The sequence below is a fragment of the Salegentibacter haimaensis genome (genome assembly GCF_054121495.1).
This window is the reverse complement of sequence record NZ_JBSYGH010000008.1, coordinates 58872-116542: the sequence shown is the minus strand read 5'-3', so window position 1 is coordinate 116542 and position 57671 is coordinate 58872. Positions and strand designations below refer to the sequence as shown.

The following is a 57671-nucleotide window of genomic DNA, read 5'->3' as shown; positions in this document are numbered from 1 at the left end:
CCTGGAAGAATTGGGAATGCCTAAGGAGATTGTGATGCGTCACCGCAGTCCGCATTTTGGGCACGTGTTTTCCGGGGAGGGTTATGCCACCGGATACTACGGATATTTATGGGCCGATGTGCTTACCTCTGATGCTGCTGAAGCTTTTGCTGAAGCCCCCGACGGATTTTACGACCGCAATGTAGCCGAGAAACTCGTGAAGTATTTATTTGCTCCCAGAAATGCGATGGACCCGGCTGAGGCCTATCGACTTTTCCGCGGAAGAGATGCTACCATAGATGCCTTGATGAGAGACCGTGGTTTCCCGGTTCCCGAAGAATAAACCTGAATTCAAATCATAAAAAAAGCCATCCCGAAGTTGCCGGGATGGCTTTTTAATTTATGGAGAAATACCTTAGAACATCTCTCTTCCGGCGAAATGAAATGCTCCTTCAATAGCAGCATTTTCATCGCTATCACTTCCGTGAACTGCATTTTCACCAACAGATGCGGCAAATTTCTTTCTAATAGTTCCTTCAGCAGCATCTGCAGGATTAGTGGCTCCAATTAAGCTTCTAAAATCTTCAACTGCATTGTCTTTTTCAAGAATCGCGGCTACGATAGGCCCACGGGTCATAAACTCAACCAATTCTCCAAAAAACGGACGCTCCTCATGCACTGCATAGAAATTCTCGGCATCGGCCTGGGTCATTTGAGTCATTTTCATCGCTACAATTCTAAATCCTGAAGCGGTAATCTGGTCTAGTATAGCACCAATATGCCCGTTCTCAACTGCATCGGGCTTTAACATGGTGAAAGTTCTTTTTCCTGCCATTGTATGGGTTTTTAATTTTGCTGCAAAAATAGATAATTCCCTTCCAAAACCAAGTTGATTAAAGCTTTATGTTGACCTTCTAAAACTTTAGCCTGTAGAATTGCTGTAAACGATTTTCTTCTCCACGCATTTCGAGCAAGATTTCCTGTTTTTCAAAATTGAATTTTACCAGGCCAAAACTAAGCTCACTAATCACCTCTCCTTTTCTGAATTGATTGGGTTCCCCGCTAAAAGAGGAGTATACATGCGTTAATCCGCTGGAGGTGAAATCTACCAGCGGGTACTCAAAACCTTCAATTTTGGTTTGAGAAAATTCTGAGATATGCCGGTCGCCGCTTAAAAGCAACAGATTTTTGGGTTGGGTTTGCGACAAAAGTTCTTTTAGCCGCTGTACATCTTTCGGAAAATTCACCCAGCTTTCAAAGCCGTGTTCATAGGCCAAAACCTGGATACTGCTCAAAATTATATGAAAATCGGCATCGGAGTTTTCCAATTCGGTTCGTAGCCATCGCCATTGCTCTTCGCCCAAAATAGTTCCGGTTTCGTTGATTTGATAGCGTTTCCCGGGGCTGTCGCTTTTTAAAAGTTCAGACCTGAAATATCTTGTATCCAGTAACAGTAACTTTATGCTTCCACCAGGGGTTTCGATAAGTCTGGAGTGATACACCCCGGCACGTTCCCGTCTCGGGTCGTTATCTGCAACTTTTAAAAAATCCAGCAGCAACTGCTGACTTTCGTCTTTAAATTCCCAGTCGGCTCCTCCATCGTTAACCCCATAATCGTGGTCGTCCCACACCCCGGTAACCGGTATTTGCTGCAACAATTTTTGATAGCCTGCATTTTGAAGCTGCTGCTCGTAGCCCTGCCATAGCTCCTGCATATCTTCGGTATCGGCATAAATATTATCGCCTCCCCATAAAAATATATCGGGATTATTTTGCAGAATAGTTTCCCAGAGAGGTTGCGGCAATTCCTGCCTGTTACAACTCCCAAATGCCAGGATGAAATCGCTTTGAAATGCAGGAGATTGTTTATCGGAAGCAGGAACTACCGGGCTATTGGAGCTGCTTCCGCAGGAATTAAACAGAAAAAACAGCAGCCAAATTCGAAATAATATTTTCATTTTTTGTTGATTTGTGAAGCCGCTAAAATATAGATTCGGAAATTATTCCGGGAATTAATAAATTGTATCTTTACCCCTTAACTATGATTGAACAAAGCATTTTAGAGATCACTGCCGAACTTTCCCGGGCCAGGAATATAGTGATCGTACCGCATAAAGGCCCCGATGGCGACGCAATGGGTGCATCTCTTGGACTTTATCATTTTCTTAGTGACAAAGGGCATAGCGTACAGGTAATTTCGCCTAATGATTTTCCGAAATTTTTAAAGTGGTTGCCGGGAGCCGAAAAGGTAAAGCTCTACGAGCAGGAACCCGAATCCTGTAATAAATTGCTCGAGGATGCCGATATGGTTTTCACTCTCGATTTTAATGCGCTTTCCCGAAGCGGTGAAATGCAGCAGGCGCTTATAGATACCGAAGCGGTTTTTGTGATGATAGATCATCACCAGGAACCAACCGATTATGCCAACCATACCTACAGCGATGCCAATATGAGTTCTACCTGTGAAATGACCTATCATTTCATAGATAAACTGCGAGGTTTAAAGAAAATCACCCCCGAAATTGCAACCTGTCTTTATACCGGGATTATGACCGATACCGGTAGCTTCAGGTTTAAAGCCACCAGCAGCACTACCCATCGGGTGGTGGCCGATCTTATTGAAAAGGGCGCCAAACATTGGGAAATTCACAATAATGTTTTCGATACAAATTCTGAAGAGCGAATGCAGCTTTTAGGAACGGCTCTTCAGAATCTAAAGGTAAACAGGCAGCTTAAAACGGCTTATATCGCGCTTTCACAGGAAGAATTAGACCGTCACAACTTTAAGAAAGGCGATACCGAAGGATTTGTAAACTACGGTCTTGCCCTGGAAGGAATTATCTTTGCAGTTATCTTTATAGAAAACCAGCAGGAAGGAATTATAAAAATTTCCTTTAGATCTAAGGGAGATTTTGATGTCAACAAGTTTGCCCGAACTCATTTTGACGGGGGTGGGCATCTCAATGCTGCCGGCGGAAGAAGTGAAGATTCCCTACAGGATACTGTGGTGCGCTTCAACCGCATCTTACCTCAATATGCCGAAGAATTATCCAAATGAAAAGATTAGCTTTTTTACTGATTGGTCTTGCGCTGGTTTCCTGTAAATCGCCTGAAGCCAGATATCCTGTTTCACAGAATTCAGGTTCTTATATCAATGAATCTATCGAAAGAAATAAGGAGCTGGTAGAAAGAGAAGAAGCCATAATAAAGGAAATTATCGAAAAAGATTCTTCTAACGAATACTTCGAATCACAGGATGGTTTCTGGTATTACTACAATAAAAAAAGTACAGATTCTTCTAATACCGAAACCCCCGAATTTGGGGATTTGGTGACTTTTGATCACAGCCTCTCTGCCTTAAATGGGGAGGTAATTTATGCTGAAGGTGAAAAACCTACCCGGGAGTATGCCATAGATCAGGAAGAATTATTTAGTGGTCTGCGCCAGGGCTTAAAACTTATGAAAGAGGGAGAAACCCTTACCTTTCTTTTCCCTTCCTATAAGGCCTATGGCTATTATGGCGATAAAAATAAAATAGGGACCAATGTTCCTTTAAAGGCAAAGGTTACTTTGCATAATATTGAAGAAAATCCAAACTCAGAAACCAGAAATTAGAATGAAAACACCAAAATTTTTACTCATCCTTGCAGTGGCATTAAGTCTTGTTGCCTGTAACGAAGAATATCCCGAGCTTGAAGATGGGCTTTACGCCGAATTTGAAACCAATCGTGGGCCTTTTGTGGCACAGCTGTATTTTGAACAAACTCCTATTACCGTAGCAAGTTTTGTTTCTCTGGCCGAAGGAAATAATCCTATGGTAGACAGCACTTACAAAGACAAAAAATTCTACGAAGGATTGAAATTTCACCGGGTGATTGAAGGCTTTATGATTCAGGGGGGTGATCCTACCGGTACCGGTTCTGGTGGACCAGGATACCGTTTTCCTGATGAGGTGGTAGACAGTCTTTCTCACGATGCTAAAGGAGTGCTTTCTATGGCTAATGCAGGTCCCGGCACCAATGGTAGCCAGTTTTTTATAACCCTGGCTCCTACTCCACATTTGGATGGTCGCCACAGTGTCTTCGGAAAAATTGTTAAAGGACAGGATGTGGTAGACTCTATTGGAAGTACCGAAACTGGCCCTAGAGATCAACCGGTTAAAGACATTGTAATTGAAGAGCTTAACATCATCCGAAAAGGAAAAGCCGCGAAAAATTTTGATGCTCCTAAGGTTTTTAAATCTGAATTAGACGCTCAACAGGCTGAAAAAGAAGAAACCGAAAGACGTATTAGAGAAGCAGCTGAGGAAACTGCAGCCAGATTTGAAGCTCTCGAAGGAGATGCCGAAACTCTGGAAAGCGGTCTGAAAATTTATTTTGAAGAAAACAACGACTCCCCAAAACCGGCCGATGGTGAAATGGTACAGGTTCATTACGAAGGTTACTTTGCCGACGGGAGCATATTTGACACAAGCAAGGAAGACCTTGCCACCGAATTGGGAATTTTTAATCCGCAAAGAAAAGCTCAGAATGGTTATGGTCCTATGGAAATTCCTTACGGCCCAGATGCCCCGATGATCCCTGGATTTAAAGAAGGAATCCAGCAAATGAGCCCGGGCGATAAAGCGATTTTATTCATACCAAGTCATCTTGCTTACGGAGAGCGCGGTGCCGGAGGTGTAATTCCACCAAACGCCGATCTTGTATTTGTGGTTGAATTGGTAGAAGACCAGGAATAATCACACAGTAAACTATAAATAAAAAATGGCTGGTCCAAACGGGCAGCCATTTTTTATTTCATTCAAATTCCGTTAATTTTTCTTCGGAATATTTTGAAGTACTTCCAGTAAAAACTTCCAGTATTTTTTGGCTGAAGAAATACTGGCTCTCTCATCGGGCGAGTGTGCCCCCCGAATGGTAGGACCAAACGAGATCATATCCATCCCGGGATAATGATTCCCGATAATTCCGCATTCCAAACCGGCGTGACAGGCGGCAATATGGGCCTGTTCCTTATTTTGTTTTTGATAAATCTCATCTAAAACCTTTAGAATTTCAGATTCAGAATTAGGAGCCCAGCCGGGATATTCTCCTGAAAGTTTCACTTTAAAATCGGCCAGTTCAAATCCTGCACGAAGGCTGTTGGCCAAATCGGTTTTAGACGATTCAACCGATGAACGGGTGAGGCATTTAATTTTGATACTCCCGTCTTTAACCTCTACACTGGCTACATTATTTGAAGTTTCTACCAGGCCATCGATTTCGGGGCTCATTCGGTAAACGCCATTATGCGCCGTAGCCAGGGCTTTTACAAAACTTTGTTGATCTTCAACTTTCATAACCTTAGCCGGAGTTTCAGCCTCAGCTATAGTGATTTCAAGCCTGGGTTCCAGTTTTTCAAATTCAGCCTTAATTTCCCTTATCAAATTAAGGTTTTCATTCAGAAATACATCGGGGTTTTCACGATCCAGAACACCTAAAGCCCGTGCTTCCCGGGGAATGGCATTTCTAAGGCCACCACCCTGCACTTCGCTAATTCTAAATCCGTAATCTTTATAAGCATCATAAAGCAGCCTGCCCATTAATTTATTGGCATTGGCCAGGCCTTTGATAATATCCATTCCCGAGTGACCTCCCTGCAAACCTTTGACTACGATTTCATAAGCCACCGAATTATCGGGGGTATCTTCCTGAGTGTAATCTTTTATAGCGGTTAGATCTACCCCACCGGCACAGCCAATTCCTATTTCATCATCCTCTTCGGTATCGAGATTTAATAATATCTCTCCTTTTAAAAATCCCGGTTTTAAGCCTTTGGCTCCGGTCATCCCGGTTTCTTCATCTACCGTAAAAAGAGCTTCAATGGCGGGATGGGTGATTTCGTCACTTTCCAGAATCGCCATCATCGTGGCAACGCCCAGGCCATTATCGGCTCCCAGCGTAGTGCCTTTAGCTCTTACCCAGTCTCCATCTACAAACATTTGGATTCCCTGGGTTTCAAAATCGAAGTTGGTGTCGTTATTTTTTTGATGAACCATATCCAGGTGAGCCTGCAGCACTATAGGCTTTCTATCTTCCATTCCCGGGCTGGCCGGTTTGCGAATCAACACATTTCCGGTTTCATCAACCTCGGTTTCCAGCTGCAAATCATTTCCGAATTTTTTAATAAACTCAATTACCCTTTCCTCCTTTTTTGAGGGTCGGGGTACTTCGTTGAGCTTCACAAAATTTCCCCATAATTCACGGGGTTCAAGTTCACTTATTTCCTGGTTCATTGCTTATAAAATTTGGTATATTCACAAAGGTATTGGTAATTGGGCAGCAATTAAAATCTATGCTATTTTTAAAAATTTTTTAACCAAAAAACCTGTAAATTCCGCCGCAGCTGCAGAATTTGATAAAAAATGAAAAGGAAAGCAACATTTATCCTGGCTTTATTACTTCCGGTTCAAATTATACTTATTGGGGTTTTGGCGGGCTATCCGCATTTTGTTGAAAGCTGGTACAGCAACAATCTCTACCCTATTATCTCAAAAATAATGCGTTACAGCCTGGGGATTTTTCCCTTCTCGGTAGGAGACCTGCTGTATGCCTTCCTGGTAGTTTCTATTATACTATGGCTTTATAGACGCATCAAAACCAAATTTCGACAACCTGTGCTTTGGGTGACAGACGCCCTGGCCAGTCTCTCGGTGATTTATTTTTGCTTTCATTTATTCTGGGGGTTTAACTATTACCGCCTACCCCTTCACGAGTCGCTGGAAATTGAAAATGATTATACCACTGAAGAACTGGTGAGCCTAAGTCGGCGATTAATCATAAAATCGAATGAATTACACCAGGAATTAAGCGACAATGATACGCTTAAGGTAGACATTCCGCATTCTAAAAATGAGCTGTTTGTAAAGACCATCGAAGGTTACTCCCATTTAAAGCAAATTTACCCTGAGCTACAATATGAGGGCGAAGCTTTAAAACGCTCCCTGTATTCTCTACCTTTAAGTTATATGGGATTTAACGGATATTTGAACCCACTAACCAACGAGGCCCAGGTGAATACACTTATAGTGCCCTATAAAATCCCTACCACAGCCAGCCACGAAATCGGGCATCAGCTGGGGTTTGCCAAAGAAAATGAAGCGAATTTTATCGCCTGCCTGGCAACGATGAATCATCCCGACGCCTATTTTCAATATTCGGGATTTACCTTCGCGCTGCGTTATTGTTTGAATGAGGTATACCGCCGCGACCCCGAATTATTCGAAGAATTAAAAGCCGAGGTACGCCCCGGCATTCTCGCCAATTATAAGGAAGTTGAAGATTTCTGGTTGGTTCATAAAAATCCCCTGGAACCATTGTTTCAAATGTTTTATAACCGCTTTCTCATCGTAAACAATCAGGCAGATGGTATGCGCAGCTATAGCTACGTGGTAGCGCTTTTGGTAAATTATTTTCAGGAGGAAGAAAAGCTTTTCTAACAGCCCTGTAAATCTTTAAAATTTTCTTAATTTACGGGCTTTTTCAATTAAATTCTTATTTAACCCAAGTCTTCTATGAAATTAAAACTGCTGTTTTGTTTAGTATTTCTGGCTGGCCTTTCACTACAGGCCCAGGAATATTTTCCAAAAAACGATGGTGTAAAAACCAAAAAAACCAATTACACCGTATTTAAAAATGCCAGAATTCACACCGAGCCTGGTTCGGTAATTGAAAACGGAATGTTTGCCGTGAAAGATGGAAAAATCACCGCTATTGGAAAATCTATAAAAGAGCCTGCCAACGCAGTGAGTATAGATCTTAAGGGCAAAAACGTGTATCCTTCCTTTATTGATCTCTACAGCGATTTTGGTATTGAAAAACCTAAACGTGCCGAGGGCGGGAACGGCCAGCCTCAATACGATGCCTCTCGCGAAGGCTATTACTGGAACGATCACATTCGCCCCGAGACCCGGGCTGTAAAGCATTTTAGCTACGATAAAGCTGCAGCCGAAAAACTCCAAAAAGCTGGTTTTGGTGTGGTAAACACCCATATGGCCGACGGGATCATTCGCGGTACCGGTTTACTGGTTAGCCTTAATCCTGAAGGTACCGAAGGCGACCGAATTCTAAACGAGCGCTCGGCCCAGTATTTTTCGTTCGATAACAGCATACAGTCGCGACAGTCTTACCCTACTTCTATAATGGGAGCTATGGCTTTAATTCGCCAGGTTTACCTGGATGCCGGGTGGTATGCCACAGGGCAGGCAAAAAATAAGGATCTCGCCCTTGAAGCTTTTAATGAGAACAAAAACCTGCTTCAAATCTTTGCTACCGATAATTTATTGGAAGAATTTCGTGCCGATAAAATTGGTGATGAATTTGGAGTACAATACGTAATTCTTGGTAGCGGAAATGAATTTGAGAGAATTCAGGATATAAAAGCTACCAATGCAAGCTTTATAATCCCTCTTAATTTCCCCGATGCTTACGATGTGGAAGATCCTTATATGGAAAACCACGTGAGCCTGGCCGATATGAAGCGCTGGAGCCAGGCGCCGGCAAACCTGAAATTGCTTGCCGAAAACAAGGTGCCTTTCAGCATCACTACCCACGGGAGCGATTTGGATAAAAATTTCAGAAATAATTTACTGAAAGCTATAGAATATGGCTTATCTAAAGAAGATGCCTTAGCTGCTTTAACCACCGTGCCTGCCAAAATCATTGGTCAGGAGAATAATCTTGGGGTTTTAAAGCAAGGAGCCTGGGCGAACTTTATCATCACCTCGGGCGATTTCTTCGATAAGGAAAGCCGCGTTTATGAAAATTGGGTTCAGGGTGAACGCGCTGTGATTGCAGATATGAATCAAATTGACCTAAGCGGTGATTATGAGCTAAGTCTTGACGGAAAGACCTACGAACTAAAGATCACCGGGGAAACTGCCAATCCAAAGGCAGAGGTTAAACTGGGTGAAACCAAAATTGGTTCGAAATTGAGCTATTCAGAAAACTGGATGAATTTGTTGCTCTCTTCCCCCGATACTACCAAGACCGAGTTTATTCGACTGAATTCCCGCATTGCCGGCAGCAGTGATGAATTTTCCGGAAAGGCGATTCTTCCCGGCGGAAAAACCAGCAATTTCAAGGCGGTGAAAAAACCGACTGAAACTTCCGAAGAAAAGAAAAAAGAAGAAGAGTCGAAAAGCAAAGACATTACGAAAATCACTTTCCCCAATGTTGCCTATGGTTTTGAAAAACTACCCGAAGCTGAAACTGTACTTTTCAAAAATGCCACGGTTTGGACCAACGAAGAAGCCGGGATTATGGAAGAAACCGATGTCCTGGTTCGAAACGGGAAAATTGCCGGGATTGGCAAAAATCTTCGTGCCGGCAACGCTAAAGTTATAGATGCGACCGGGAAACACCTAACCTCTGGAATCGTAGACGAACATTCGCATATCGCGGCATCGGCTATTAACGAAGCCGGTCATAATTCTACCGCCGAGGTAAATATGGAAGATGTGGTAGACCCAACCGATATCAACATCTATCGAAACCTGGCCGGTGGGGTAACCACGGTTCAGTTGCTGCACGGTTCCGCCAATCCTATTGGAGGACGCTCGGCGATTTTAAGATTGAAATGGGGAAAATCGGCCGATGAAATGCTTTTTGAAGACTCTCCAAAATTCATCAAATTCGCCCTGGGTGAAAATGTAAAACAATCGAACTGGGGAAGTCGTTCCCGTTTTCCGCAAAGTAGAATGGGTGTGGAACAGGTTTTCACCGACTACTTTAGCCGTGCGCGCGCTTATGAAAAGGAGAAAGCCAACAACAAAAACTTCAGAAAAGATCTTGAAATGGAAACCATTTTAGAGATTTTGAATAAAGAGCGATTTGTAACGGCCCACTCCTACGTTCAAAGCGAGATCAATATGCTAATGAAAGTGGCTGAAGCCTTCGATTTCAACATCAACACTTTCACCCATATCCTGGAAGGCTATAAACTGGCCGACAAAATGAAAGAACACGGGGTGGGAGCCTCGACATTTTCAGACTGGTGGGGCTATAAATATGAGGTGAATGATGCCATTCCTTTTAACGCTCCAATTATGCATAGCCAGGGACTGGTGGTAGCCATTAATAGCGACGATGCCGAAATGAGCAGAAGACTTAATCAGGAAGCTGCTAAAAGTGTAAAATATGGTGGAGTGAGCGAGGAAGATGCCTGGAAGTTTGTAACCTTAAATCCCGCAAAACTTTTACACATAGACGACAGAGTAGGTAGTATTAAAGAAGGCAAAGAGGCCGATCTTGTGCTATGGACCGATCATCCACTTTCTGTCTATGCCATCCCTGAAAAAACCATGATTCAGGGTGTGGTGTACTTCGATAAAGAAAGAGACGAACAACTGCGCGAGCAAATCGAAGCTGAACGCAGCGAACTGGTTACCCAAATGCTGAAGGCGAAAAATAACGGGGTTAAGACCCAAACGCCGGTGAAGAAAGAAGAGCAGCATATTCATTGTGACACCATGGGAGAAATCCGCTAAAATTTTAAATGATGAAAATTAAATATATATACCTTTTATTGATTAGTCTTTGCGTGGGAAATCTAAGTGCCCAGCAAACCCCTGCCCCACCACAAAGTGAGGCGGTAACCATTGTGGGTGCTACAGCTCATCTTGGGAACGGCGAAGTGATCGAAAATAGTTTGATCATTTTTGAAGATGGAAAAATCACCCAGGTACTCGAAGCAACTTCTAAAATAGAATATCGCGGCCGGGTGATCGAAGCCCAGGGAAAACACGTGTATCCCGGGTTTATAGCTCCTAATTCTACTTTAGGACTGGTTGAAGTAGATGCCGTTAGAGCCAGTGATGATGAAGAGGAACTTGGAGACTTGCTGCCGCACGTTCGCAGTCTTATCGCCTATAATGCTGAAAGTCGTTTGGTTGAAAGTATGCGTCCCAACGGGGTGTTAATAGCACAGGTAGTTCCCCAGGGCGGGATAATCTCCGGCACCTCATCTATCGTTCAATTAGACGCCTGGAACTGGGAAGATGCTGTTATTAAAGAAGACGACGGCCTGCATATTAACTGGCCCCGAAGTTTTACCAGAGGTCGTTGGTGGGCTGGTGAAGACCCGGGTACCAAACCGAGTAAAGAGTACCGGGATAATATCAATAAACTCACTAACTTTTTTGCACAATCCAGGGCATACCTGGCCGGCGATCGCAATTACAGACACCTACCCTACCAGGCAATGCAGGGAGTTTTTGAGGGGACCAAAAAAGTTTTTGTTCACGTAAATTCTGAAAAAGAGATCCTTGATGTTATTGAATTTAAAAAAGAGCAGGAACTTGAAGGCCTTGTAATTGTTGGAGGTTATGAAGCCAATAAGCTTGTACCCCAGTTAAAAGAAAACAATATTGCTGTTTTGGTACAGCGTCCACATTCCACTCCCAATAACGACTGGGATAATTATGATTTCCCCTACGCTCTGGCCAGTGAACTATACAAAAGCGGACTCCTGGTTGCCATAGAAGGTAGCGGAAGAATGGAACGAATGAATACCCGAAATTTACCTTTTTATGCAGGAACGGCAGTTGCTTATGGCCTGAGCAAGGAAGAAGCTTTGCAGCTTATCACCCTAAACACCGCAAAAATCCTGGGAATCGATGAGACTGTAGGCAGCCTTGAAAAAGATAAGGTAGCCACGCTTTTTATAAGCAGTGGTGACGCTCTGGATATGCGCGGAAATATAATCGAGAAAGCTTTTATTCAGGGGCGCGAGATAAGTTTGGAAAGTCACCAAAGTGAACTCTATAAGCGTTATATGGAAAAATATGAACGTCAAAGCAAATAATTAGATTTTCATTTAAAAGACAGGCTCCCGAAAATTCGGGAGCTTTTTATTTGCTATAATATGAAAGTGCTTATTTTTACGCTATGTACAGGTATATTAGCAGCGCTCAGAATAAGGCCGTGAAACGCATTCTATTGCTTCAGGAGAAATCCAGGCAGCGTAAAAAAGAAGGAATGTTTGTGGTAGAGGGAATCAGGGAGACCTCACTGGCTTTAAATGCAGGTTATGAAGCCCGGGAAGTATATTTTTGCCCGGCTTTGTTTGACGAAAAAAAACTTCAGGAATTATTACCTAAAAATTTTACTGAAATTACTGAAATCTCTGCTGAAGTTTATGAAAAACTGGCCTATCGAGGAAGCACAGAAGGGCTCATCAGCATTTTTAGCACTCGAAACCTAAGTCTTGACGATTTAAAATTCAGGAATACAAACCCACTGATTTTGGTCGCTGAAGCCCCCGAAAAACCCGGAAATATCGGCGCTTTACTGCGAACTGCCGATGCTGCCAATATAGATGCGGTGTTAATCGCAAATCCCAAAACCGATCTCTACAATCCCAACATTATAAGATCGAGCGTGGGCTGTATTTTTACACGACAGCTGGCAACCGGTACAACTTCTGAAATTATCGACTTTTTAAAACGACAAAATATCAAAATTTTCGCAGCGGCCTTACAGGCCAGTGAAGCTTATCATTTACAGGATTTCAAACAAGCTACAGCCCTGGTGGTTGGCACTGAAGCTACGGGCCTTAGCAAAGAATGGCTCGAAAATTCAGATCAGAATATCATCATTCCAATGTCTGGTGAGATCGATTCGATGAATGTTTCGGTGGCAGCTGGAATTTTGATTTTTGAGGCCAAACGTCAACGCGGATTTTAATTACTAATACTCAAATACTTTTTTCATTTGACTTCAGAAACCCTTTTTTATATCATCCTGGCCGTAATTGTATTGGATTTTATATTCGATAAAATCCTGGCTGCGCTCAATGCTTCAAAATTTGATGACCCGCTTCCGCAGGAAATTGAGGACGTTTACGATGAAACTGCCTATAAAAAATCACAGGCCTACAAAAAAGCATTGTACAGGTTTGGGCTGGTGAGTTCGGGATTTTCGGTTTTGCTTACTTTGGCTTTTATCATCTTTGGCGGATTCCCCTGGGTAGACGGGATTGTCAGGAGTATTTCAGATAACCCCATAATTATCGCCCTTATTTTCTTCGGAATTATTATGCTGGGTAGCGATATTCTAAGCACCCCGTTTTCTTATTACAGCACCTTTGTGATTGAAGAAAAATTTGGTTTCAATAAAACCACCAAAAAAACCTTTTTACTCGATAAATTAAAGGGATGGCTAATGATGATCGTGCTTGGCGGTGGCGTTTTGGCACTCATCGTATGGTTCTATCAGATTGCCGGGGAGAATTTTTGGTGGTATGCCTGGATTCTGGTTGCCGTATTCAGCATTTTTCTGAATATGTTTTATGCGCGTTTAATCGTGCCGTTATTCAATAAACAAACCCCATTAGAGGAAGGAAGCCTAAGGGAAAAAATTGAAGCTTATGCCCAAAAAGAAGGCTTTAATTTGGAAAATATCTTTGTAATCGATGGTTCTAAGAGAAGTACCAAAGCCAATGCCTATTTTTCAGGCTTCGGAAAGGAGAAAAGAATCACCCTGTACGACACGCTCATCAATGATCTGGAAGAAGAAGAAATTGTCGCGGTATTAGCCCACGAGGTAGGACATTACAAAAAGAAACATATTCTGGTAAATCTCACTGCGTCTATCTTAACTACAGGTTTTACCTTATGGTTGCTTTCGCTTTTTGTGGGTAACCCTACACTTTCTGCAGCGCTTGGCGTCGATCAGCCCGCATTTCATATAGGTTTGGTCGCCTTCGGAATTTTATACAGCCCGATTTCAGAAATAACCGGGATAGTGATGAATTTCATAAGCCGAAAATTTGAATATCAGGCCGATGATTTTGCAAAAACCACCTATGCGGCAAATCCGCTTATTTCAGGATTGAAAAAATTATCCAGAAACTCGTTGAGCAACCTTACCCCGCACCCGGCCTATGTTTTTGTGCATTATTCGCACCCGCCATTACTGCAACGATATAGAAATCTAAGCAAACCTGCTTAGTTGTTTCTTAGCAATCTTAATTGTACTTTTAAGCTATGACTGAAGCTGCTATAGAAAAAGAAAACAAACAAATTGCCCGGCAATATAAAGAGCTGTTGCGTATAAGCTATCAAAGCCTTACCGAGGAGGATAAGAAAATGATAAGAAAGGCTTTTGACACTGCGGTAGAGGCTCATAAGGATCAACGCCGTAAGTCGGGCGAAGCTTACATTTTTCATCCCATCGCGGTGGCCAAAATTGTGGCTTCAGAAATTGGCCTTGATGCCACCTCGATAACTGCGGCACTCCTGCACGATGTGGTAGAAGATACCCGGTATAGTCTCGAAGACATTGAAAAGATGTTTGGAACCACCGTGATGAAAATCGTAGACGGGCTCACAAAAATTTCAAGTTTAAAAAAAGACAAGGATGTTTCCCTGCAAGCTGAAAACTTCAGGAAAATGCTGCTTACTCTTAATGATGATATTCGGGTAATAATCATCAAGATCGCCGACCGTTTGCACAATATGCAAACGATGGATGCTATGCGGCGGGACAAGCAGGAAAAAATCGCTTCAGAAACGCTTTATATTTACGCTCCTCTTGCTCATAGAATAGGGCTTTACAATATAAAAACCGAGTTAGAAGACCTGGGTTTAAAGTATACCGAGCCCGAAGTTTACCAGGAGATTTTTACTAAAATCAGGGAAAGCAAGGAAGAGCAGGATGCCTACATCAAAGAATTTTCTAAAGTGATTGAAGATTCTCTGATAAAAGAGGATTTTAAATACGAGATTAAGGGAAGGCCAAAATCCATCTATTCTATCAATCGAAAGATGCAGGCTCAAAATGTGAGTTTTGATGAGGTCTACGATAAGTTTGCCATTAGGATAATCTACAAAAGTGATCCTGAAAACGAGAAATTTCTGGCCTGGAAGATTTATTCTATTGTTACCGATCACTTCAGGCCTAACCCAACCCGGCTAAGAGATTGGATTTCTTCTCCCAAATCAACCGGCTACGAAGCTTTGCATATTACGGTGATGGGTCCAAAAGGCCGATGGGTAGAAGTGCAAATTCGAAGTGAACGTATGAATGAGATCGCAGAAAAAGGATATGCGGCCCATTATAAATATAAGCACGGCAAAAAAGACGAAGAAAAGGGTATTGATGAATGGTTGAACAAACTTCAGGAGGCCCTGGAAAACCCCGATGTGAATGCTGTAGATTTCGTGGAACAGTTCAAGTTAAATCTATACGCCAAAGAAATTTTTGTTTTTACGCCACAGGGAGATTTAAAATCTTTACCCAAAGGATCAACCCCACTCGATTTTGCATTTAATATACATACCGAAATCGGCTTAAAAACCCGGGGAGCAAGAGTTAACAACAAACTGGTTCCTCTAAGCACAGAATTAAAGAGTGGCGACCAGGTAGAAATCATCACTTCAGAAAATACCAAACCCAACATCAACTGGCTGGATTATGCCAACACTGCCAGGGCCAGGGCGAAGATAAAATCGGCTTTAAAAGAAGAAAAGAAAGAAATCGCCGAGGAAGGAAAAGCCATACTTACCCGGAAGCTAAGGGCGCAAAAGATTCCGTTTAATGAAAAAACGGTGAATGAGCTGGTAATGCATTTTAACCTAAAAACCAGCCTGGATCTTTTCTACCGGGTGGGAATAGGAAAAATCGACAATCAAAAATTAAAGGAATTCGCCAATTCCCGTAGCAACGCGCTGGTGAGCTACATAAAGCGGAAAATCAAAAAACCGGCTATAGCCGAAGACCTTAATAAAGATGAAATCACTTCAAAATTCGATCAACTCGTATTTGGTCGTGACGAAGATGAAACCCTGGAATATAAACTGGCTAATTGCTGCAATCCTATTCCGGGTGACCAGGTATTTGGATTTGTAACGGTAAATGAAGGAATAAAAGTTCACAAAAAGAACTGCCCTAATGCTTTGCAACTGCAAAGCAATTATGCCTATAGAATTATTCCTGCCAAATGGATTGATTCCTCACAGCAGGATTTCAAGGCGGTAATCAAACTCACAGGGATAGATAATCTTGGATTGGTAAGCGAAATCACCAGGGAGATTTCCAGCAATTTAAATGTGAATATGCAGAAGATTAATTTTGAAAGTGTAGACGGAATCTTTAACGGGCGTATTACTTTGGTGGTGAAAAACAATTCGATACTAAGCACCATTATAAACAGGCTTAAAAAAATTAACGGCATCGATAAGGTAAGCCGTGAATAAACCAATACCTTTGCATAGCTTAAATCACTATGAGTAAAAAAGTTGTAAATAAAAACGACCAGGCGGTCGTAAAGAACGTATTCACGAAATTTCTTGAAGAAAAGGGGCATCGTAAAACCCCCGAGCGCTTTGCTATCTTACAGGAAATCTATAATAACGATGATCATTTTGATATAGAGTCGCTCTATATCACCATGAAAAATAAAAATTACAGGGTAAGCCGGGCCACGCTATATAATACTATAGAGTTGCTTCTGGACTGTGGCCTGGTGAGAAAACATCAATTTGGTCAAAACCAGGCTCAGTATGAGAAATCTTATTTTGACCGCAATCACGATCACATTATCCTAACCGATACCGGTGAAGTAATTGAATTTTGTGATCCCCGTATTCAATCTATAAAGCAAACCATAGAAGAGGTTTTTGATATTGAGATTCAAAAACATTCTTTATACTTTTACGGCAACAAAAAAACAACCACTTAAGCATTTATTTTCATGGCGGTAGATTTACTACTTGGTCTCCAGTGGGGTGACGAAGGCAAAGGAAAAATTGTCGATGTTCTAACCTCAAAATACGATATTATAGCAAGGTTTCAGGGTGGCCCCAATGCCGGGCATACTTTGGAATTCGACGGGCAAAAGCACGTTTTGCACACCATCCCTTCAGGAATTTTTCACGACAATACTGTAAATCTCGTAGGTAACGGGGTGGTGATAGATCCTGTGATTTTTAAACGGGAATTAGACAACCTGGAGAAACACGGAATCGATTACAGATCAAAACTCCTAATTTCCAGAAAAGCTCATTTAATTCTACCCACCCATAGACTGCTTGATGCTGCTTCTGAAGCTTCCAAAGGCAAGGCAAAAATCGGCTCGACCCTTAAGGGAATTGGGCCTACCTATATGGACAAAACCGGCCGAAACGGAATTCGTGTGGGAGACCTGGAACTTGAAAACTGGAAAGAAAAATATCGCGCTTTGGCCGATAAGCACGAGAAGATGATCGAGTTTTACAATGTAGATGTACAATACGACCTGGCCGAACTGGAAAAGGAATTCTGCGATGCGGTTGAAACTTTAAAAAGTTTAAAATTCATTGATAGTGAAGCCTATCTTTTTGGCGCCATGCAGCAGGGAAAAACTATTCTTGCTGAAGGGGCGCAGGGTTCATTATTAGATATTGATTTTGGAACCTATCCTTTTGTAACCTCATCCAACACTACCGCTGCCGGGGCCTGTACGGGTCTTGGTGTGGCTCCCAATAAAATTGGGGATGCCTACGGAATTTTTAAAGCTTACACCACCAGAGTAGGAAGCGGCCCCTTCCCTACCGAACTTTTCGACGAGGACGGGGAAACTATGGGTCGTGTAGGTAATGAATTTGGTGCCACCACAGGCCGTGCAAGACGCTGTGGTTGGTTAGACCTGGTGGCGCTGAAATATGCCGTACAAATTAACGGGATCACCAAACTTATTATGATGAAAGGTGATGTGCTAAGCGGATTCAAAACCTTGAAAGTTTGTACTGCTTACAATTACCGCGGAGAAGAAATCACCCATTTGCCTTATAATATCGAGGCAGAAAATGTGACTCCTGTCTATACCGAGCTAAATGGCTGGGCCGCCGATCTTACGGGGCTTACCGAAGCTTCTCAGCTTCCGAAAGAGTTTAATGAGTATGTAGATTTTCTTGAAAAGGAAATTGGAGTGCCGATTACGGTGGTTTCAGTAGGACCCGATAGAAAACAAACCATAAACCGATAAGGTAATATTTAATGAAAATTAAAGCCGGTTTTTTAAAATTCCGGCTTTTTTGATGAAAGCGGTAGCATTTAATTTTTAGTTACTTTTGAAAAAATCTTCAGCTTGAAAACTTTTTCCAAACTTCTGTTGCTCTTCGCACTTTTTTCCTTCGGAAATATTTTGGCTCAACAAGCCAGGAAAATAGATTATTCCAGCGACAGGCAACTTAAAAATGAAACCCGGTATCCCGGCGCGATTATTTTAAGCAAGGTTGAAAACCAGGTGTATTTTAATCACGAAGGAATTGAAGTTTGGTGTGATAACGCGGTTTTTTATAATGAGGACAATTTCTTTAAAGCTTACGGGGCCGTTCGAATGCAACAGGGCGATACCGTTAGTATGAACAGCAATTATGCTGAATATAACGGGGATACCCAATTTGCTTTTGCCAGCGGAAATGTCGTAATGCGCAGGCCGCAAACCACCCTGGAAACCGATACCTTGTTTTTTGACCGCAATAAGCAACAGGCCTATTATCGCAGCGGCGGAAAGGTTATCGACACCGGCGGGGTAATTACCAGCAATATTGGCAGGTATTTTATGGAAGCCGATAAATATTCTTTTGTTTCGAATGTGGTGGTAACCAACCCGCAATACACCATAAATTCTGAACAGCTCGATTTTTATGGAGAAACCGGCCACGCCTATCTTTACGGGCCTTCTACCATTGAGAGTGAAACCAGCACAGTTTACTGCGAAAGGGGCTTTTACGACACCCGAAACGATAATGGATATTTTGTAAAAAATTCCCGTATAGATTATGACAACCGTACCGTAGAAGGCGACAGTCTTTACTTTGACAGGGAAACAAATTTTGCTTCGGCCACCAATAATATAGTGGTTACCGACACCGTAAATAAAAGTGTGGTTACAGGTCATTATGCTGAAGTTTTTCGTGACCGGGATTCGGTTTTTATCACCAAAGGAGCCCTGGCTGCTTCGGTTCAGGATAAAGATTCTATGTTTATTCATAGCGACACCATAATGATCACCGGGAAACCTGAGCGACGAATAATCAGGGGTTTTTATGATGTTAGGATGTATAAAAGCGATATGAGCGGGAAAAGTGATTCGGTTCATATCAACCAAGCGACAGGATTAACTCAAATGATCAATCTTACGCAAGGGCCTCAAAGCAGCGTATCACTGCGCCGAAATCCTGTAATATGGTCTGGAAACAGCCAGATGACCGGAGACACGATTCATTTAATCAGTAATCCCAAGACCGAACAACTGGATTCGCTGGTGGTTTTTAATAATGCATTTTTGATTCAGAAAGATTCTATAGACGGGTATAACCAGGTGAAAGGAATGGAGTTGATTGGCTTATTCAGGGAAAATGAGCTCTATCAAACCGATATCAATAAAAATACTGAAACCCTATATTATAGCCGAACCGAAGAAGGTAATTTAATTGGAATCAGCAAAACGCTTTCCAGCAGAATTATGATGTTGTTTTCAAACCAGAATATTGACGAGATTTATTACTATAACAATCCCGACGGCACCCTAACCCCTGAACCCGATTTCCCCGTAAATGCCCGGCAATTAAGCGGCTTTAATTGGCGGGGTGAGGAAAGACTGCTCACCAAAGAAGATCTTTTTAAAGGAAAACCGGCACCGGTGCTCACCCCTATTAAAGGAATTCCCTTACCCGAAGTGGAAGAAGAGTTTTTTGATGAAAGAGAGGATGATGATCCCTTGCTAAATGAAAACTCAAGATTAACTCCAGATGATCTTAAAAACCGGGCTTCAGACTCTACCAGGGTTCAAAGAGACACCCTAGAGCCCATTCTGAAAAAACCTGAAATAGAAGAGTAACATTAATTTTTATAATCAGTATCATTGAAGGAAGACTTCCTTAAATATCAGGCGCAAACCACTCCACATCCGTTAGGTCTGGAAATTTCTCACGCCAGGGGAAGTTATATCTATACCACCGATGGAAAAAAACACCTGGATTTTGTAGCCGGGGTTTCGGCCTGTAGTCTCGGGCATTGCCATCCCCGTGTGGTGAATGCGATTAAAGAACAGGCAGAAAAGTACCTGCATGTGATGGTATATGGCGAGTACGCCCAGCAACCTGCCGTAGATTTAACCAAATTACTCGCGCAGCATTTTCCTGCTCCTTTAGAGAAGACCTATCTCACAAATTCAGGTACCGAGGCCATTGAAGGCTCCCTGAAACTCGCCCGTAGGTACACCGGGAGAACAGAGATAATCGCCGCAAAAAATGCCTATCACGGGAATACCATGGGTAGCCTGAGCCTAATGAGCTATGAAGAACGCCAAAAACCCTTCAGGCCACTTTTGGGGGATATTTCTTTCTTTGAATTTAATAATGAGGAGGACCTAAAAAAAATCACTCGTAGAACTGCCGGGGTGATCGTAGAAACCATTCAGGGAGGCGCCGGATTTATTCTGCCAAAAAACGGCTATTTAAAGAAACTAAAGCAACGCTGCGAAGAAATGGGAGCTTTATTGATCCTCGATGAAATCCAGCCGGGATTTGGCCGTACGGGAAAATTATTCGGATTTGAGCATTTTGAGGTGGTACCTGACATAGTGGCGCTGGGTAAGGGAATGGGCGGCGGAATGCCTATTGGAGCCTTTTCTTCTTCAGCTGAAATCATGGACAACCTTGCCGATAATCCGAAAATGGGACATATCACTACCTTTGGGGGGAATCCTGTAATTGCTGCGGCTGCCCTGGCCACACTGCGTGAAATCACCGAAACTCCTTTAATTCGCCAATGCCTGGATAAAGAAAAACTATTCAGGGAACTGCTTCAGCATAAGCTAATTAGCGAAATTCGCGGATTGGGATTAATGCTGGCTTTAATAATGCCTTCAGAAGAAATTGCTAATGAATTAATTCTCAAAGCTAAAGAGCGCGGCTTAATCCTATTCTGGCTGCTTTTTGAGAAGAAAGCGGTACGAATCACCCCCCCTCTAACGCTTTCAGAATCAGAGATTCGTGAAGGCTGTGGCATCATTGTTGAAATACTGGATGCAATTGAAATTTAAAACCAACTGTTAATTAATTTGTTAACAACAATAAAGTTAAGATCGAATTTCCTTGAGATTCTTTTTTAGTTTTAGTACTGTAGAAATCTTGTAATTCACTGTCTATGCAATTAAGCCATAACGACGAAAATCATTTCTCGCTTACCCGATTCGAATCCATGCTCAAAACCAATGATGTTTTGTTTTTCGACTCTAACGAGTTCGAGAACATTATCAATTATTATTTGGAGAACGGCAAGATTGCATTGGCCAAGAAAGCCGTTAAAATGGGGCTTTCTCAGCATCCTACTTCTACCAACCTAAAACTTTTCAAGGTTGAAATCCTGGTTTTTGAAGATAAACTGGACCTGGCCGATGGCTTATTAGACGAATTAAAAGATCTTGAATCTTCTAACGAAGAAATTTATATTCAAAAAGCACAAATTTTTTCAAAGCGGGATGATCACAAAATGGCCATCCAAATGCTAAAACTCGCCTTAGACGTTACCGAAGATGAGGCTGAAGTCTATTCTCTCATAGGAATGGAATACCTGTTCCTGGAAGATTTTGAAGAGGCCAAATACAGCTTTATGAAGTGCCTGGAAGCCGATGAGGAAGACTACTCGGCTCTTTATAATATTATGTATTGTTTTGATTTTCTCGATCAAAAAGAAGAGGCTATAGATTACCTGAATATGTACCTGGATAAAAATCCGTACTGCGAGGTAGCCTGGCACCAGGTAGGCAAACAATACTTCGATTTAAAAGAATATTCAAAAGCACTTTCTGCCTTTGATTTTGCCATTATTAGCGACGACAGATTTATTGGGGCTTATCTGGAAAAAGGAAAGGTTCTGGAGAAAATGCGCAGGTATAACGAGGCTATAGAAAATTATAGAATTACTCTTGAGCTTGACGATCCTACTTCTTTTGCCTATTTAAGAATCGGGAAATGTTTTGAAAAGCTGGCCTGTGATGACCTGGCCCTCGATCATTATAAAAAATGTGTTCACGAAGATCCGCTTTTGGATAAGGGCTGGATCGCCATTACCGATTTTTACATCAGGAAGCTCAATTTTCAAAAGGCTTTATACTATATCAATAAGGCTATAAACATCGACGAAGATAATGTGTTGTACTGGAAGCGTTATGCGAAAATCAACAACCGACTAAAGTTCTACGAAGAAGCCGAGCAGGGTTATAAAAAAAGCCTGGAATTGGGCAATTACGAATTGGAGACCTGGATTAAGCGCTGTGATATCTTAATCAATATGGGAGAATTTGAAACAGCGGTGAAAAACCTGAAACAAGCCATTGAATTTTATCCCAATATTGCTGAAATCGAATTTAGAATGGCAGGCTTATATTTTAAGCTGAACCAGGGCGATAAAGCCTACCAGCATCTCAATAAAGGGCTTCAGTTAGATCCTGAATATTATATAGTTATCGAGGAGCTTTTTCCGCAAATTTTTGAGCGTAAAAGCATCAAAGAAATTATAAATTCCTTCATTAACCTCTCTTAGTTATTTTGCTAACTTTGGAGGGAATTTATAATTCTCTCAAATGCAAAGAAGCTTTTTAGATTACCTCAAAATAAGCTTAAAAGGTATGGCTATGGGGGCGGCCGACGTGGTCCCTGGGGTATCGGGAGGTACCATCGCCTTCATCTCAGGAATTTACGAAGAACTTATCTCTACCATTAGTGGGGTTAAGCTGTCGCTTATAAGTACCTGGAAGAAAGAAGGCTTCAGGGCTATGTGGAACGAACTTAACGGAAATTTTATCCTGGCCCTTTTTGCAGGTATTTTAATCAGTGTTTTTTCACTGATGCGGGTGGCAAAGTATATGCTCGAAAACCACCCTATTCTCATCTGGTCTTTTTTCTTTGGCCTGGTAGTAGCCAGTATCTGGTATGTGGGAAGCCAGATCCCTAAATGGAATTTTAAAACCGTAACTGCCCTTTTAATCGGTGCCGCAGTAGCTTTTTATATTGTATCTCTGCCACCATTGGCTGCCAACGCCGGTGGACTTTATATATTTTTATCGGGAGCCATAGCGATTTGTGCGATGATTTTGCCGGGAATCTCCGGAGCGTTTATCCTGGTGCTGTTGGGAGCCTACAAAGGCATTACCGAAGCTGCTCACGATTTTGATTTCAGGATTTTGGGGATTTTTGCTGCCGGAGCGGTAGTGGGATTGCTTAGTTTTTCGAAACTATTGAAATGGCTTTTTGTGCATTATACCAACCTTACCCTGGCAGTTTTAACCGGATTTATAGCCGGCTCCTTAAACAAAATCTGGCCCTGGAAAGTGACCCTGGAAACCGCAAAATTCGGGGATAAGGAAGTGGTACTCAGAGAAGCTTCGGTTTTACCCTGGAATTTTATGGGTGAACCAAAAACCCTTTATGCCGTTTTATTGATGTTAGCAGGTTTCTTCCTGATTATTATTCTGGAACGCCTTGCCAGCCAAAAACCAGAACAAATCAATGCAGAAAACTAGAACCTTTACCGATAAAGTACTGCTGGTACTTAAAGGTTTGGCAATGGGCGCAGCCAATAAGGTTCCCGGGGTTTCCGGGGGTGTGGTTGCATTTGTCGCCGGGTTCTATGAAGAATTTATCTACTCCCTTCAAAAAATAAATTTAAAAGCCTTTAAACTGCTTATAAGCGGCAGGTTTAAAAGCCTTTACCAATACACAAACGGGAAGTTTCTCATTTTGTTGATCCTGGGAATGCTTATAAGCTATTTTAGTGTTTCCAAAATTCTGGATTATTTAATCCTTCATTACGAGCTCTATGTGTGGGCCTCTTTCTTCGGAATGATTATAGGCTCGATCTACTACATCAGTAAAGATTTCGAAGAATGGAGCCGACGAAGCATTTTCTTCATCATCCTGGGAATTGTTCTGGGAGTGGCCATTAGCTTTCTAGAACCCGCTCGGGAGAACGACAATCTCTGGTTTGTATTTTTCTGCGGAATGATAGGCGTTTCAGGAATGACCCTGCCGGGATTATCGGGCTCATTTGTGCTTATTTTACTGGGGAATTATGTATTGCTTTTGGTAGATTCGGTAAACGCGCTCTACGATACTATGACTGAAATTTTAGTTTGGAACTTTAGTTTTATTGAAAATGAAGCCCGAATAAGGTTGCTTAAAGTTTTACTGGTTTTCGGTGCGGGTTCCCTGGCCGGGCTGGTAACTTTATCGCACTTCCTCGGATTTTTACTCAAACATTACAAAAAAGACACCTTCGCGGGGATTATTGGTTTTATTACCGGGTCCCTGGGAGTGGTTTGGCCGTGGAAAGAAAAGGTTTTTGAACAGGATGCTGAAGGAAATATTCTAACAGATAGTTCGGGAATGCCAATTTTAGATAACTACGACAGGTATTTCCCCGATTTTGGAATTGCCCAAACCTGGTTGGCCATATTTTTTATCGCAATTGGAATTTTCATAGTTTTGGGCCTGGCCTGGTATGAAAAGAAAAACTCGAAACCTGTATGAAAACTTACGGACTGGTAGGCAGAAATATCGATTATTCGTTCTCCCGAAAATACTTCAACACTAAATTCGAAAGAGAAAAAATCCCTGCAAAATATCTCAATTTCGACTTAGCCTCGATTGAAGAATTTCGGAAGATTTTTGAGGAAAACGAAGCGGTATCGGGCTTAAATGTCACTATTCCCTATAAACAGGAAGTAATTTCTTTTCTGAATAAACTCGCTGATGCGGCAGCAGAGATCAATGCGGTAAACACTATTAAAATTGAAAAGGACGGCAGCCTCACAGGTTATAATACCGATTATATTGGTTTTACTGAAGCCATTAGACCTCATTTAAAAAATGTGCATCAAAATGCTTTAATCCTGGGCACAGGTGGCGCTTCAAAGGCCGTGGCTTATGCTTTAAAAAAAATAAATATCGGGTACCACTTTGTTTCCCGAAGACCGGGCCAAAATATTATAAGATACGGGGAACTCGATAAGTCGCATTTAACTGATTTTCAAATCATAGTAAATTCTACTCCGCTAGGTACCTTCCCCAAGGTAGACGCCTGCCCCCCTATTCCATTCGAAAATTTGACTGAAAACCACCTGGTTTTCGATTTAATCTACAATCCGGCTGAAACCCGGCTTATGAAATTGGCCAAAGAAAAAGGAGCTCAAACTCTTAACGGATTGCGAATGTTGGAATTACAGGCTGAGGCGGCCTGGGAAATCTGGCAAAAATAATGCTATTTCAAGTCTTTCTTTGAGCTACAAAAAAACATAATTGTTTGTCCAATTTTCTTGTAGTTACTATCTTTCAGCATTCATATAGCTACGAACCCTAACATTGAAAGATATGTCTCAACAAGAAAATGAAAACAAGAAGAAAGAGCTTTCTGACAAAGATTTAAATCCACCCACAAATTCGGTAGAAGAAAGCAAGAACAACCAGAAGGAAGAAAAATCATTTTCTGAACCTGTTGAGGATAGCAACTCAGTTTCAGAAACTCCTAAAACTGAAGATAAGAGTGAGATGGAAGATGCACTTCTTGATGAAGCGGCTCATCAAAGAGATGCTTCAGGAGAAAATCTACAGTCTGACACCCAACGCACCGAGCCGGGAGATGCCGATACGCGTGAAAACAAACCCGGCACCCGCGGCAAGTCTTCCGAAGCAAATTTCGAAGACAAAGATAATATGCAGGATGCTTTACTGGAAGAATCGGCCGTAAAGCGCGATACCAAAAACCAGGACCTGCAAAGCGATGTGCATTTAGAGGAAGACGAAGACGAAGATGAAGACCAAACTTCCGGAGATCACCAGCAGGATATGGAAAAGGCGGTGGCCAGGGACAGCGAAGATGAAAGCGCCGGGGCTCGTCACGATATAGCCAAAAAAGATTATCATTCTATGAGCAAGGAAGAGCTTGTAGAAGAATTTGAGCGCCTGCTGAAGAATGAAAAAGTGCAGGCCATAAAAGAACATGTAACCGAGATAAGAGCTGAATTTAATGCGAAATTCAGTGAAGAGATGGAGGAGAAAAAAGAGGAGTTCCTGGCCGATGGAGGGAATATCATCGACTTTCACTACTCTACCCCTTTAAACAAGCGCTTTAATTCTCTTTATTTCGATTATAAGGAAAAGCGCAATAAATATTACCAGCAGCTAAAGCAGGATTTAAATAAAAACCTGCAAACCCGCCTTGAGATTATCGAAGAACTTAAGGGGCTTATCGATGTTGAAGAAAATATAAATACCACCTATAAGCATTTTAAAGACTTACAGGATCGCTGGAGATTGGCGGGACCTATTCCCCGCGAGAAATACAACGATGTTTGGAATACCTATCACCATCACGTAGAGAATTTCTATGATTTTCTTCATTTAAACCGGGAATTCAGAGACCTTGATTTTAAGCATAATTTAGAGCAGAAATTAAAGGTAATAGACCGCGCAGAAGAATTGCTACAGGAAGCCGATGTAAACCGGGCTTTTAGAGAATTACAGATGCTCCATAAAATGTGGAAGGAAGAACTCGGGCCGGTTGCCAAAGAATACCGGGATAGCATTTGGGATAGATTTAGTGCTGCAACCCGCGAGATCCACGATAAACGCCAGGAGTATTTTAGCAAAATTGATGAAGTTTATGAGCAAAACTCGCAGAACAAGCAGCAAATAATCGAGAAAATTCGCGCTATTGCCGGTGAAGACATCAACACTCACAACAAATGGCAGCAAAAAATCAAAGAAATCGAGGCGCTTAGAGAGGAGTTTTTTAAAGCAGGAAAAGTTCCGAGAAGTAAAAATGAGGAAACCTGGAGCGAATTTAAACAGGAGGTAAGAAAGTTTAATCGCAGTAAAAACAGTTTTTATAAGAACCTCAAAAAAGCACAATACGATAATCTCGAGAAGAAAAAAGAGTTGATTCGCATTGCTGAAGACAATAAGGATAGCGATGATTTTAAAACCGTTACTCCACTTATGAAAAAAATCCAGGCAGACTGGAAAGGAATTGGTCACGTTCCGCGCAAGGACAGCGATAAGGTTTGGAAACAATTTAAGGCTGCCTGTAATCACTATTTCAAAAGGTTGCACGAATCCCGAAATGCTGAAAACAACGAAGAAATGCAGGCCTTTGATAAGAAAAAAGCCCTGCTCGATGAAATGAAAAAGATCGAACTTTCAGGCAATAAAAAAGAAGACCTGCCCCTTATCAAGGAAAAGATCGAAGCCTGGAAAAATATTGGTCCTGTACCTCATAACAAGCGTTTTATTGAAGGGAAATTCAATAAAACCCTGGATCAGTTATTTAACCAGATGGACGTTGATAAAACAAAGGCCGAGATGCTGAAGTATGAAAATAAGGTACAGGCTCTAAATGATTCAGATAATGACAGAGACCTTCAAAACGAGCACTTCTTCTTAAGCAAGAAAATAGAGGAAACCAAAGCCGATATCAGGCAGTTGGAAAACAATCTTCAATTCTTCAGCAATGTAGATGATGACAGTCCGCTGGTGAAGGACGTTCATAAGAATATTGCCGATAAAAAAGCTGAACTTGAGGTCTGGGAAGAAAAACTAAGAAAGATCAAATCTTTATACTAAATGAAATGCAGTTTATGCCAGGGAGAAACCCGGCAATTCTGGAAAGATGAAAATCGGGAATTTGTTGAATGCCTCCACTGCGGAGGCATTCAGCTTTTACCTCGATATTATGTTGATGAAACTGCCGAAAAGAAGCGCTATCTCACACACAACAACGATGTGGAAGATCCACGCTATCAAAAATTTGTAAGTCCTATTACAAGTGCGATTTTACAGGATTTTCAACCCGAAAATTCAGGCCTCGATTATGGCTGCGGCACAGGGCCGGTTGCGACTTCTGAACTTCGGAAGCAAGGCTTTGAGAAAATTGCCCTGTTCGATCCCTATTTTTATTACCAGCCAGAAGTTTTAGAACATACCTACGATTTTATTATTTGCTGCGAGGTGATGGAGCATTTTTATGATCCAGAGGCAGAATTCAAGGCTTTATCTAACCGCCTTAAGCCCGGTGGTAAACTCTATTGCAAAACCTCTTTATATTTTGAAACCATAAATTTTGAAAATTGGTATTACAAAGACGATCCTACACACGTGTTTTTATACACTACCAAAAGCCTGGAATGGATTGCTGAAAATTTAGATTTTTCGACCCTGGAAATAGACCCGGAGGTAATTATTTTCAAGAAATAAATTTTTCTGAAGCTTTTATTTATAACAGTTTAGCCTCATTCCAGAAAACATCCATCTCAGCAAGGCTCATATCTTTCAGGTTTTTGTTTTGCTCTTTTGCCTTAGTTTCGAGATACTGAAATCTTTGAATAAACTTTTTGTTGGTGCGCTCCAGGGCGTTTTCAGGATTTATTTTGAGAAAGCGGGCGTAATTGATCATCGAAAATAAAACATCGCCAAATTCGGCCTCAATTTTATCGCGGTTAGCTGAATTTACCTCGTGTTGCAGTTCGGCCAGTTCTTCCTGAAGTTTTTCGAAGACCTGTTGCGGTTCTTCCCAGTCAAAACCAACACCGGCCACCTTATCCTGAATTCTGTTCGCTTTTACCAAAGCAGGAAGCGAACGCGGCACTCCTTCGAGAACGCTTTTCTTGCCTTCCTTAAGTTTTAAATTTTCCCAGTTTTTCTTCACTTCTTCCTCATCGGCTACCTCAACATCTCCATAAATATGTGGATGACGGGCTATAAGTTTTTCGCAAATTCCGTTGGCTACATCGGCTATGTCAAAAGCTTTTTTTTCGCTTCCAATTTTTGCATAGAAAACCAGGTGAAGCAGAAGATCGCCCAACTCTCCCTTAATTTCTTCAAGATCATTGTCCAGGATCGCATCGCCCAATTCGTAGGTTTCTTCGATAGTAAGATGTCTTAGAGACTCCAGGGTTTGTTTTCTATCCCAGGGACATTGCTCCCTAAGCTCATCCATAATTGTAAGCAGGCGATCAAAAGCCTTTAATTTTTCTTCCCGGCTGTTCATAGATTTCAAATTTCCACAAAAATAGTGTTTCGGCGCGGGAGAGAAAACCGGGGGGATATATTTCTTAGATCCTTAGGTATTTATAATTACAGGCTTCAATACAAGCCGCATTTCGTAGAACCATTACATTTTCGGCAAGCTCCATCAATAAGAAAGTTATTTCCTGCTCTTCCTCGCAATTAGGCATTAATTTAAGCGCCGTCCCATTTAGTTCGTAGCTGCCTGAATCACAATTGAGATCAGAATAGGTATAGGTTCCCTCTTCATTTATTTGAAAAACCGGCCCGTCTTCTACTGCTTTCCATTCAGTGTGACCTCCCGGACTAATATAAGTCTCTGTCAACTGCCAGGTACCGGAAATATTTTTAACCGTAAGCTCTAATACCTCCAGTTCTTCTTCCTTCGAATTACAGGAATTTAAAAATAGCAGCATCGAGAATAGAAAGAGAGTAATACGCATAAGACTGGGGATTTAGTTTTGTATTCATTAGATGGGTTTAAAAAAGAAAGGTTGCGTGCAATGCAGATTAATTTAAATAAATTTTTTTCAAATAGACAATCTTCAGCATAAAAAAAGCCCCTCATTTCTGAAGGGCTTTGCAGGGGTGGAAGACCGGTTTTCCCGAAACAGATCGGGATAAACTTCTCAACCGGTCAATTTCGAAAGGCAACAAAATTAAGCATAAAAAAAGCCTTCCATTTCTGAAGGGTTTTGCAGGGGTGGAAGACCGGTTTTCCCGATACAGATCGGGATAAACTTCTCAACCGGTCAGTTTTGAAATGCAACAAAATTCAGCATAAAAAAAGCCCTCCATTTCTGAAGGGCTTAGCAAGGGTGGAAGACCGGTTTTCCCGATACAGATCGGGATAAACTTCTCAACCGGTCAATTTCGAAATACAACAAAATTCAGCATAAAAAAAGCCCTCCATTTCTGAAGGGCTTTGCAGGGGTGGAAGACCGGTTTCGAACCGGCGACCTCCGGAACCACAATCCGGCGCTCTAACCAGCTGAGCTACAACCACCATCTTAATTGCGGTTGCAAATGTAATTTATTTTAGCAATTCCGCAAAGAAAAAAATTTAATTTCCTTCATAATCGGGGCTCGTACAATGCCTGCTATTGCTGCAATCAGAGTAAGATTCCCTTCAATTCTCACAAAGTGAACAGCTTAGAGCAAATCAAAAACCGAATCAACCGCAATATGCCTTGCGCTGGTGAAGCCTTCGGCGTGTTCGGTATTGATGAGTCTGCCAAGGTCCCGGGCCCGGTAGGTGATGCTATCCAGAAAATTACTGCTCGAAATAGGGGTTTCGGGCTCAGCGCTGTTTTTATCATAAAACTGCGTTTTATAAGCCATTACCGACTCGAGTTTTTTATCGATATACCCGCTGATATCAACCACCACATCGGGTTCGAGGTTTTTCCATTGAATATAATGCAAGACCTGTTTTGGCCTCCAGGCCTTTTGGTTCTTCCCGTTACAAATCGTTTCAATTCTTCGCAATCCGCTTAAAAAACAGGCGTCGTGAACCAGTTGGGCACCCTTGGCGTGATCTATGTGGCGGTCCTCAATGGCATTACACAACACAATCTCTGGCCTGTATTTACGAAGCACTTTTATCACTTCCAGTTTATGAGCCGTGTTATTTTCAAAGAATCCATCGCTGAATTCCAGGTTTTCCCTTACACGCACCCCAAGAATTTCTGCTGCGGCTTTTGCCTCGGCTTCCCGGGTTTGAGCTGTACCGCGGGTTCCCAATTCGCCCCGGGTAAGGTCAAGAATTCCTACCTTTTTGCCCCGGTCTATTTCCTTGGCGATAGTTCCCGCACAACTCAATTCCACATCATCAGGATGCGATCCCACAGCCAATATGTCTAATTTCATAGAATTCTAATTTTTGTAAATCTTATTTAATCGCTTGCAGTGCCTGTTCGATATCTTCAGAAAGATCTTCAAACTCCTCAATCCCTATCGAGAATCTCAACAAGCCCTCTCTTATCCCTTGCTTTTGCCTTTCTTCTTCTGAAAGTAAAGCGTGTGAAGTTTTGCACGGCGAAAGAATTGTAGACTCTACTCCGGCCAGGCTCATAGAAGATTTTACAAGCCTGAGTTTCTTCTGAAACAAATCGGCGTCCAGGCCTTCTTTTAATTCAAAAGACAGCATTCCGCCGAAACCTTTCATTTGATTTTTGGCAATTTCGTGACCGGGATGTGAGCTAAGCCCGGGGTAATACACCTCGGCTACATCGGGATGCTCCTTGAGAAAATTTGCCATTTTCATCGCATTTTCGTTCTGCGCCTTCACCCTAATCCCCATAGTTTTCAGGCTTCTCTCCAACAGCCACACCGTATAATCGCTAAGGCTTCCGCCAAAATTCTTGGCCAGCTGAAAAATCTTATCGATTTTTTCTTCAGAAGAAATCACGGTACCCGCCAAAATATCGCTATGTCCCCCCATATATTTGGTGGCTGAATGTATCACCACGTCTATTCCAAAATCGATGGGGTTTTGATTTACCGGCGAAGCAAAAGTATTATCGATCATACTCACCAAATTATGCTTTTTGGCCAGCTTCGAAATGGCTTCCACATCGGTGATTTTTAATAATGGGTTCGATGGGGTTTCTATGTATATAACTTTGGTATTCGGCTTAATTTGCTCCTCGAAAGAAGCTGCGTCCACATCTTTTGCGAAAGAATATTCAATGCCAAATTTGCCAAATTCTTCGGTGATTAAATTGCTAGTGCCGCCATAAAGACTATCCTGGAACACCACGTGATCACCCGAATGCAAAAAGGCCATAAGCGAAGTACTTACTGCTGCCATTCCGCTCCCAAAGATCAATGCAGCCTCCCCATGTTCTAAAGCAGCCATTTTTTGAGCCAGGGCCACCTGATTGGGGGTGTTGAAATATCTTGGATAACGCTTTTTTTCAACATCTTCAAAAGCGTAAGAAGTAGACATATACAAAGGAGAAACTGCCCCCTTAAAAACTTTATCTTCCAGTTCTCCGGTATGGGTACAAATCGTATTGAGACCCGGTTTTCTTAGACTCATTTAAAATTGAGATTTAGAATTAAAAATTAAAAGCTCTAAATTAAGCATATAGACTTAGTTAAGCAGCATTACTATTGTATTTCTTTGAGCTTTCCTATCTTTATGATTTAAAAAAACTAACCAAATGACCACACTTTTCACCAATATAAAAAGCCTTCTACAGGTACGCGACGAGGCCCCTGAAAAAATATCGGGTTCCCAGATGAAAGAACTGCCGGTACTGGAAAATGCCTGGCTGCTTATAGAAGACGATAAAATTAGCGATTACGGCAAAATGGATTCCCTTCCTAAGTTAAAAGCCGATGAGACTATCGATGCTAGCGGAAAAATCATCCTGCCCACCTGGTGCGATTCCCACACGCATATAGTGTATGCCGGCAACCGGGAACAGGAATTTGTTGACAGAATCAATGGAATGAGCTATGAAGAAATCGCCAAACGCGGCGGCGGAATTCTAAATTCTGCTAAAACCCTGCAGGAAACTTCTGAAGATGATTTATACCTGCAATCGGCTCAAAGACTGGAGGAAGTGATGAGCCTGGGCACCGGTGCTGTTGAAATTAAATCGGGATATGGGCTTACTGAAGAGGCCGAACTTAAAATGCTGCGGGTGATAAAAAAATTGAAGAAAAATTACCCCATTAGTATCAAATCTACTTTTTTGGGAGCACACGCTCTTCCGAAGGAATACAATGGAGATACCGCAAAATATATAGCTATGGTCATCGACAAAATTCTGCCAAAAGTAGCTGAACAAAACCTGGCCGAATACATAGATATTTTTTGCGAGGAAGGATATTTTACGGTAGAAGACACCGAAAAACTGCTTGCTGCAGCTGCAAAATTTAACCTGAAACCCAAGATTCACGTCAACCAGTTTCAGGCAATTGGCGGGGTACAGGCAGGTGTAAAACATAAGGCCCTTAGCGTAGATCATCTGGAAGTAATGCGTCCAGAAGATATCGAAGCATTAAAAGCTACAGATACTATGCCGGTGGCACTCCCCACCTGTTCCTTATATTTAAGCATCCCTTATACTCCGGCCCGCGAAATTATTGATGCCGGTCTACCCCTGGCCCTGGCAACCGACTTTAACCCCGGCAGCACCCCCAGCGGTAATATGAACCTGGTGGTTTCCCTGGCCTGCATCAAGATGAAAATGACTCCTGAAGAAGCCATCAATGCAGCTACCCTAAACGGAGCCTATGCGATGGAATTAAGCCAGTCTCACGGCAGCATCACCAAAGGAAAAAAGGCGAATTTTATACTCACCAAAGAGATTCCCTCCTATGCTTTTCTTCCCTATGCTTTCGGTACCAATTCAATCGAGTCTGTTTATCTGGACGGAAAAAAGTTTAATTAATGGATCAGCTTAAAATTTACCGGTTTCGGGATATCGAAAAACTTATTTCAAAAAGAGAAGGGGAAACCAAATTTGGGGAGGCACTTCATTTTGTAAATGAGCTTAAGGATTTGGGTTCCTGCCCGGCAAAAATCGTTCTGCTGGGAATTGCTGAAGATATTGGGGTTCGTGCCAACCACGGAAAAGCCGGAACCAGCAAGGCCTGGGAAGCGGCCTTAAGCAGCTTGCTGAATATTCAAAAAAACGAATTCAATTCTCCTGGAAATATTTGTTTGTTGGGTGAATTATCCTGCGAGGTCGAAATGGAAAAAGCCGGGAATATTGATGTTTCAGACCCAAATTACTTTAAAAAACTTGGAGACCTGGTTGCAGCTATAGATGAAAAAGTGAGTGACCTCATAAGTGAAATTGTTGCAGGCGGAAAGTTTCCCATTATAATTGGCGGCGGACATAACAATGCTTTTGGAAACATAAGGGGAACGGCCCTGGCGCTTAAAAAACCAATTAATGTGATGAATATCGATGCCCATACCGATCTTCGCCGCCTTGAGCATCGTCACAGTGGGAACGGATTCAGCTATGCCCGCGAAGAAGGTTTTTTGGAAAAATACTCTGTTTTTGGCCTGGCTAAAAATTACACTCCCCAATATATTTTTGATGAAATGAAGCTGGCCAGAAATATGAATTTCAAGCTAATGGAAGAGCTTCTGGGAAAAAATCCTTCAGAAATAATTGCAGAATTCGAGGATTCTCTGGAGTTCGTTCGGGATGATGACTTTGGACTGGAGTTAGATTGCGATGCTATTTCAGGCTTTCCTTCCAGCGCTCAAACTCCGTCGGGTTTAGACTTAAATACGACCAGACAGCTGCTGGAAATTGCGATCAAAAAGCCTGAATGTCGCTATTTGCATATTTGTGAAGCAGCTCCAAAACAGAACTCCGATTTCCAAACCGGAAAGGCGCTTGGCTTTTTTATTAGCGATGCCAACCGCGCATTTTTAGAGCGTTAGATAAAGCCGAATAAAAAAACCTGCAAATTTTAGCTAGGTGTATTTATTTATATCGTAATATTGCAATATAGATTTATAGAGATATTATGGGAATTACAAAATCCAATCTATTTACCGAAAAGCAAAATGAAATGGCACTGGCAGCAAAGGCTTTTTCTCACCCGGCAAGGCTGGCCATTCTGGAATTTTTACTGAAGTCTAATTCCTGCATAAATGGTGATTTGGTGAATGAACTCGGCCTGGCGCAGGCTACTATTAGTCAGCATTTACGGGAACTGAAAGATATTGGGATTATTCAGGGAAATATTGAAGGGAACAGGGTATGCTATTGTATAGATGCTCAACGCTGGCAGGAGATAAAAGAAAATTTCAACCGAATTTTCAATGAATTTCAGCCACCCGAAATTGAAGATTGTTGCTAATCATTTTAAAAATTACTTTATGAAACTTTCAGAAATAAAAGAAATTCTCAAATCTGCCAGCCAGATTCAATTTGAGTTACCCGATGGCAGTCTGGTGCCGGGGCATTTTCACGTCACCGAGATTGGGAAAATACGTAAGCATTTCATCGACTGCGGCGGGGTTCTTCGCAAAGAAGAAAAGATCAATTTTCAACTTTGGGATGCGAATGATTACGATCACAGGTTGCATCCTGAAAAATTATTGCACATAATCGAACTTTCAGAAAAACAGCTAAACTTAAAAGATCAGGATATTGAGGTGGAATATCAGGGTGAAACCATTCAAAAATTCGGTTTGGATTATGATGGTTGGAACTTTCTCCTCACTTCCACCCAAACCGATTGTTTGGCAAAAGATAAATGCGGGATCCCCGAAAGCCAGCTGACTACAAAAAATAATACAACCACCTGTGCTCCCGGTTCAGGTTGCTGCTAATCAATTTTCAGAAATTTACTTTTTATGACCAGAACCAATAGAATTTTTCCCGAAATTCTTAAGGAAATCGAACAATTCCCGATTTCAAAAATATCTGCAGAACGAAAAGAAATCCTGCAGCCCTTAATTGATTTTATTCAGGCTAAAATCGATGCAGAAGAACCCATTTCCCTTAATTTCATTTGCACCCATAATTCTCGCAGAAGCCATCTTTCACAGGTTTGGGCTCAATGCCTGGCTGCATATTTTGGGGTATACCACCTCCAGGCCTATTCCGGCGGAACCGAAGCTACAGCACTTTTCCCTATGGCGGCCAAAACTCTGGAGATTCAGGGTTTTAAAATCCAGAAAATTTCAGAAGAGAAAAATCCGGTTTATGCTATTAAGTTTGGTAAGAATGACGCCCCGGTAATTGGATTTTCGAAGGTTTATGATCACTTTTTCAATCCGGAAGCGAATTTTGCAGCTATTATGACCTGCTCCCAGGCCGATGCCGGCTGCCCCTTTATTGCGGGCGCCGAAAAAAGAATTCCCATCACTTACGACGATCCAAAAGCATTTGATGGCACAGGGGAACAGGAAGAAAAATACCTGGAGCGCAGCCGGCAAATTGCCTCCGAATTGTTTTATGTTTTTTCAAATATTAAGAACTAAGAAATGGCAACCAAAAAACTAGGTTTTCTTGATTCCTACTTAACCTTATGGATCTTTGTGGCGATGGCCTTGGGCGTGGGTATAGGTTATTTTTATCCCGATTCTGCCGGGTTTATAGATTCATTTAGTCGTGGTAGCACCAATATTCCAATCGCCATAGGCTTAATCCTTATGATGTATCCGCCACTGGCCAAGGTAAATTATGCGCTTTTACCTAAGGTGTTTAAAAATCTCAAAATACTTTCGGTCTCTCTGTTATTAAACTGGATTATAGGCCCGGTTTTGATGTTTTTCCTCGCTATTATTTTTCTTCAGGACCACCCTGAATATATGGTGGGAGTGATTTTAATTGGCCTGGCCCGTTGCATCGCAATGGTATTGGTCTGGAACGACCTTGCCGAAGGCAGCAGTGAGTACGGGGCCGGGTTGGTGGCCTTAAACAGCGTATTTCAGGTATTCTTTTATAGCTTTTATGCCTGGATTCTTATTACCGTGCTTCCCCCCTACTTTGGCTTTGAAGGGGCCATCGTAGATATTTCTATAGGCACCATTGCTGAAAGTGTGGCAATTTATTTAGGAATTCCATTTTTAATGGGAATTCTTAGCCGGGTGATCCTTGTAAGGCTAAAAGGCGAAGCCTGGTATAGAAATAAATTTATACCTGCTATCTCACCATTGACTCTAATCGCACTTCTTTTCACTGTTGTAGTGATGTTCTCCCTAAAGGGCGAACTCATTGTAGAAATTCCTATGGATGTAGTAATTATCGCCATCCCGCTACTCATTTATTTTGCTTTGATGTTCCTAATCGGTTTTTTCGTAACCAAAGCTACCGGGGCCGATTACGATAAAAATGCAGCTGTAGCTTCACTGCCGCCGGGAATAATTTTGAACTGGCCATAGCCGTGGCTATTGCAGTTTTCGGTTTAAATTCAGGACAGGCCTTTGCCGGGGTCATCGGTCCTCTGGTAGAGGTGCCGGCCTTAATATTATTGGTGAGGGTCTCATTTTGGCTTCGGAAAAAATATTACGGCGGAAAACTAAAACTTCAATCAGAGTAGTATCTTTGAGGCTTAATCAAGGCGACAACAGCAAAGTTTAAATAGTGTCGTTACATTTCTGAAGCAATCTAATGGAAATTATAGCTTACCAACCCCAGTATGCCAAGGCCTTTAAAGACTTAAATATTGCCTGGCTGGAAAAATATTTCTGGATAGAACCCCATGATGAAGAGGTTTTGGGCAATCCTGAAAAATATATCATCAATCCCGGGGGAAACATATTTTTCGTGAAAGATGCTGAGCAAATCATTGGCTGCGTTGCACTGATGAAAATGGAAGAAGCCATTTTTGAATTGACAAAAATGGCTATCACTCCCGAATACCAGGGAAAAAAACTGGGCCAAAAACTTATGCAACACACGCTTGATTTTGCTAAAAACCAGGGTTGGGACCACCTTATTATCTATTCGAACCGCAAATTGGAGAATGCAATTTTTATTTATAAAAAGTATGGTTTTAAAGAAATTCCGATAGGTGAGAACAATCCGTATTCCCGCGGTGATATAAAAATGCGCTTAGATCTTTCCTAAACCTTTATTAAAGCTCCAAAACATTTTCATATGAATTTGTAAATTAGGCTTATAAATTTGAAATCTTATTTTCAATAGCCTAATTATGAAAAAATCTTTACTACTATTTTTCTCTGCTTTATTAATAATTGGATGTAAGCAGAATAAGTCTGAATCCAGCCAGGAAAATCAGGAGATGGCGAATTCTGAAGAGAATTCATCCTCAACTGAAATGGCTACTCCCACTATTGACCCTATTTCTCACGCCACCGCGGTGATTAGCTGGGGCGATGTGATTTTTTATACCGATCCTGTGGGCGGGGCCGAATTGTTTTCAGATAAGGAGAAACCCGATTTTATCCTAATCACCGATATTCACGGTGATCATATGAATGCTGAAACCCTTGAAGCTATGAACCTGAACGGGGTTAACATCATCGCTCCTGAAGCAGTAAAAAACGAATTACCGGAAAGCCTTCAGCAATATGTCCAGGTACTTAACAATGGAAGCAGTACCGAATTAAATTCAATAAAAATTGAAGCTATCCCTATGTACAATCTTCCCGAAACCGAAGATTCCAGGCATCCCAAAGGTCGTGGTAACGGGTATCTACTCGAGAAAGACGGGCAGCGAATGTATATTTCAGGAGATACCGAAGACATCCCCGAGATGAGACAACTCGAAAATATAGATTATGCGCTGGTTTGTATGAACCTACCTTATACGATGAGCGTGGAACAGGCGGCAGATGCTGTTCTCGACTTCAAACCCAAACAGGTGTATCCCTATCACTATCGCGGGCAGGACGGCCTGGCCGATGTTGAAAAATTTAAAAATCTCGTAGCTGAAGAAAATAATGATATTGAAGTGGTACAGTTAGACTGGTACCCCAATCGTTCATAAATTCAGAGTTTTCTATGTTGCACCCCACAGGCCCGGGCCTGTGGGGTTTTTTATTGACGAATGATTAATTTTATTCCATAAAAAACCCCGCTAAAAGCAGGGTTGATCTCCCGGGGATGAATCGGGGCAAATTCATTACGTTCTTTGATTGATTGATTTAAGCTTTAATTCTTACAGGAAGTACATAAGAATTAGCTACTACAGCAGGCATTTCTACAGTTTTGTAATTTAATCTTTGTCTTATTAGGTGGGCCAGGTCGGGTTCATTTGTCTCTACGCTTAAAATCACCAGTTCCTGATTCTTGTTGAAGGTAAAAACGATTTCAGCCGTTACGTCCTCCTCAAATTTTAGCTGCGCGGCGTGCAACATAATTTCCAATTCCTTTTGAATTGATTTAGGCTTTTTAGGTCCGGCTTCGGCCGTACCCATTGCAGCCAGACTTATAGCTGCAGCCATCATAAAAATTCTCAAATTTTTCATAATAACTTGATTTTAAGATTATAACCTAAAGATTATTATGAAGATGGCTTGTTACAACTCTATAATTTTTTAAATTTTATTTTAAAAAAAAAGAGCCGCTTTCGAGCGGCTCTTAAAGTATTAAAATCAAATTTTCTTAACTAAGAACTTCCTGTACCTTATCGGCAGCTTCCTGGAATTCAACAGCAGAATGGATCTTAAGTCCGCTGCTATCGATTAGTTCTTTGGCGATATCGGCATTGGTTCCCTGTAAACGAACGATGATAGGAACGTTTACGGCATCTCCAAGATTTTTATAGGCATCTACAATACCCTGGGCAACACGGTCACAACGAACGATTCCCCCGAAAATATTTACAAGAATAGCTTCAACTTTTTCATCTTTCAAAATAATTCTGAAAGCTTCCTCTACTCTTTTTGCATCGGCAGTACCACCCACATCAAGGAAGTTGGCTGGTTCACCACCGGCTTGTTTGATAAGGTCCATAGTGGCCATCGCAAGTCCGGCACCGTTTACCATACATCCAACATTTCCGTCAAGATCTACATAGTTTAGGCCAACTTCTTTAGCTTCAACCTCGGTAGGATTCTCTTCACGAATATCTCGCATTTCAGCATAATCCTTGTGACGGAAAAGCGCGTTATCATCAAGAGTTACCTTGGCATCTACAGCCATAATTTTATCGTCACTGGTCTTCAACACCGGGTTGATCTCAAAAAGTGAAGAATCAGACTTTTCAAAAGCCTTATATAATGACATTACAAATTTCACCATTTCCTTAAATCCGGTTCCGCTTAGGCCTAAGTTGAAGGCGATGCGACGGGCCTGGAAAGGAAGTAAACCAACCGAAGGATCGATTTCTTCAGTAAAGATAAGATGAGGGGTTTCTTCGGCTACGGTTTCGATATCCATACCACCTTCGGTAGAATACATAATCATATTACGACCGGTACTGCGGTTAAGCAAAACCGACATATAATATTCTTCTGGCTCGTTATCGCCGGGGTAGTAAACATCTTCGGCAACCAGCACCTGGTGTACTTTTTTTCCTTCGGCTGAAGTTTGAGGGGTTACCAGGTTCATCCCGATAATATCTCCTGCGATTTCTTCAACTTCTTTCAGGTTTTTAGCCAGTTTCACTCCACCGCCTTTTCCGCGGCCTCCGGCGTGAACCTGAGCCTTGATTACGTGCCAGCCAGTTCCGGTTTGTTCGGTTAGTTCTTTGGCAGCGTCTACGGCTTCTTTCGCATTGTGCGCAACAATCCCGCGCTGAATGCGAACGCCAAAGCTATTGAGTATCTCTTTTCCCTGGTATTCGTGTATGTTCATAATCAGATTTCTTCAGTATTAATTACGGTTGACAAAAGTAACAAAAGCAAAAGTATTGTACCAATAAATTTTGTTTAATCGCCTTTAAATTCAGCTATATTCAGAATATTTTAACCTCAGCTTCATTTTAGGCTTTCCCCCTGCTTTCCCGATTTTCTATGAATTCATATTCTTAACAATCTAAACGAATTCGTTATTTTTGAAACTTCGGCTTGTGGGAGTATGCTTTTCTCCCCTATTTTTGCCGCTTAATTTTTTACCCAGCTATGACTAATAAAGACCTGCTCTCTGTCGCCAACGAATTTGGAAGCCCGGTATACGTTTACGATGCCGAAAAGATCGCTTTTCAATACAACCGATTAAAAAATGCGTTTGGAAAAGTAAACGACCTGCGCATACATTATGCGGTAAAGGCTTTGTCCAATATTTCTATTCTGAAGTTTTTAAATTCGATTGGCTGTGGATTGGATACGGTTTCGGTGCAGGAAGTAAAATTAGGTCTCAAAGCAGGAGTAGCTCCTGAAAATATTATCTACACGCCTAATGGGGTTTCTCTTGAAGAGATTGAAGAAGTCGTTAATCTGGGGGCGCAAATCAACATAGATAACCTTTCGGTTTTAGAACAATTCGGGGCCAAGCATCCAGAAGTTCCTGTATGTATTCGTATCAATCCGCATATTCTGGCCGGCGGAAATGCCAAGATTTCTGTGGGTCACGTAGACTCAAAATTTGGGATTTCGATTCATCAAATGCCGCATTTGCTGCGCATCGTTGAAAATACGGGGATGAACATCAACGGAATTCATATGCACACCGGAAGCGATATTCTGGATATCGAGGTATTTTTAAGAGCTTCAGAAATTCTTTTCGACGCGGCTAAAAACTTCAAAAATCTCGAATTTCTCGATTTCGGCAGTGGCTTCAAAGTGCCATATTCTGAAGGGGATATTGAAACCGATATTGAAGAATTGGGTGAAAAACTAACTAAACGCTTTACAGATTTTTGCAAGGATTATGGCAGGGAGCTCACCCTTGTTTTCGAACCCGGGAAGTTTTTAGTGAGTGAAGCCGGCAAATTTCTGGCCCGTGTAAATGTGATCAAGCAAACCACCTCTACCGTTTTTGCAGGAGTAGATACCGGGTTTAATCACTTAATTCGCCCAATGTTTTATGGTTCGCATCACGATATTCACAACATTTCCAACCCCGACGGGAAACAGCGTTTCTACTCGGTAGTAGGTTATATTTGTGAAACCGACACCTTTGCCAATAACCGCCGTATCGCCGAAATTACCGAAGGCGACATCCTGGCCTTTAGCAATGCCGGGGCTTACAGCTTTAGTATGGCCAGCAATTTTAACTCAAGATACCGCCCGCCAGAGGTACTCTGGTACCAGGGCAAGGCTCACCTCATTAGAGAAAGAGAAACTTTCGATGACCTGCTAAGACATCAGGTTATTTTAGATTTCGAAACTGCAGAAAAAGAATAGCCGGTTTTTTCAGGGAATTTCGTTAAATTCATAGGAAACTTTATCCTATGAAAGCTTTTTATCTCTTGCTTATTTTTTGCTTCGGAAGCCTGATTATTCAGGCCCAAAATCTTTCGGGAGAAATAGTAGATCTCACCTGGTCTTTTTCTGAAGAAAGTCTATACTGGGTTACCGCCAAAGAATTCGAACTCGAAGAAGTTGCCAAAGGTCATACTGAAGCCGGTTATTATTATTCAGCCAATAATTTTGCAACAGCCGAGCACGGAGGCACTCATATAGACGCCCCCATTCATTTTGCTGAAAACCGGCAAAGCGTAGATGAAATTCCCCTGGAAAATTTGCTGGGACCGGCAGTTAAGATCGATATTTCTAATCGCGCCTTGAAGTATCCCGACTACCAGATCACAAAAAAAGACCTGCAGGATTGGGAAAGCGAATATCGAGAAATACCTGAAGGCAGTATCGTATTACTACAAACCGGATTTGGGCAGTTCTATCCCGATGCTGAAAAATACCTGGGCACACAAAATCGTGGAGAGGATGCGGTTGCAGAACTTCATTTTCCCGGGCTTTCGGCAGAAGCAGCCGAATGGCTGGTTAAACAAAGAAAAATAAATGTGGTAGGTATAGACACCGCAAGTATCGACTACGGCCAGTCTAAAAACTTTGAAACCCACGTGATTTTAATGCAGAACAATATCCCGGCTTTTGAAAATGTTGCCCGCCTGGAAGAATTACCCGCCAAAGATTTCAGCATTATCGCCCTGCCTATGAAGATTAAGGGAGGAAGTGGCGCGCCGCTTCGAATTATCGCTCTAAAATAGAAAAATGCCCCTGTACTTTATTTCACTTGTTCCACCTAGAGAGCTGAGTGATCAAATTGAAAGTTTAAAAATGCAAATTGCCCGGCAATATGATTGTAAACGGGCCTTAAGGCTTCCGGCCCATATCACTCTGCAAATTCCATTTAACCTGGAAGAAAATATGGAATTGAACCTGCTAAATATAATAGATGATTTTTCTAAAGAAAAGCAAGCATTTCATATTCAGCTTAAAAATTATGGGCACTTCGGGAATTCTACCATATATATTGGCGTGGAAGAAAATGAATACCTACAAGCAATGCATTTTGATCTAAAAAATAATTTACAGGGGGAATTAGTTTTGGAAAACGGAAAACAATCAGGGAAATTTAGCCCGCATATTACTCTTGCTACCCGGGATATTAGTTTACAGGATTTCTCTAGTGCCTGGGAACATTTTAAAGAACAGGAGTTTTCAGCTGAATTTTTAGCCACGCATTTGATTTTATTCAGGCATAACGGAAAAACCTGGGATTTGTATAAATCCTTTAAATTTGGGCAAGCTTCTAATGCCTCGAATTAATATGAAAATTAAATTTGGTCTTTTTCTCTCTTTCCTCCTGCTTTTAAACTCCTGCCGGGAAAATCAAAATGTTGAACCTGATGCAAAAATTCATAATATCGGTGAAATGCGCAATGTAATGTGGAAGGGAGAATTAGGAGGTATAGTAGCCCTTGATAGCCTTCCAAAAAAAGCTTTGTACGGTCTCGGTCCAAAAGAAGGCCTGCGAGGGGAATTACTTATCTGGGAAGGCAGCACTTATATCTCGAGAATTAAAGGAGAAAATGATATTGAAATAGTAGAAAACTCTAAAGTGAGAGCGCCTTTTTTCGTTTATACGAATGTGAAAGAATGGACAACAGTCGATCTGCCAGACAGCATTAAAAATTTAAAGGATCTGGAACATTATCTGGATTCCGAAAATGAGAATTTAGAAGAAGCTTTCGTCTTTATACTTAGCGGAAAAGCTCAAAAAGCAACCTTCCATATCCAAAATTTACCTGAAGGCAGCAAGGTTAGTTCCCCACAGGAGGCTCACGCCGGGCAGGTAGATTTTGAACTCGAAAATACCGAAGTAGACCTCCTGGGTTTCTTTTCCCGAAAACATCAGGGAATTTTCACCCATCACGATTCTTACCTGCATATACATTTATTGACTAAAGACCGGTCAAAAATGGGACATCTCGATAAACTTATTTTTAGTGCAAAAGATTTCCAATTGTTCCTTCCCTCAAGAATTAGCAAAACCTTAAAAAAGGAAATCGGTCAAAACTTTAATTTTAAACTAATAAGAATTTAAGCAGCTAACATGAAAAGAATTTTCTGGTTTTTGGCCATTATCGTTTTGCTCTTTTTGGGCCTGGTATATCTTTCTGTTTCCGGGAGTGATTCAGAATTTGAAACCGCAAACATTAAAGATCTGGACGATCTTGAAAATACCGATTTTACCAGGCACGATTCGGTTTTACTGGCCGCCAGCACTCTTTATGAAGCTAATGCCTTAAAATCATTGATGCAGGGAGAGAATTATCGCGAGGCCTGGGCCAGCCCGGTTAAAGTACCGGTGGTATTTCTGGATACCTTATTTGACGGGATGAAAATTGTAAAAGAAGGTGGCGGCACCCAAACCCATTCTTTGCGGTTAGAAGACAAAGATGGATTTTTGTATTCCCTACGCAGCGTAACCAAGGACCCCTCTACCCACGTTCCACAATTTGCCCGAAACCTGGGTCTCGAAAACATTGTGATAGATGCCATTTCGGCTTCACATCCATACGCTGCCCTGGCGGTGGCAGAACTCTCCAATACGGCAGGGGTGCTACACACCCATCCGCGGGTGTTATTTGTTCCAAAACAAAATGTATTGGGTGAAGCGTACAATGAGAAGTATGGCAACCGGTTGTTTTTACTTGAATATGAAACCGAAGGTAAAAAGAACTGGACCCAGTTCGAAAGTGTAGAGGAAATTATAGATACTAAAAAACTCCAGGAGTGGAAGGAAGATGATACTGGGAATCTTAAAATTGACGAAGCCGCCTATGTTCGGGCCCGTTTATTCGATCTGCTAATAGGAGATTGGGATCGCCACGCCAAACAATGGGGTTGGGTGATTCAGAATATAGAAGGTAAAAGGATTGCCACCCCCCTGGCCGGAGATCGCGATAATGCTTTTTTTAATATAGACGGGATTATTCCCGGCATCATTTCCAGCGAACACATCGAGCCACTGGTGAGACCCTTTGAAGAAGATATAGATTATATGCCCGGCCTGGTTTACCCTAACGATGTTTATTTTCTTCATTTTACTGCTGAAGAGATTTTTTTGAAGGAAGCTGAAATTCTTCAGCAATTGCTTACCGATGAGGCCATCGAACAGGCTTTTTTGATCTGGCCGCAAAACATTCGCGAGCTCGACGCCAAAGAAATTATACAGAAAATAAAAAGCCGTAGGGATAATCTAAAAGAACACGCCAGGGAATTTTACAGGGTTTTGCAGGAAAAGGAGCTGCTAAATGAGCCTTTAAAAGGTTCAGAGGAGATTAAGATAAGTGCCGGTTTGCAGCAATGTTTTGAATGTGCCACTAAATCCAGGCTTGATGAGTAAATATTTAGCCAGCCTGTTTTTAATGATTTTTAGCCTGGGAGTTGGGGCCCAAAGCACTGCCTCGAAACAAATTGAAATATTTGAATTTGAATCGGGCGTGATGAAAAACAGCCGGAACATACGCTTGTTTCTGCCTGAATCTTATGCAGGCTCAAAAAAATCTTACCCGGTGATCTATATGCACGACGCTCAAAATTTATTTGATGCTGAAACCTCCTTTGCCGGGGAATGGGAAGTAGATGAATTTTTGGAAAGGAATGATTCAGAGATTATCGTGGTGGGCATCGACCACGCAAATGAAGATCGCATCGCCGAACTCACCCCTTTTGCCAATAAACAATACGGCGGCGGGCAGGCAGAAAAATACCTGGAATTTATTATAAGCGAACTAAAACCTCATATCGATAACAATTTCAGAACAAAAACCCAGGCGGCCCACACCGGTATTTTTGGCAGTTCCCTGGGCGGATTAGTCTCCTTCTATGCGGCTGTAAAACACCCTGAAGTTTTTGGAAAAGCAGGAGTCTTTTCTCCTTCATTCTGGTTTAGCGACGACATCTATGAATTCGCGAAAGTTTCAGAAATTCCAGAGGGTTCGAAATTTTATTTCCTCGCCGGGACTGAGGAAAGCGAGAAAATGATCGAGGAATTTGAAAAAATGAAGAAAATAATTTCAGAAAAACTTCCGAAGAAAAATTTCAAATTTCAGGTTATTGAGGGCGGGAAGCATAACGAAGCTTTATGGCGCGAGAATTTTCCTAAAGCTTTTAATTGGTTGTTTGAAAATTAGCCCAGCGCATTATCGTTGGCCTCTATCCAATAGCCATCGGGATCACGAAAATAGATTTGCCGTACTCCATCGGGGCGTAAAGTAACTTCCCCGGTCTGGCCTTTTCCATTTTCAAAGGGAATTTCGTGAGCCTTAAGATGGTCTATAAAGGCATCGAGCATATCACTGCTAATTGCCATATGAAAGCCTTTATAATGCGGAATTTCGACATCTTCCTGCACCAGGTGCAACTGGATGCGATCGTTAAACTGAAACCAGCGAATATGAGAACCCAGCCCCCCGTTGGGAATTTCTTCCAGTCCTAAAACTTCGCCATAGAATTTTGCAGAACGCTCCAGGTTTTTGACGCGGATGGTATCGTGGTCTTTTTTTAAGTTAAAAGGATTGGTTTTCATAGCCTGAATTTTTTATGAAGTTATGAAGATTGAAAAAAGACTGCAAATAGAAGTTCGAAAATTATCGTAATTTTAAATCACCTCATTCGCAACCGCTTAACCAAAATTCAATTAAAACCACAACCAATTATGAAAAAGTTTATTTTTCTATTAAGCTTTATCGGCTTTACAGCTTCAGCTCAGGACAGCATCAAGAATTACAGCATCGAACAATTCTATGAAAACACCCGGGTCTTTGGCGGGAATTTTTCTGAAGATGAGACCAAACTTTTGGTAAGCAGTGATAAAACGGGAATCGTGAATGTCTATGAAATTGAGATTGCTTCAGGAGAAATGACTCCACTTACCAGTTCTTCAGAAGAGTCTTTTTTTGCTATAGATTATGTGCCCAATAATGGCGGGATTCTTTACTCGGCCGATAAAGGTGGGAACGAGATCAATCATATTTACCTCTTTAAAGACGCTAAGTCTAAAGACCTCACTCCCGGGGAGCAGGAAAAAGCCCAGTTCTATAAATGGAATCCGGAAAAAACGGGGTTTTATTATCTCTCCAACAAACGCAATCCGCAGTTTTTTGATTTGTATTTGATGGACATCTCGAGTTGGGAAAGTGAAATGGTCTATGAAAACAATGAAAATTTGAGTGTACAGGCCATTTCAGAAGATGGTAATTTCCTGGCACTTACCCGCAGCATTACCACCAGCGAAAACAAATTGTATTTATTGAATAAGGAAGAAGATCGAATGCTGGAAATTTCAGATACTCCCGGGGAATACAATGCGGCAGGTTTTAATAAAGCCGGTGATGAATTCTATTACATCACTAATTCGCAGGGGGAATTTGCCAAATTAATGAGTTTTGATCTACAATCTGAAAACATCGATGTGCTTTATGAAACCGACTGGGATGTGATGTATTCGTATTTGAGCGAAAATGAAAAATACAGGGTGATTGGTATTAATGAAGACGGGAAGAACAAATTAATCGTCCTGGAGAATGCAACAGGAAAAGAGGTAAACCTACCCGATATGCCAAATCAGGATATAGTGGCGGTAAACATTTCAGATTCAGAAGAGAAAATGAGGCTTACCATTGGTACGGCAAAAGCTCCCAACAATATTTATGTATACGATTTCAACTCCCGTGATCTTAAGAAACTAACTAACACTCTAAATCCTGAAATAGATGAAAAGGACCTGGTTTCAGCTCAGGTGGTGCGTTACGAATCTTTTGATGGCCTGGAAATACCGGCGATTTACTACAAACCGCAGCAGGCCACAGCTCAAAATAAAGTACCGGCCCTGGTATGGGTACACGGCGGCCCAGGCGGTCAGTCTCGTGTGGGTTATTCGCCCCTAATTCAATACCTGGTAAATCAGGGGTATGCCATTCTTGCTGTTAACAATAGGGGTAGTAGTGGTTATGGCAAAACTTTCTTTAAAATGGACGATAAAAAACATGGTGATGTAGACCTTAAAGATTGTATTGCAGGGAAAGAATGGCTGCAGGAGCAGGATTACATAGACCCCGATAAAATTGGGATAATTGGAGGAAGCTATGGCGGGTATATGACTATGGCCGCAATGACCTTTACCCCCGATGAGTTTAAGGCGGGAGTAAACATTTTTGGAGTTACCAACTGGCTTAGAACCCTTAAATCAATACCGCCGTATTGGGAAGCATTTCGCGAGGCCTTGTATGAAGAAATGGGCGACCCGGTAAAAGATTCGATTGCGCTTTATAATAAGTCACCTCTTTTTCATGCTGAAAAGGTAAAAAATCCCGTAATGGTACTTCAGGGAGCGAATGACCCCAGGGTGCTTCAGGTTGAATCTGATGAAATTGTGGAAGCTTTAAAGAAAAATAATGTACCGGTAGAATATGTAGTCTTTGAAGACGAAGGCCACGGATTCATTAAAAAAGAGAATGAAATTAAAGGTTATCGACAAATTAGGCAATTTCTGGATAAGTATTTAAAGGAAGAAGAGACCGAATAAAAATCAGCGATAAATAGTAAGGCGTGCTGCAAGTCTAAAATTGAGGTTAAATCTTTAAACAAGCTGGCTATAATAGCTAACTTGCAGCATAAATGCCTTCCCAGCCTATGCTATACTTTTTACACCATCCTGATGATTCAGAAGAAGTAAAAAAGAAATTTATTCCCCTGTTGGAACAGCGGGAATATGAACTCATTCAATATCCCAATTCCGATTTCAAACCTACCGAGGAGGATTTATGCATAGCTTATCTAAGCGATGAATATTTAAGGGAATTTTTGCCAAGGGCCTCCAAATTAAACTGGAAACTGGGAATTTTACCCCATCTTAATAATCAATTTACCCTTAAGGGTTTAGGTATTGAAGGAAAAGCTGAAGAAACCCTGGAGAACATTCTTAAGTGCGAGGAGGTTTATAAACTCGATATGCTATATTGCAACGGCAGGCCGGTATTCCAGTCGGTGAACATACGGAATGTATTCATCTTTACTGAAGAAAAAAAGACCAATAGATTTTTCTCTGAAGTCACCACATTTGTAAAAAATATAGCCCGAATTTCAGGACTTTCGCATCGGGCTTTTCTATTGAGTGCCAATGATGAGAAGATAATCCATACTTCGGCTTTAGGTTTAATTGCGGTAGAACATCCGGAGAGTTCGGTGATTGCCCGCAGAATAATTCCACCGAGTAAAGTTAACGACGGGCAGTTTCATATTTTAGTGGTTTCGCCACAAAACCTGTTTGAGCTGCTTTGGTTTTTATTTAGAAGCTTGCTTCCGCGGCGTGGACAAATGAGCACCAGGCCTTCCTTTTTAGGATATATCAAAACCAGTAATATAAAAATTGAAAATCAGGCCGATATCGATTTTACGGTAGATGGTGAAAAATATTCGGCCAGAAAGATCGAAATTGAGGTAGTTCCGGCTGCGATACGACTTTGCCAGGAAAGCAAGCATTATAAAGGTGAAGTTGAAGACGGACAGAAAAAAACCCTGAAAATAGATCGGTTACCCACCGGCGAACGCCGGGAAGAGTTGAGCAAAAGAACCCTTCCCCTATTGCCCAGGGCTACCACTGAAGAATTTCAGGAACTCTTTAAGGTTTTGCGCGAAAATGCCAAAACCACCTCGACCTTTGTGGTGATGATGGTGCTTTCAACCCTAATTGCCACCTTCGGACTTTTTGGCGATTCCTCACCGGTAATTATTGGAGCTATGATTTTAGCTCCTATTATCTCTCCTATTGTTTCGTTTTCTATGGGAATGGTGAGGTATGATATCAATATGCTAAAAGAAGGTATAATTACCATATTAATCGGCACCGGGGTTTCCCTGCTTTTTGCTGCAGGGGTTAGTTTAATTATTCCACTTCAGGTATTAACTTCTGAAATCGATGCCCGGCTCTCTCCTACCCTTTTGGATATGGGAATTGCAGTAGCCTCGGGAATTGCTGCTGCCTATGCACACGCAAAAGAAGGGATTGCCAAGAGCCTGGCCGGGGTAGCAATTGCGGTAGCCCTGGTACCTCCGCTGGCTGTAGCCGGGATTGGAATTGGGTGGTGGGACTGGAATGTATTTTCGGGTGCTTTTCTGCTTTATTTAACCAATATGGCCGGGATTATTATGTTTGCCGGAATCACATTTTTGGTTCTTGGTTTTGCACCCTTTAAAAGAGCAAGATTAGGATTGGTATATACCTTAATTCTTATTCTTTTGGTGATGGTGCCCCTATCCCTTTCTTTTAATCGTATTACCAAGGAAGCCAGTATTACACGGCAGCTGGAAGGATCAACTTTTAATAAAGCGGTTTTACGCGATGTAAAGGTTCGTTTTGGCGCTCCACTTAAAGTAAGTCTAACCCTGGTTGGCACTCAAAACCTCGAGAAGGAAGATATGATGGATATCAAACGCCAAATGGAAGAAGCTATTGGGGAACCCATAGAATTAGAAGTGATTTCGGCCAGGCAGTTTTGATTGAGGCTTTTAGATTTACAAAAATTTATTTTTTTATTGCTGGATGGTTTAACAAGGATCAACTGGTAAAATGTTAATTCCTCATAAATGCTAAGAATTTAATATTAAAATTTATGTCTCCCGAATACTATTATATAGCTTTGGGGCTTAATTAAAAATTAATTTTATTATGTTGAGATTGAAGAAAATTGGAAAAATAATCGCTATATCGGCATTCCTGGCGGCAAGTCCGGCCATGGTAAATGCACAACAATTACCAGCACCACAACAACAGCAGGAAAAAATAGATGTAAGTGACGAGGAATTATCGAAGTTTGCACAGGCTTATCAGGGAATAATGGTAGTAAACCAGGAAGCTCAACAAAAGATGCTTGCCACAGTTGAAGCTGAAGGCTTTGACGTTAAACGTTTCAATGAAATACATCAGGCTTCCCTTGATCCAGAAACCGAAGTGGAGGTAACCCCTGAAGAGGAGGAAAAACACAGAAAAGCTATTGAAAAGATCCAGGGAATGCAGGAGAATTTTCAAGCTCAAATGGAACAGGTGATTGAAACACAAGGTCTAAGCCTTGAGCGTTATGAGCAAGTGGCTATGGCCCTTCAAACCGACACCGAACTTCAACAACGCTTACAACAAATGTTGCAAGGTTAAATTTCCAGACTAATTTAAGTCAAATCTTAATTACACTTTCAAGGAGGGCAAAATGCCCTCCTTTTTATATTTACCGATGGATAGTTTTTAAAAATACACCACTGGCTTATGTTGCAATAATCAACAAGCCTTGTAGAAAATTTCAACAGATATTTCTCCAATATAAAAAGTGACTTTTCAGTGAAAAGCAGGATATTTGAGATATAAAATCGAAATTTTGAAACTTGGCATAGCTTTTAATGAATTGCATATGATCTTACATTTTAGAATTCTTTTCTCCTCCCTCATAGTATTCTTGTTTTTAAGTTTCACACCACTTCTGGCCCAGGAAGCTCAAAGTTATGGTGTGAAATCGGGAGTAAATTTAGCTTATCTTTCGAATAATGGCTCGATGAACCTAAGACCCGGGTTTCAGGTAGGTGCTTATGCCAAATATAGTGGGTTGGAAACTATTTTTTTCAAAGCAGAATTTTTAATTACCCAGAAAGGAAGTGCCTCCTGGAGTAGCGATCAACCTAATAATTTTAATTTATTTTATGTAGACCTTCCAATAATGTTTGGTTTAAGCCTTAGCCCAAAGTTATCCTTAAATGCTGGTATTCAACCTTCTATGTTAATTGGAGGAAGATACAAGGGTGTCGATTCAATGGGAAGGGAATATAAAAAGTCTATAGGAAAAGACTTGGCGCGTTTTGATTATTCAACCTTACTCGGCCTGGAATATTTTATTCATGACAATTGGTTACTTGGGGTACGGTATAATTATGGATTTGTTTCCATTCAGGAATACAGCGAAGAATTTATTCAAGCAAATAACGGGAAATTGTTAAAAAACAGGGGCTTTCAGTTTTATGTTGGATATAAGTTTAATTAGATGATTACTGTATAAGCTCGTTATCTTTCCATTCCCCTTCAAGCATTATATTGTCATCTTTGTCATATAATTTCCCATAGCCATTCCTTTTATCATTTTGCCAGCTACCTACATATCTATCACCGTTTGGCCAGTAATAAGTTCCCTCTCCTTCCCTTTTATCATTTTCAAATTCACCTTCATAACGTTCGCCTTCTACCCAGGAATAGACTCCACGGCCATGTTTCGTATTATCTTTCCATTCCCCAAAATAAATATTTCCGGTTTTATGAACTCCTACTCCTTCTCCATTGGCTTTTCCGGCTAAAACTTCCCCAAAATAATTCACAGGGGTACCATTGGTATTTTGAAAATTAAGATTGGCAAAATCTTTTACTTTGGCCAATGCTGTTTCTTTTTGCTGAATTTCTTTTTCAAGATTTGTAAGTCTCGAGTTATAATCATTTCGTAGGGAATCTTTTTGATTTTCAAGTTTTCTCTTCAACATTAAACTTCTAACTGCCCAGAGAGTTTCTTGAATTTCCTTTTGATTACGAAGGTTTTCAAATTGTTTCTCAGCACTCAACTTGGCACTTTCAGTTCTTCGTATTTGCTCTTTTCTGTTTTCCAATAATTCATACCTCCCTCCGTCAGAAAGATTCTCATAAATTGGCAAGGCTTCTTCAAACGAACCAGAAATGAATAAGTTGTCTGCCCGGGATTTTCTTTCCAGAGAATCTAAGCGTGATAGAACCCTTGCTGAATTATTTCCCGATTTATCTAATTCACGCTGAGCCAATTTTAAATCATAATAAAATTTATAAATCAGGCCGATACTTACTATCAGACCTAATATTAAAATTAAGCTCGAAGTTTTATATGTTTTTTTAGTTACGTTCATAGAATAAAAATACTTATGTTATTACAGAGGTTTAATCCAGTAATCTTACCTCTGGAATTTGTTTTTCTGCCTTCCTGAAATCCAAAGAGATATAAGCATTTAGTCGAATAACCCAGCGTTGCCTGTACAAACTTCCATCATTAATATTTTGGCCAGTGGTATACATTAATCCTGCCGAATATGTTACCCGGGGACTACTTATATAGGCAATTGAGGGATAAATTCTTAAATCTTCTACGGGACTGTCTATCACCTGTTTCCCGCTTTGCAAAATAATTTCAACATCAGGATTAAAATATACGGTTCCGGGGATTAACTGGCTGTTGTTTAATGGGATTTTCATATACAATTTATACCGCCACCGGTTTCGATAAATCCAATCATCATCTATGCGATTAGATTTACTCCATCTGTGTTCAATTCGTAATCTATGGTATAATTGAAAACGAGGAAAGGGCATAATAAAAAGATATTCATGCCAAATTCGCGGTTCGGGCACAACAGATTTAAAATCTTCATCACCAGGTTCTGGGGTAAAATTTAACCTTAATACTCCACCCAGGGAAAAATTAAAGTTAGGTGAAAACAAATAATTGAGGGCGTGCCGGTTATATATCTGCGCCATTCGACCAACAAAAGGCTGTCCCTCATAATTTCCTCTTCGATAATGGAATTCAGCTCTCCAAAATAGACGCTCTGAAAGCCTGAACTTATTATAAGACCCCAACCATAGGTTGGTCTCCATATCCTGAAAAGTTCTTTCTCTTTCTCTCGGTTCAATAGGTGCAGGAAATTCCTGACCAAAGAAATAAGCTGGAATTGTCAGGAGTATTAATAGCAAAAATAATCTTCTCTTCATGTAGGCAAATCGGTTTAGAATCTAAGGTCGAGATTTAAAATTTCGGCTGCCTTAGATGCCTCATCTATTCTTTTAATTCTACGTTCCTCTTTTTTTGTTGACCGCTTTAAAACATTTATCATACCATCGAAGACAAGTGCAAAATTTCTTTTTGTATTATCAATAGAGCCACAACTAAGATGTTTTAACTGATCGAACATTTTAGGCAAAATAAGATTTTCGTACGCCTCAAAAATTGGTTCTTTTACCTTTTCTTCCATATTTGTAAAAGTATAAGGGTTAAAAACTGTATTGGTATAGGCATCCTCTACAAGTTTTGCTCTATCTGAAACTTCCCAAATTTCAGTATATAGTTTTTCCAGATTTGTAAAACACTCAATAAAAATTTCAACCTGCTGGCTTTTCTCATTGGGCGTTAAAGTGGAGTATGATTTAAGACTTGCATCGGTGAAATTTTGTAATTCACGATTTACATCGAACCCGGCCAAAGCATTAAGTTGATGATCTATTATTGAATCTTTTTCTTTCAATTGTTCGTATCGATCCATTAGTACTGCTTCCAGCTCCAGTAAACTAGCTTCCTGTCGAATTTCATCGAGGTAACTATTAATAAGCTTTTCCTGCTGCTGAACTTCCTGTATTAAAATTTCTGAAATAATTTTTAACTTCTCGGAAGATGAATCTACCGATTCCAGATCAGGGCTGGAAAACAATACGATTTCATCTTGGGGTCTATTTTTCCTTAATTTGGCTTGCTGATCCATAATCACAGAAACCTTCCTTTCCATGAATTTTTCACGATCCACAAACTCAAGGTTGCCGTTTCTGTAATTTTCAGTCACTTCTCGAAGTTGGTTAACAAGCAAACTATCCATCAACTCCAGCCTCTTTATTTCTAAATCTAATTCATCCAGAGAAAGTCTGGTAAGATTGACCTGCGGATTCGTGGTTAGTTTTTGTACCAGGCTATCGAGTATCGTTGAGTTTTGATGGAGTGTAGTTAATATAATTTCCTCATCATCAGAATAGGGATACTTTTTAACAATTGTTTTAATTTGAGGAGTAATACGGTGATTTTCCCAAGTATTAAAAGTACTATCTAATTTTTGGAGGTTCTCGATGACATAGAAAAAAATATCTCTTAATTTATTTTCTGCATTATATCTCTGTACAAGTTTGGGGTCATTTACCGCTGTTTTTAGCTCAATGATATTCATATATCTTTTTGAAATTTCAAAGTCCTCCCTGGAGGCCTGTTGAGTTTCTCCGCCATCAATAATTAATTCGTAAGAGGTGTCATTTTCATAAAGGTGTTTATGAGATAATATATTATCATCAAAAACCCACTCTTTGGTTAAGCTATTGGAAGTAGTATTGGCGTCTTTATAAAATTGCCAGGTCTTGTGGGCCAGATTTTGGGAATTAACAGAGGCCTTTAGAACTTCATTTCCATATTGAATACTAAAGCCTCCCTCTACCCTGTCATCTTTAAAGGAAAATTCTGCCGAAAGAATCGTATCGCGTATGCTTGAATTTTCCAGGTCCCATTCAAGATATTCCCAGCGACCTTCTTTTTTTCCCTCTACAAACTTGCCTCTAGCTACAAACTCTGTCCCATTGATTTGAAATCCATATTGCTTATCATTTATAGCTCCCTTACCTACGGGACTAAACTCACCAATATTGAATTGCCATTCACCATCTGGAACGCCATTTTTATAATTTCCTATTACTTTAGAAAAGGGTAAGGGAAAATCTGCACTATCAACAGGAGTTTGACTGGTAAGCAAGTAGGAACCATCGAAGATCGTATCCCCACCTTTGGTATAATACTCGAAATTTGCGAGAAATCTTTTACCATTATGTTCAATCGATTTATTAAATATTTTTTTTTCCTGTCCTATCAGGCCTGAAATGTTGAGAATTATTGCTCCGACGAATATTATGAACCGTGAAAATCCCATAAACTTTTTTTATAACTTCAAAGATACCATAAAGCCTGCTAGCCTACAATTTCCTAATTACAACTTAATCTAACCTGGCCCAACTTAGAATATGATTTAAAAAATTTCAATAAAAAAGCCTGTTTTTTAAAAAAATTAAAATAAATGAAATAATTAGCTACGGATCCTTTTATTAAACCTATCTTTGACGAAATTTAAAATACATTATAATGAACAGAGGAACAGTTAAGTTTTTTAACGACTCAAAAGGTTTCGGTTTTATTACCGAAGAAGAAACAGGAAAAGAATACTTTGTACACGCAAACGGTTTGGTAGATGATATCAGAGAGAACGACGAAGTAAGCTTCGACCTTGAAGAAGGAAGAAAAGGATTAAATGCCGTAAACGTACAACAAGCATAAGCAAGTTATATTTACAGTTTTATAAAACTTTTAAGCTCCACAGCAATGTGGGGCTTTTTTTATGCTTTATTTATAATTTGAGTTTTGGAATAAACCCGCCCCAATCCTTATTTTTAGCGACTTCAGGAATTCTTTAAAGAATAGACTTGTCGAAATCCTTAAAAATAATATTTATTTTTCTGGCCATTTTTTTCCAGTGGCCCTCCAACTCCTATGCCTTAGCTATGAAGCAAAAAGATAGTCTTAAATTCAATAACAAAATAGTTCCCGACGAAATTTGGCGGGAAGCCTATATCGCCCTGTCTCACTTCCCCGAATTAAAAGACACCCCTATTGAATTCAAATTCAAGAAAAACATCAAGAAATCTTTTATGCAGGCGCAACCCAAGATTTCTGGCTTGCTGAAAAACAAAAAAAACAGGTCTTATTTCATCATGATAAGCGAGAAAATCACCATCGAAGACCAGGTTTTTGAAGTAAAGAAAGTCCCTTCAGACGTTCTTATTGGCTGGATTGGTCACGAATTGGGTCATATTATGGATTACAGGGAACGCAGCGGATTTAATATGCTGTGGTTTGGAGTGAAATATCTTACCTCAAAAAATTATATTCAGGAAGCCGAACGCGCTGCCGACACCTATGCCGTTAATCACGGCCTTGGAGAGTATATCATCGCAACCAAAGACTTTATATTAAATCACGCGCACCTCTCCTCCACCTACAAGGCACGAATAAAGAGTTTGTATTTGTCACAGGAAGAAATAATGATGTTAATTGATGAACTAGACGATTAAGCCTGTTCCTTTACAAATTTCTCCCATTCGGCAAATTTTTCTTCATTCATCACCTTTTCCATTTTAACCTGCCCGCCTTTTTTCTTGTTGGCGGCATTCCATTCGTGAAACATATTTGGGTCTACCTTGCTCACTTTTACTCCTTTTAAGGCTTTTGAACGGGCTACCCGGTAATTTTTATTCGCATCTTTTAGGGATTCATCAAGGGCCTCTGCCAATTCTTCTTCAGAATTTGAAGCATCGGTGCCAAGGTACCAGTGATGATGAAATTCATCGTTAATTCGCACTGCAGCAATAGTAAATTCGGGTATTTTGATGTCGAATTTTTCTTCCAGTTCCTTTACAGCTTCATTCATCTTATTTACCGACAATTGTGAACCGACCACATTAAGGAAAAATTTAGTTCTTCCGGTAATTCGAATCTCTTTACGCTCAACATCGGTGAATTTAATCGTGTCGCCAATTAAATAGCGCCAGGCACCACTTACAGTTGAGATTAAAAGCACATAATCTACATCCTGCTTTACTTCAGAAATTGGAATTACCGGGGCATCTTCCACGATTGAGCCATCCTGGTTGATATATTCAGCTTTAAACGGAACAAATTCAAAGTAAATTCCATTATCCAGAATCAGTTTCATCGCGTTGGTGTCGGGTCGCTGCTGAATGGCCAGGAATCCTTCGGAAGCCAGGTAGGTATCTATCACCGTAATGGGACGCGCCAGCAAGGCATTAAAGCTCTTTTCATAAGGTTCGAAAGCCACCCCGCCTGAAGCATATACCTGCAAGTTAGGCCAGATTTCGTGTATGTTATC

Annotated in this window: 53 protein-coding genes, 1 tRNA gene and 1 pseudogene (2 of these 55 cut by a window edge); 40 read left to right on the top strand and 15 right to left on the bottom strand. The window is 41.1% G+C overall.

Annotation, left to right across the window (positions count from 1 at the left end; all coding sequences use genetic code 11):
- On the top strand, positions 1 to 322 hold the end of the coding sequence (locus ACW6QP_RS09420) for a M3 family metallopeptidase (RefSeq protein ID WP_457910620.1). Its footprint begins 1820 nt before the window's first position; 322 of the gene's 2142 nt are visible here — the last part of the coding sequence; the start codon falls outside the window, past its left edge; the stop codon is at positions 320 to 322.
- Positions 323 to 394: 72 nt separating this feature from the next.
- Here the strand turns inward: ACW6QP_RS09420 and ACW6QP_RS09415 are convergent, their stop codons facing one another.
- Positions 395 to 814: a nucleoside-diphosphate kinase gene (locus ACW6QP_RS09415; protein WP_457910619.1), complete on the bottom strand. Its 420-nt coding sequence runs from the start codon at positions 812 to 814 to the stop codon at positions 395 to 397.
- A 79-nt stretch (positions 815 to 893) separates the two neighbouring features.
- Entirely contained in the window at positions 894 to 1937 is a 1044-nt protein-coding gene (locus ACW6QP_RS09410; protein ID WP_457910618.1) for an alkaline phosphatase D family protein, read from the bottom strand.
- 83 nt (positions 1938 to 2020) lie between these two features.
- Between ACW6QP_RS09410 and ACW6QP_RS09405 the strand changes: the two genes are divergently transcribed.
- Genes ACW6QP_RS09405 through ACW6QP_RS09395 form a run of 3 tightly spaced genes read left to right on the top strand, consistent with a single transcriptional unit; the run spans position 2021 to position 4717 of the window.
- Positions 2021 to 3037 carry a DHH family phosphoesterase gene (locus ACW6QP_RS09405; protein ID WP_457910617.1) on the top strand — a complete coding sequence of 339 codons (1017 nt, stop codon included), beginning with the start codon at positions 2021 to 2023 and terminating at the stop codon, positions 3035 to 3037.
- On the top strand, positions 3034 to 3594 hold the full coding sequence (gldI, locus tag ACW6QP_RS09400) for a gliding motility-associated peptidyl-prolyl isomerase GldI (RefSeq protein WP_457910616.1): 561 nt from the start codon (positions 3034 to 3036) through the stop codon (positions 3592 to 3594). The genes ACW6QP_RS09405 and gldI overlap by 4 nt, the downstream gene beginning before the upstream one ends.
- A gap of 1 nt (position 3595) precedes the next feature.
- Complete coding sequence (locus ACW6QP_RS09395; RefSeq protein ID WP_457910615.1) at positions 3596 to 4717, top strand: peptidylprolyl isomerase; 1122 nt, start codon at positions 3596 to 3598, stop codon at positions 4715 to 4717.
- Between the two features lie 72 nt (positions 4718 to 4789).
- Here ACW6QP_RS09395 and ACW6QP_RS09390 read toward each other — a convergent pair whose 3' ends face one another.
- A complete protein-coding gene (locus tag ACW6QP_RS09390) occupies positions 4790 to 6253 on the bottom strand; it encodes an aminoacyl-histidine dipeptidase (RefSeq protein WP_457910614.1) in 1464 nt (487 codons plus the stop codon).
- Positions 6254 to 6382: 129 nt separating this feature from the next.
- Between ACW6QP_RS09390 and ACW6QP_RS09385 the strand changes: the two genes are divergently transcribed.
- The 16 genes from ACW6QP_RS09385 (at position 6383) to ACW6QP_RS09310 (ending at position 28255) form a co-directional block, all read left to right on the top strand.
- A complete protein-coding gene (locus ACW6QP_RS09385; protein ID WP_457910613.1) occupies positions 6383 to 7456 on the top strand; it encodes a DUF3810 domain-containing protein in 1074 nt (357 codons plus the stop codon).
- Between the two features lie 75 nt (positions 7457 to 7531).
- Entirely contained in the window at positions 7532 to 10504 is a 2973-nt protein-coding gene (locus tag ACW6QP_RS09380) for an amidohydrolase family protein (protein WP_457910612.1), read from the top strand.
- A gap of 11 nt (positions 10505 to 10515) precedes the next feature.
- Positions 10516 to 11820, top strand: a complete 1305-nt coding sequence (locus ACW6QP_RS09375) for an amidohydrolase family protein (RefSeq protein WP_457910659.1) — start codon at positions 10516 to 10518, stop codon at positions 11818 to 11820.
- Positions 11821 to 11903: 83 nt separating this feature from the next.
- Positions 11904 to 12701 (top strand): TrmH family RNA methyltransferase, encoded by a 798-nt coding sequence (locus tag ACW6QP_RS09370; RefSeq protein WP_457910611.1) that lies wholly within the window; start codon positions 11904 to 11906, stop codon positions 12699 to 12701.
- Positions 12702 to 12728: 27 nt separating this feature from the next.
- Complete coding sequence (locus tag ACW6QP_RS09365) at positions 12729 to 13967, top strand: M48 family metallopeptidase (RefSeq protein WP_457910610.1); 1239 nt, start codon at positions 12729 to 12731, stop codon at positions 13965 to 13967.
- A gap of 35 nt (positions 13968 to 14002) precedes the next feature.
- Positions 14003 to 16213: a RelA/SpoT family protein gene (locus ACW6QP_RS09360; protein WP_457910609.1), complete on the top strand. Its 2211-nt coding sequence runs from the start codon at positions 14003 to 14005 to the stop codon at positions 16211 to 16213.
- A gap of 29 nt (positions 16214 to 16242) precedes the next feature.
- Positions 16243 to 16698: a Fur family transcriptional regulator gene (locus ACW6QP_RS09355; RefSeq protein WP_457910608.1), complete on the top strand. Its 456-nt coding sequence runs from the start codon at positions 16243 to 16245 to the stop codon at positions 16696 to 16698.
- A 12-nt stretch (positions 16699 to 16710) separates the two neighbouring features.
- Positions 16711 to 17982 (top strand): adenylosuccinate synthase, encoded by a 1272-nt coding sequence (locus ACW6QP_RS09350; RefSeq protein ID WP_457910607.1) that lies wholly within the window; start codon positions 16711 to 16713, stop codon positions 17980 to 17982.
- Between the two features lie 102 nt (positions 17983 to 18084).
- Positions 18085 to 19842, top strand: coding sequence for an OstA-like protein (locus ACW6QP_RS09345; RefSeq protein ID WP_457910606.1), 1758 nt, complete (start codon positions 18085 to 18087; stop codon positions 19840 to 19842).
- A 24-nt stretch (positions 19843 to 19866) separates the two neighbouring features.
- Entirely contained in the window at positions 19867 to 21048 is a 1182-nt protein-coding gene (locus ACW6QP_RS09340; RefSeq protein ID WP_457910605.1) for an aspartate aminotransferase family protein, read from the top strand.
- Positions 21049 to 21152: 104 nt separating this feature from the next.
- Entirely contained in the window at positions 21153 to 22550 is a 1398-nt protein-coding gene (locus ACW6QP_RS09335) for a tetratricopeptide repeat protein (protein ID WP_457910604.1), read from the top strand.
- Positions 22551 to 22590: 40 nt separating this feature from the next.
- Positions 22591 to 23529: a DUF368 domain-containing protein gene (locus tag ACW6QP_RS09330; protein ID WP_457910603.1), complete on the top strand. Its 939-nt coding sequence runs from the start codon at positions 22591 to 22593 to the stop codon at positions 23527 to 23529.
- Complete coding sequence (locus tag ACW6QP_RS09325) at positions 23516 to 24535, top strand: DUF368 domain-containing protein (protein WP_457910602.1); 1020 nt, start codon at positions 23516 to 23518, stop codon at positions 24533 to 24535. Before ACW6QP_RS09330 ends, ACW6QP_RS09325 begins: the two co-directional genes overlap by 14 nt.
- On the top strand, positions 24532 to 25263 hold the full coding sequence (locus ACW6QP_RS09320) for a shikimate dehydrogenase family protein (RefSeq protein ID WP_457910601.1): 732 nt from the start codon (positions 24532 to 24534) through the stop codon (positions 25261 to 25263). Before ACW6QP_RS09325 ends, ACW6QP_RS09320 begins: the two co-directional genes overlap by 4 nt.
- A 112-nt stretch (positions 25264 to 25375) precedes the next feature.
- Positions 25376 to 27625 carry a DUF349 domain-containing protein gene (locus ACW6QP_RS09315; RefSeq protein ID WP_457910600.1) on the top strand — a complete coding sequence of 750 codons (2250 nt, stop codon included), beginning with the start codon at positions 25376 to 25378 and terminating at the stop codon, positions 27623 to 27625.
- A complete protein-coding gene (locus ACW6QP_RS09310; protein ID WP_457910599.1) occupies positions 27626 to 28255 on the top strand; it encodes a class I SAM-dependent methyltransferase in 630 nt (209 codons plus the stop codon). It begins immediately after the preceding gene.
- Between the two features lie 19 nt (positions 28256 to 28274).
- On the opposite strand, the gene mazG is transcribed toward ACW6QP_RS09310, so the two are convergent.
- The 5 genes from mazG to ACW6QP_RS09285 all read right to left on the bottom strand — a co-directional run bounded on the left by mazG (position 28275) and on the right by ACW6QP_RS09285 (position 32108).
- Complete coding sequence (gene mazG / locus ACW6QP_RS09305; protein WP_457910598.1) at positions 28275 to 29048, bottom strand: nucleoside triphosphate pyrophosphohydrolase; 774 nt, start codon at positions 29046 to 29048, stop codon at positions 28275 to 28277.
- 64 nt (positions 29049 to 29112) lie between these two features.
- Complete coding sequence (locus ACW6QP_RS09300) at positions 29113 to 29508, bottom strand: lipocalin family protein (RefSeq protein ID WP_457910597.1); 396 nt, start codon at positions 29506 to 29508, stop codon at positions 29113 to 29115.
- A gap of 488 nt (positions 29509 to 29996) precedes the next feature.
- A tRNA-His gene (locus ACW6QP_RS09295) sits at positions 29997 to 30072 on the bottom strand.
- 145 nt (positions 30073 to 30217) lie between these two features.
- Entirely contained in the window at positions 30218 to 30934 is a 717-nt protein-coding gene (bshB1, locus tag ACW6QP_RS09290) for a bacillithiol biosynthesis deacetylase BshB1 (RefSeq protein WP_457910596.1), read from the bottom strand.
- Between the two features lie 22 nt (positions 30935 to 30956).
- The gene (locus ACW6QP_RS09285; protein WP_457910595.1) at positions 30957 to 32108 is read right to left on the bottom strand and encodes a trans-sulfuration enzyme family protein; all 1152 of its coding nucleotides are present in this window, start codon (positions 32106 to 32108) and stop codon (positions 30957 to 30959) included.
- 124 nt (positions 32109 to 32232) lie between these two features.
- Between ACW6QP_RS09285 and hutI the strand changes: the two genes are divergently transcribed.
- The 8 genes and pseudogenes from hutI (at position 32233) to ACW6QP_RS09245 (ending at position 38506) form a co-directional block, all read left to right on the top strand.
- Positions 32233 to 33471, top strand: a complete 1239-nt coding sequence (hutI, locus tag ACW6QP_RS09280; protein ID WP_457910594.1) for an imidazolonepropionase — start codon at positions 32233 to 32235, stop codon at positions 33469 to 33471.
- A complete protein-coding gene (locus tag ACW6QP_RS09275) occupies positions 33471 to 34481 on the top strand; it encodes a formimidoylglutamase (protein ID WP_457910593.1) in 1011 nt (336 codons plus the stop codon). The genes hutI and ACW6QP_RS09275 overlap by 1 nt, the downstream gene beginning before the upstream one ends.
- A gap of 86 nt (positions 34482 to 34567) precedes the next feature.
- A complete protein-coding gene (locus tag ACW6QP_RS09270; RefSeq protein WP_457910592.1) occupies positions 34568 to 34903 on the top strand; it encodes an ArsR/SmtB family transcription factor in 336 nt (111 codons plus the stop codon).
- Positions 34904 to 34922: 19 nt separating this feature from the next.
- A complete protein-coding gene (locus ACW6QP_RS09265) occupies positions 34923 to 35378 on the top strand; it encodes a DUF6428 family protein (RefSeq protein WP_457910591.1) in 456 nt (151 codons plus the stop codon).
- Positions 35379 to 35402: 24 nt separating this feature from the next.
- Positions 35403 to 36032, top strand: coding sequence for a protein-tyrosine-phosphatase (locus ACW6QP_RS09260; RefSeq protein WP_457910590.1), 630 nt, complete (start codon positions 35403 to 35405; stop codon positions 36030 to 36032).
- Between the two features lie 3 nt (positions 36033 to 36035).
- Positions 36036 to 37093: pseudogene (gene arsB / locus ACW6QP_RS09255) on the top strand (ACR3 family arsenite efflux transporter).
- A gap of 71 nt (positions 37094 to 37164) precedes the next feature.
- The gene (locus ACW6QP_RS09250; protein WP_457910589.1) at positions 37165 to 37623 is read left to right on the top strand and encodes a GNAT family N-acetyltransferase; all 459 of its coding nucleotides are present in this window, start codon (positions 37165 to 37167) and stop codon (positions 37621 to 37623) included.
- An 85-nt stretch (positions 37624 to 37708) separates the two neighbouring features.
- On the top strand, positions 37709 to 38506 hold the full coding sequence (locus ACW6QP_RS09245; RefSeq protein ID WP_457910588.1) for an MBL fold metallo-hydrolase: 798 nt from the start codon (positions 37709 to 37711) through the stop codon (positions 38504 to 38506).
- 157 nt (positions 38507 to 38663) lie between these two features.
- Here the strand turns inward: ACW6QP_RS09245 and ACW6QP_RS09240 are convergent, their stop codons facing one another.
- Positions 38664 to 38987 (bottom strand): hypothetical protein, encoded by a 324-nt coding sequence (locus tag ACW6QP_RS09240; RefSeq protein ID WP_457910587.1) that lies wholly within the window; start codon positions 38985 to 38987, stop codon positions 38664 to 38666.
- A gap of 136 nt (positions 38988 to 39123) precedes the next feature.
- Complete coding sequence (gene sucC / locus ACW6QP_RS09235; RefSeq protein ID WP_457910586.1) at positions 39124 to 40317, bottom strand: ADP-forming succinate--CoA ligase subunit beta; 1194 nt, start codon at positions 40315 to 40317, stop codon at positions 39124 to 39126.
- A 266-nt stretch (positions 40318 to 40583) separates the two neighbouring features.
- On the opposite strand from sucC, the gene lysA reads away from it, so the two are divergent.
- Genes lysA through ACW6QP_RS09205 form a run of 6 tightly spaced genes read left to right on the top strand, consistent with a single transcriptional unit; the run spans position 40584 to position 46066 of the window.
- The gene (lysA, locus tag ACW6QP_RS09230; RefSeq protein ID WP_457910585.1) at positions 40584 to 41807 is read left to right on the top strand and encodes a diaminopimelate decarboxylase; all 1224 of its coding nucleotides are present in this window, start codon (positions 40584 to 40586) and stop codon (positions 41805 to 41807) included.
- Positions 41808 to 41854: 47 nt separating this feature from the next.
- Positions 41855 to 42631, top strand: a complete 777-nt coding sequence (locus tag ACW6QP_RS09225; RefSeq protein WP_457910584.1) for a cyclase family protein — start codon at positions 41855 to 41857, stop codon at positions 42629 to 42631.
- 4 nt (positions 42632 to 42635) lie between these two features.
- Complete coding sequence (locus ACW6QP_RS09220; protein ID WP_457910583.1) at positions 42636 to 43193, top strand: 2'-5' RNA ligase family protein; 558 nt, start codon at positions 42636 to 42638, stop codon at positions 43191 to 43193.
- Position 43194: 1 nt separating this feature from the next.
- The gene (locus ACW6QP_RS09215; RefSeq protein WP_457910582.1) at positions 43195 to 43971 is read left to right on the top strand and encodes an acetolactate decarboxylase; all 777 of its coding nucleotides are present in this window, start codon (positions 43195 to 43197) and stop codon (positions 43969 to 43971) included.
- Between the two features lie 9 nt (positions 43972 to 43980).
- On the top strand, positions 43981 to 45276 hold the full coding sequence (locus tag ACW6QP_RS09210) for a hypothetical protein (RefSeq protein WP_457910581.1): 1296 nt from the start codon (positions 43981 to 43983) through the stop codon (positions 45274 to 45276).
- Positions 45269 to 46066 carry an alpha/beta hydrolase gene (locus ACW6QP_RS09205; protein ID WP_457910580.1) on the top strand — a complete coding sequence of 266 codons (798 nt, stop codon included), beginning with the start codon at positions 45269 to 45271 and terminating at the stop codon, positions 46064 to 46066. The genes ACW6QP_RS09210 and ACW6QP_RS09205 overlap by 8 nt, the downstream gene beginning before the upstream one ends.
- On the opposite strand, the gene ACW6QP_RS09200 is transcribed toward ACW6QP_RS09205, so the two are convergent.
- Positions 46063 to 46461 carry a VOC family protein gene (locus ACW6QP_RS09200; protein ID WP_457910579.1) on the bottom strand — a complete coding sequence of 133 codons (399 nt, stop codon included), beginning with the start codon at positions 46459 to 46461 and terminating at the stop codon, positions 46063 to 46065. The genes ACW6QP_RS09205 and ACW6QP_RS09200 overlap by 4 nt on opposite strands.
- 129 nt (positions 46462 to 46590) lie before the next feature.
- Between ACW6QP_RS09200 and ACW6QP_RS09195 the strand changes: the two genes are divergently transcribed.
- The 4 genes from ACW6QP_RS09195 to ACW6QP_RS09180 all read left to right on the top strand — a co-directional run bounded on the left by ACW6QP_RS09195 (position 46591) and on the right by ACW6QP_RS09180 (position 51958).
- Positions 46591 to 48459 (top strand): alpha/beta fold hydrolase, encoded by a 1869-nt coding sequence (locus ACW6QP_RS09195; protein ID WP_457910578.1) that lies wholly within the window; start codon positions 46591 to 46593, stop codon positions 48457 to 48459.
- 107 nt (positions 48460 to 48566) lie between these two features.
- Positions 48567 to 50432 carry a TIGR00341 family protein gene (locus ACW6QP_RS09190; RefSeq protein ID WP_457910577.1) on the top strand — a complete coding sequence of 622 codons (1866 nt, stop codon included), beginning with the start codon at positions 48567 to 48569 and terminating at the stop codon, positions 50430 to 50432.
- 169 nt (positions 50433 to 50601) lie between these two features.
- Positions 50602 to 51084: a DUF4168 domain-containing protein gene (locus ACW6QP_RS09185; RefSeq protein ID WP_457910576.1), complete on the top strand. Its 483-nt coding sequence runs from the start codon at positions 50602 to 50604 to the stop codon at positions 51082 to 51084.
- Positions 51085 to 51301: 217 nt separating this feature from the next.
- Positions 51302 to 51958, top strand: a complete 657-nt coding sequence (locus tag ACW6QP_RS09180) for a porin family protein (RefSeq protein WP_457910575.1) — start codon at positions 51302 to 51304, stop codon at positions 51956 to 51958.
- A 4-nt stretch (positions 51959 to 51962) separates the two neighbouring features.
- Here the strand turns inward: ACW6QP_RS09180 and ACW6QP_RS09175 are convergent, their stop codons facing one another.
- From ACW6QP_RS09175 to ACW6QP_RS09165, 3 genes are read right to left on the bottom strand one after another with little or no spacing between them, the layout of a single operon-like run.
- The gene (locus ACW6QP_RS09175; protein WP_457910574.1) at positions 51963 to 52838 is read right to left on the bottom strand and encodes a hypothetical protein; all 876 of its coding nucleotides are present in this window, start codon (positions 52836 to 52838) and stop codon (positions 51963 to 51965) included.
- A 31-nt stretch (positions 52839 to 52869) separates the two neighbouring features.
- Positions 52870 to 53697: a DUF2490 domain-containing protein gene (locus ACW6QP_RS09170; protein WP_457910573.1), complete on the bottom strand. Its 828-nt coding sequence runs from the start codon at positions 53695 to 53697 to the stop codon at positions 52870 to 52872.
- Between the two features lie 14 nt (positions 53698 to 53711).
- The gene (locus ACW6QP_RS09165; protein WP_457910572.1) at positions 53712 to 55661 is read right to left on the bottom strand and encodes a hypothetical protein; all 1950 of its coding nucleotides are present in this window, start codon (positions 55659 to 55661) and stop codon (positions 53712 to 53714) included.
- 209 nt (positions 55662 to 55870) lie between these two features.
- On the opposite strand from ACW6QP_RS09165, the gene ACW6QP_RS09160 reads away from it, so the two are divergent.
- The gene (locus tag ACW6QP_RS09160; protein WP_457910571.1) at positions 55871 to 56062 is read left to right on the top strand and encodes a cold-shock protein; all 192 of its coding nucleotides are present in this window, start codon (positions 55871 to 55873) and stop codon (positions 56060 to 56062) included.
- Positions 56063 to 56286: 224 nt separating this feature from the next.
- Positions 56287 to 56856: a hypothetical protein gene (locus ACW6QP_RS09155; protein ID WP_457910570.1), complete on the top strand. Its 570-nt coding sequence runs from the start codon at positions 56287 to 56289 to the stop codon at positions 56854 to 56856.
- Here ACW6QP_RS09155 and ACW6QP_RS09150 read toward each other — a convergent pair.
- Positions 56853 to 57671, bottom strand: the 3' portion of a protein-coding gene (locus ACW6QP_RS09150; RefSeq protein ID WP_457910569.1) for a GH3 family domain-containing protein. It continues 705 nt past the right edge of the window; only the last 819 of its 1524 coding nucleotides appear in the window; the start codon falls outside the window, past its right edge; its stop codon occupies positions 56853 to 56855. The two genes, ACW6QP_RS09155 and ACW6QP_RS09150, sit on opposite strands and share 4 nt — an antisense overlap.

Bases quoted from the DNA above. Each gene is read 5' to 3' on its own strand.
- ACW6QP_RS09405 (WP_457910617.1), top strand. From the start codon at position 2,021: ATGATTGAACAAAGCATTTTAGAGATCACTGCCGAACTTTCCCGGGCC.
- ACW6QP_RS09350 (WP_457910607.1), top strand. From the start codon at position 16,711: ATGGCGGTAGATTTACTACTTGGTCTCCAGTGGGGTGACGAAGGCAAA.
- ACW6QP_RS09315 (WP_457910600.1), top strand. From the start codon at position 25,376: ATGTCTCAACAAGAAAATGAAAACAAGAAGAAAGAGCTTTCTGACAAA.
- ACW6QP_RS09175 (WP_457910574.1), bottom strand. From the start codon at position 52,838: ATGAACGTAACTAAAAAAACATATAAAACTTCGAGCTTAATTTTAATA.
- ACW6QP_RS09320 (WP_457910601.1), top strand. From the start codon at position 24,532: ATGAAAACTTACGGACTGGTAGGCAGAAATATCGATTATTCGTTCTCC.
- ACW6QP_RS09225 (WP_457910584.1), top strand. From the start codon at position 41,855: ATGAAAGCTTTTTATCTCTTGCTTATTTTTTGCTTCGGAAGCCTGATT.
- ACW6QP_RS09200 (WP_457910579.1), bottom strand. From the start codon at position 46,461: ATGAAAACCAATCCTTTTAACTTAAAAAAAGACCACGATACCATCCGC.
- ACW6QP_RS09245 (WP_457910588.1), top strand. From the start codon at position 37,709: ATGAAAAAATCTTTACTACTATTTTTCTCTGCTTTATTAATAATTGGA.
- ACW6QP_RS09360 (WP_457910609.1), top strand. From the start codon at position 14,003: ATGACTGAAGCTGCTATAGAAAAAGAAAACAAACAAATTGCCCGGCAA.
- ACW6QP_RS09415 (WP_457910619.1), bottom strand. From the start codon at position 814: ATGGCAGGAAAAAGAACTTTCACCATGTTAAAGCCCGATGCAGTTGAG.
- ACW6QP_RS09285 (WP_457910595.1), bottom strand. From the start codon at position 32,108: ATGAGTCTAAGAAAACCGGGTCTCAATACGATTTGTACCCATACCGGA.
- ACW6QP_RS09210 (WP_457910581.1), top strand. From the start codon at position 43,981: ATGAAAAGAATTTTCTGGTTTTTGGCCATTATCGTTTTGCTCTTTTTG.
- ACW6QP_RS09410 (WP_457910618.1), bottom strand. From the start codon at position 1,937: ATGAAAATATTATTTCGAATTTGGCTGCTGTTTTTTCTGTTTAATTCC.
- ACW6QP_RS09385 (WP_457910613.1), top strand. From the start codon at position 6,383: ATGAAAAGGAAAGCAACATTTATCCTGGCTTTATTACTTCCGGTTCAA.
- ACW6QP_RS09155 (WP_457910570.1), top strand. From the start codon at position 56,287: ATGAAGCAAAAAGATAGTCTTAAATTCAATAACAAAATAGTTCCCGAC.
- mazG (WP_457910598.1), bottom strand. From the start codon at position 29,048: ATGAACAGCCGGGAAGAAAAATTAAAGGCTTTTGATCGCCTGCTTACA.
- lysA (WP_457910585.1), top strand. From the start codon at position 40,584: ATGACTAATAAAGACCTGCTCTCTGTCGCCAACGAATTTGGAAGCCCG.
- gldI (WP_457910616.1), top strand. From the start codon at position 3,034: ATGAAAAGATTAGCTTTTTTACTGATTGGTCTTGCGCTGGTTTCCTGT.
- ACW6QP_RS09390 (WP_457910614.1), bottom strand. From the start codon at position 6,253: ATGAACCAGGAAATAAGTGAACTTGAACCCCGTGAATTATGGGGAAAT.
- ACW6QP_RS09205 (WP_457910580.1), top strand. From the start codon at position 45,269: ATGAGTAAATATTTAGCCAGCCTGTTTTTAATGATTTTTAGCCTGGGA.
- ACW6QP_RS09310 (WP_457910599.1), top strand. From the start codon at position 27,626: ATGAAATGCAGTTTATGCCAGGGAGAAACCCGGCAATTCTGGAAAGAT.
- ACW6QP_RS09270 (WP_457910592.1), top strand. From the start codon at position 34,568: ATGGGAATTACAAAATCCAATCTATTTACCGAAAAGCAAAATGAAATG.
- ACW6QP_RS09185 (WP_457910576.1), top strand. From the start codon at position 50,602: ATGTTGAGATTGAAGAAAATTGGAAAAATAATCGCTATATCGGCATTC.
- ACW6QP_RS09240 (WP_457910587.1), bottom strand. From the start codon at position 38,987: ATGAAAAATTTGAGAATTTTTATGATGGCTGCAGCTATAAGTCTGGCT.
- ACW6QP_RS09265 (WP_457910591.1), top strand. From the start codon at position 34,923: ATGAAACTTTCAGAAATAAAAGAAATTCTCAAATCTGCCAGCCAGATT.
- ACW6QP_RS09300 (WP_457910597.1), bottom strand. From the start codon at position 29,508: ATGCGTATTACTCTCTTTCTATTCTCGATGCTGCTATTTTTAAATTCC.
- ACW6QP_RS09335 (WP_457910604.1), top strand. From the start codon at position 21,153: ATGCAATTAAGCCATAACGACGAAAATCATTTCTCGCTTACCCGATTC.
- ACW6QP_RS09375 (WP_457910659.1), top strand. From the start codon at position 10,516: ATGAAAATTAAATATATATACCTTTTATTGATTAGTCTTTGCGTGGGA.
- ACW6QP_RS09260 (WP_457910590.1), top strand. From the start codon at position 35,403: ATGACCAGAACCAATAGAATTTTTCCCGAAATTCTTAAGGAAATCGAA.
- hutI (WP_457910594.1), top strand. From the start codon at position 32,233: ATGACCACACTTTTCACCAATATAAAAAGCCTTCTACAGGTACGCGAC.
- ACW6QP_RS09170 (WP_457910573.1), bottom strand. From the start codon at position 53,697: ATGAAGAGAAGATTATTTTTGCTATTAATACTCCTGACAATTCCAGCT.
- ACW6QP_RS09190 (WP_457910577.1), top strand. From the start codon at position 48,567: ATGCTATACTTTTTACACCATCCTGATGATTCAGAAGAAGTAAAAAAG.
- ACW6QP_RS09160 (WP_457910571.1), top strand. From the start codon at position 55,871: ATGAACAGAGGAACAGTTAAGTTTTTTAACGACTCAAAAGGTTTCGGT.
- ACW6QP_RS09355 (WP_457910608.1), top strand. From the start codon at position 16,243: ATGAGTAAAAAAGTTGTAAATAAAAACGACCAGGCGGTCGTAAAGAAC.
- ACW6QP_RS09250 (WP_457910589.1), top strand. From the start codon at position 37,165: ATGGAAATTATAGCTTACCAACCCCAGTATGCCAAGGCCTTTAAAGAC.
- sucC (WP_457910586.1), bottom strand. From the start codon at position 40,317: ATGAACATACACGAATACCAGGGAAAAGAGATACTCAATAGCTTTGGC.
- ACW6QP_RS09275 (WP_457910593.1), top strand. From the start codon at position 33,471: ATGGATCAGCTTAAAATTTACCGGTTTCGGGATATCGAAAAACTTATT.
- ACW6QP_RS09220 (WP_457910583.1), top strand. From the start codon at position 42,636: ATGCCCCTGTACTTTATTTCACTTGTTCCACCTAGAGAGCTGAGTGAT.
- ACW6QP_RS09325 (WP_457910602.1), top strand. From the start codon at position 23,516: ATGCAGAAAACTAGAACCTTTACCGATAAAGTACTGCTGGTACTTAAA.
- ACW6QP_RS09395 (WP_457910615.1), top strand. From the start codon at position 3,596: ATGAAAACACCAAAATTTTTACTCATCCTTGCAGTGGCATTAAGTCTT.
- ACW6QP_RS09330 (WP_457910603.1), top strand. From the start codon at position 22,591: ATGCAAAGAAGCTTTTTAGATTACCTCAAAATAAGCTTAAAAGGTATG.
- bshB1 (WP_457910596.1), bottom strand. From the start codon at position 30,934: ATGAAATTAGACATATTGGCTGTGGGATCGCATCCTGATGATGTGGAA.
- ACW6QP_RS09380 (WP_457910612.1), top strand. From the start codon at position 7,532: ATGAAATTAAAACTGCTGTTTTGTTTAGTATTTCTGGCTGGCCTTTCA.
- ACW6QP_RS09215 (WP_457910582.1), top strand. From the start codon at position 43,195: ATGAAAATTAAATTTGGTCTTTTTCTCTCTTTCCTCCTGCTTTTAAAC.
- ACW6QP_RS09165 (WP_457910572.1), bottom strand. From the start codon at position 55,661: ATGGGATTTTCACGGTTCATAATATTCGTCGGAGCAATAATTCTCAAC.
- ACW6QP_RS09195 (WP_457910578.1), top strand. From the start codon at position 46,591: ATGAAAAAGTTTATTTTTCTATTAAGCTTTATCGGCTTTACAGCTTCA.
- ACW6QP_RS09370 (WP_457910611.1), top strand. From the start codon at position 11,904: ATGTACAGGTATATTAGCAGCGCTCAGAATAAGGCCGTGAAACGCATT.